This is a genomic window from Enterobacter sp. 725m/11, assembly GCF_011683705.1.
In the GTDB taxonomy this organism is placed as follows: domain Bacteria; phylum Pseudomonadota; class Gammaproteobacteria; order Enterobacterales; family Enterobacteriaceae; genus Enterobacter; species Enterobacter bugandensis.
The window spans coordinates 1-56,082 of record NZ_JAAQOK010000026.1 but is presented as its reverse complement, the minus strand read 5'-3'; the positions used below and the strand labels follow the sequence as shown (position 1 = coordinate 56,082).

Sequence of the window (56,082 nt, the reverse complement as noted above, 5' to 3'; positions counted from 1 at the left end):
GGAATAGGTTCGGTCTTCACCCGGGATGAAACCCACGAGCTGGACGCCTGCGTGATGGACGGCATCACCCTGAAGGCGGGCGCCGTGGCAGGCGTGAGCCATCTGCGAAATCCGGTGCTGGCGGCGCGTCTGGTGATGGAGGAGAGCCCGCACGTTCTGCTGGCGGGCGCTGGGGCGGAAAAATTTGCCTTTGAGCACGGAATGGAACCGGTATCGCCGGATCTGTTTTCCACGGAAGAACGCTATCAGCAGCTGCTGGAAGCCCGTACGGCGGGCATAACGCAGCTTGACCATACTGCGCCGCTGGATGAAACCACCAAAATGGGCACGGTTGGCGCGGTGGCGCTCGATAAAGCCGGTAACCTCGCGGCGGCGACGTCAACGGGCGGCATGACCAACAAGCTGCCGGGACGCGTCGGCGACAGCCCGCTGCCCGGCGCGGGCTGCTATGCCAATAACGCCACGGCGGCGGTGTCGTGTACCGGCACCGGGGAAGTGTTTATTCGCGCCCTCGCGGCCTACGACATCACCGCGCTGATGGATTACGGCGGTTTAAGCCTGAGCGAGGCCTGCGAGCGCGTGGTGATGGAAAAATTACCTGCCCTGGGCGGCGTCGGCGGGCTGATTGCGGTCGATCGTGAGGGCAACGTGGCCCTGCCGTTCAACAGCGAAGGCATGTACCGCGCCTGGGGTTATGCCGGTGATGAGCCGAGCACGGGCATCTATCGTGAATAAGGGGGCAGCGCGTGCCGCACACTGAAGAACTGGACAACCGCGAGGTGCTGGCTGTCCATCAGCTGAATATTGCGTTTCAGGAAGAGCGGCAGTTCATCCCCGCAGTACAGAATTTATCGTTCTCGCTCAGGCGCGGCGAGACGCTGGCGATTGTTGGCGAATCCGGCTCCGGTAAATCGGTCACCGCGCTGGCGCTGATGCGCCTGCTGGAACAGACTGGCGGGCAAATCAGCAGCGAGAAAATGCTCCTGCGCCGCCGTAACCGTCAGGTCATCGATTTAAACGAGCTGAGCGGCGCGCAGATGCAGGGCGTGCGCGGGGCGGATATCGCGATGATCTTCCAGGAGCCGATGACCTCCCTGAACCCGGTGTTCCCGGTCGGGGAACAAATTGCCGAGTCCATCCGACTGCATCAGGGGCTGAGCGGCGATGAGGCGCTCAAAGAGGCCCGACGGATGCTGGAACTGGTACGCATTCCGGAGGCGCAGGCCATTCTGGGGCGCTACCCGCATCAGCTTTCCGGCGGCATGCGCCAGCGGGTGATGATTGCCATGGCGCTCTCCTGCCGTCCGGCGGTGCTGATCGCCGATGAGCCGACGACGGCGCTGGACGTGACGATTCAGGCGCAGATCCTGCAGCTCATCAAAGTGCTGCAGCAGGAGATGGAGATGGGGGTGATTTTCATCACCCACGATATGGGCGTAGTGGCTGACATCGCCGATCGGGTGCTGGTAATGCATAAGGGCAATGCTGTGGAAACCGGTGCGGTCGAGCAGATTTTCCATGCCCCCGAGCATCCTTACACCAAAGCGCTGCTGGCGGCGGTGCCGCGGCTTGGAGCGATGAACGGCAGCGATTTGCCGCGTCGTTTTCCGCTGATTTCCCTGGAGGCGACAGAGCCGCAGGAGGATGAAGGCGAGCAGGACACCGTGGTGTCGGGTAAACCGATACTCGAAGTGCGCAATCTGGTGACCCGCTTTCCGCTGCGCAGCGGAATTTTCAACCGCCTGAAGCGCGAAGTGCATGCGGTGGAAAACGTCAGTTTTGATCTCTGGCCGGGTGAAACGCTGGCGCTGGTAGGAGAGTCCGGCTGCGGGAAATCCACCACCGGGCGGGCGCTGCTCAGGCTCGTGGAGACCCAGGAGGGGACGATAACCTTTAACGGTGAACGTATCGACACCCTGCCAGATAATAAATTACAGGCGATACGGCGAGATATTCAGTTTATCTTCCAGGATCCGTATGCCTCTCTCGACCCGCGCCATACGGTAGGGTACTCAATTATGGAGCCGCTGCGGGTGCATAACCTGCTCGACGGCGAGGCGGCGCAGCGTCGTGTGGCCTGGCTGCTGGAGCGAGTTGGCCTGAAGCCGGAACACGCCTGGCGTTATCCGCACGAGTTTTCCGGCGGGCAGCGGCAGCGTATCTGCATCGCCCGCGCGCTGGCGCTGAACCCGAAGGTGGTGATTGCGGATGAATCCGTCTCGGCGCTGGATGTCTCGATCCGGGCGCAAATTATCAACTTACTGCTGGATTTACAGCGGGATATGGGCATTGCCTTCCTGTTTATCTCGCACGATATGGCGGTGGTAGAGCGTATCAGCCACCGCGTGGCGGTGATGTTTATGGGGCAGATCGTGGAGATTGGCCCGCGAAGGGCGGTGTTTGAGAATCCGCAGCACCCCTACACCCGCAAGCTTATTGCGGCGGTCCCGGTTGCCGATCCCGCGCACCGCCACGGCCAGCGCGTGCTGCTGCAGGATGAGATGCCGAGCAACATTCGTAAACGCGGCGAAGCCGTGGAGCGCGTCACGCTGCGTGAGGTTGGTCCGGGCCACTTCGTGGCTCCGCCGCGCCAGGACAATGCCTTCTCACGGTTATAACTTACAACAGGCAGGAGAACACAATGGTTACATTTGTAGCGCGTAGATGGTTGTTAGCCGCGAGCGTGACGGCAGCCCTGGCCGCTGCCCCCGCGTTCGCCGCCAAAGACGTGGTGGTTGCCGTAGGCTCCAATTTCACCACGCTCGATCCGTACGACGCCAACGACACGCTCTCCCAGGCGGTGGCGAAATCGTTCTATCAGGGGCTGTTTGGTCTCGACAGAGAGATGAAGCTGAAAAATGTGCTGGCGGAGGGGTACACCGTATCCGACGACGGGCTGGTCTATACCATCAAGCTCCGTTCCGGCGTGAAATTCCAGGACGGGACTGATTTCAATGCGGAGGCGGTAAAGGTCAACCTCGACCGTGCCAGCAATCCTGAAAACAGCCTCAAGCGCTATAACCTGTATAAAAATATCGCCAGCACCGAGGTAGTCGACCCGGCAACGGTAAAAATCACCCTGAAAGAGCCATTCTCCGCGTTTATCAATATTCTGGCGCATCCGGCGACGGCGATGATCTCGCCCGCCGCGCTGAAAAAGTACGGTAAAGAGATCGGCTTCCACCCGGTGGGAACCGGGCCGTACGAGCTGCTCACCTGGAACCAGACCGATTTCGTGAAGGTGAAAAAATTCGCGGGATACTGGCAGCAGGGTCTGCCGAAGCTGGACACCATCACCTGGCGTCCGGTGGTGGATAACAACACCCGCGCGGCAATGCTGCAAACCGGCGAGGCGCAGTTTGCCTTCCCCATCCCGTATGAGCAGGCCGCCATTCTGCAGAAAAACAGCAAGCTGGAGCTGGTTGCCAGCCCGTCTATCATGCAGCGCTACATCAGCATGAACGTCACGCAGAAGCCGTTCGATAACCCGAAGGTGCGTGAAGCCATCAACTATGCCATTAACCGTCAGGCGCTGGTGAAGGTCGCTTTTGCGGGTTATGCCACCCCGGCCACCGGCGTGCTGCCGCCGTCTATTGCGTATGCGCAAAGCTATCAGCCGTGGCCGTACGATCCGGCTAAAGCGCGCGAGCTGCTGAAAGAGGCGGGTTTCCCGAACGGCTTCAGCACCACGCTGTGGTCGTCGCACAATCACAGCACCGCCCAGAAGGTGCTGCAGTTCACCCAGCAGCAGCTGGCGCAGGTGGGGATTAAGGCGCAGGTCACCGCGATGGATGCCGGGCAGCGTGCGGCAGAAGTGGAGGGGAAAGGGCAGAAAGAGAGCGGCGTGCGGATGTTCTACACCGGCTGGTCGGCCTCGACCGGTGAAGCCGACTGGGCGCTGTCGCCGCTGTTTGCTTCGCAGAACTGGCCGCCAACCCTGTTCAACACCGCGTTTTACAGCAATCCGCAGGTGGACAAAGACCTGGCCGATGCCCTGAAAACCACCAAACCGGAAGAGAAAGCCCGCCTCTACAAGGACGCGCAGGACATTATCTGGAAAGAGTCGCCGTGGGTACCGCTGGTGGTGGAGAAACTGGTCTCAGCCCATAACAAAGCGCTGACCGGGTTCTACATCATGCCGGACACCGGCTTTAGCTTTGACGATGCGGATTTAAAATAAACCTCATGCTGAATTATGTTTGTAAACGTCTGCTGGGGCTTATCCCGACGCTACTGATAGTGGCGGTGCTGGTGTTTTTGTTTGTCCATATGCTGCCGGGCGATCCGGCACGTCTGGTAGCCGGGCCCGAAGCGGATGCCACCGTCATTGAACTGGTGCGTAAACAGCTGGGCCTCGACCAGCCGCTGTATATGCAATTTCTGCACTATATGTGCAACGTTCTGCAGGGCGATTTTGGTATCTCGATGGTGTCGAGGCGCCCGGTGTCGGAGGAGATTGCCAGCCGCTTTATGCCCACGTTCTGGCTAACGATTGCCAGCATGGGCTGGGCGGTGGCGTTTGGGCTGGGCGCGGGGATTATTGCGGCCGTCTGGCGTAACCGCTGGCCGGACAAGCTCGGCATGGCTCTGGCGGTGACCGGCATCTCCTTCCCGGCATTCGCGCTGGGGATGCTGCTGATGCAAATCTTCTCCGTCGAGCTGGGCTGGCTGCCGACCGTCGGGGCCGATACCTGGAAGCATTACATTCTGCCCTCCATGACGCTGGGCGCTGCCGTTTCGGCGGTGATGGCCCGCTTTACCCGTGCCTCGTTCGTGGACGTGCTGAGCGAAGATTATATTCGCACCGCGCGGGCGAAAGGAGTCAGCGAGAAGTGGGTCATTCTCAAGCACGGGTTCCGCAATGCGATGATCCCGGTGGTGACGATGATGGGGCTGCAGTTTGGTTTCCTGCTGGGTGGCTCTATCGTCGTGGAAAAGGTCTTCAACTGGCCGGGGCTGGGGCGCCTGCTGGTCGATTCCGTCGAGATGCGCGACTACCCGGTGATTCAGGCAGAAGTCCTGCTTTTCTCGCTGGAGTTTATTCTTATCAACTTAGTGGTGGACGTGCTCTACGCCGCCATTAACCCGGCCATCAGGTATAAGTAAGATGCGATTGTTGAACTGGCGGCGTCAGGCCGTTTTGAACGCGATGCCGGGGCTGAAACCGGAGCATGTCCGCACCCCGTGGTCCGAATTCTGGCGACGTTTTCGCCGTCAGCCGGTCGCAATGGCGGCGGGGCTGTTCGTGCTGGTGCTAATTGCGGTGGCGATCGTTGCGCCGTGGGTAGCGCCGTTTGATGCGGAAAACTACTTTGACTACGACCGCCTGAACGACGGCCCCTCAATGCTGCACTGGTTCGGCGTGGACTCGCTTGGCCGCGATATCTTCAGCCGCGTGCTGGTAGGGGCGCAAATTTCTCTCGCCGCCGGGGTAGTCGCGGTGCTGATCGGTGCGGCTATCGGTACCGTGCTGGGGCTCGTCGCCGGGTATTATGAAGGCTGGTGGGACCGCATCATCATGCGCATCTGCGACGTGCTGTTTGCTTTCCCCGGCATTCTGCTGGCGATTGCCGTTGTCGCCATTATGGGCAGCGGCATGGCGAACGTCATTATCGCGGTGGCGGTCTTTTCGATTCCGGCCTTTGCCCGCCTGGTGCGCGGCAACACGCTGGTGCTGAAGCAGCAGACGTTTATTGAATCCGCCCGCAGCATGGGAGCCAGCGATACCACCATTCTGTTCAGCCATATTCTGCCCGGGACGGTGTCGTCCATCGTGGTCTATTTCACCATGCGTATCGGCGTGTCGATTATTTCGGCGGCCAGCCTGTCGTTTCTGGGGTTAGGGGCACAGCCGCCGACGCCGGAGTGGGGCGCGATGCTGAACGAGGCGAGGGCCGATATGGTGATAGCGCCACACGTGGCGATCTTCCCGAGCCTAGCGATTTTCCTGACCGTGCTGGCGTTTAATTTGCTGGGGGATGGGCTGCGCGACGCGCTGGATCCGAGGATAAAGGGGTAGTGCAGTGAAATGTGCCGGGTGGCGGCTACGCCTTACCCGGCCTGTAAAAGATGTGCAGTGAGATTAAACCCGGCTACCCCACAGGTCATACTCGTCCGCGTTTTCAACTTTGACGCGAATAATATCACCTGGCTTAACGTTGGTTTCGCCGTTCAGGTACACCGCGCCGTCGATTTCAGGGGCGTCCGCCATGCTGCGGCCAATCGCGCCTTCTTCGTCCACTTCGTCGATGATAACCATGATCTCGCGGCCCACTTTTTCCTGCAGACGCTCGGCAGAAATCTGCTGCTGAAGCTGCATGAAGCGGTTCCAGCGCTCCTCTTTCACCTCTTCCGGCACCTGGTCTGCCAGCTCGTTGGCGGTTGCGCCTTCCACCGGGCTGTATTTGAAGCAGCCTACGCGGTCCAGACGGGCTTCTTTCAGGAAGTCGAGCAGCATCTGGAAATCTTCTTCGGTTTCGCCCGGGAAGCCGACGATAAAGGTGGAGCGCAGGGTCAGATCCGGACAGATTTCACGCCACTGCTTGATGCGCGCCAGCTGGCGGTCAACGGAGCCAGGGCGTTTCATCAGCTTGAGGATACGCGGGCTGGCGTGCTGCAGCGGGATATCCAGGTACGGCAGGATTTTGCCTTCCGCCATCAGCGGGATGACGTCGTCAACGTGCGGGTACGGGTAGACGTAGTGCAGACGCGTCCAGATACCGAGTTTGGACAGCTGCTCGCACAGGCCCACCATGCTGGTTTTTACCGGCTCGCCGTTGTGGAAACCGGAGCGGTGTTTGACGTCCACGCCATAAGCTGAGGTGTCCTGGGAGATGACCAGCAGCTCCTTCACACCCGCGTCGGCCAGACGTTTCGCTTCCGCCAGCACTTCGCCAATCGGACGGCTCACCAGATCGCCACGCATGGACGGGATGATGCAGAAGGTGCAGCGATGGTTGCAGCCTTCAGAAATTTTCAGGTAGGCGTAGTGACGCGGCGTCAGCTTCACGCCCTGTTCCGGCACCAGGCTCAGGAACGGGTTGTGCTTTGGTTTTGGCACGTAGTGATGAACATGTTCCAGCACCTGCTCGTAGCTGTGCGGGCCGGTGATCTCCAGCACCTTCGGGTGCACTTCGCGGATTTGGTCCACTTTCGCGCCCAGGCAGCCGGTAACAATCACTTTGCCGTTTTCGGTCAGCGCTTCACCGATGGCTTCCAGTGACTCCTGGACCGCGCTGTCGATAAACCCGCAGGTGTTAACGATCACCATATCGGCGTTGTCGTAGCTTGGCACCACGTCATAGCCTTCGGTGCGCAGTTCGGTCAGGATGCGTTCGGAATCCACCAGGTTTTTCGGGCAGCCCAGGGAGACGAAGCCGATTTTCGGCTGGTGCGTAACATTGCTCATAGGTTAAAAAATCATCAATTATGGAGTTATCAGGGCGGGATTTTACAGCGTATCGCGGGGGATTTATACATTCTTTGCAAGGCGGATGCGCCAGGCCGAGGTTGTAACATTGTAAATAATGTTAATCAGTTAAGAATAATTGATCTCAGGCATTAAACTGTACAAAAAATGACCTTATTCTGAATGTGCAACATGGCTGACAGAGGAGGAAATAGCATGTCCGTTGACAGACTGAAACGCGATCTGCTTAACAAGCTGATCAACGCCCGAATCGACTTGGCCGCCTATCTGCAGCTCAGGAAGGCAAAGGGCTATATGTCAGTCAGCGAAAGCGAACATCTGCGTGATAATCTGTTTGAACTGTGTAATTTCATGCGTGAAAAAGCACCGACCCTGAAGGCGGAATACGATGAAAGCGAGCTGATGGCGCTGCGTCGCGCCGCTGAGGTGCTCTCCATTGCAGGGGTATGTTTGATGAACGGACGCCACGACTGCCCGACTTTTATCGCTGTTAACGCGGAGAAGCTTGAAAACTGCCTGACAACGCTCTCTCTTTGCATCATGTGTCTTAACAAGCACGAGACGCTTGCACAGCACTGAGTTCGGGGGGAGGCAACTCCCCCCTCTGATTAAGCTTTTGTAAAAGTGGTAACGCGCCCGGAGGTAATGGCTAATCTTTATGCCATATGCCGAAAAAGGAGCGCTTTATGCCTCGATCCTCGTTGATTTTCCTGCCTGCATTGTTCATTCCGTTTTCGCTTCTTGCTGCGCCAGAGGCGGTAAAGGTTGAGGTGCTGCAAAACCGACTCGATCACCCCTGGTCGATGGCGTTCCTGCCGGGCAATGACGGTTTACTGGTCACTCTTAAGGGCGGGCAGCTCAAGCGCTGGCAGGCCGGGAAAGGACTTTCCGATCCCATTGTCGGCGTGCCGAAGGTGTGGGCGAACGGCCAGGGAGGACTGCTGGACGTGGTGCTGGCGCCTGATTTTGAAAAGTCGCGCCGCGTCTGGCTGAGCTACGCCGAAGCCGGGCGTGACGGCAAGGCCGGAACGGCGGTGGGCTATGGCCGCCTGAGCGACGATCTTTCCCGCATCGAGGGATTCCAGGTGGTGTTCCGCCAGATGCCGAAACTCTCTACCGGTAACCATTTTGGTGGGCGACTGGTGTTCGACGGCAAAGGGTATCTCTTTATTGGACTCGGCGAGAACAACCAGCGCCCGACGGCGCAGGATCTGGACAAGCTGCAGGGTAAGGTGGTGCGCCTCACCGAAGACGGTAAAGTGCCGCCGGATAACCCCTTTGTGAACACCTCCGGCGCGCGGCCGGAAATTTGGTCCTACGGCATTCGTAACCCGCAGGGGATGGCGATGAACCCGTGGAGCGACACGCTGTGGCTGAACGAGCACGGCCCGCGCGGCGGGGATGAAATCAACATCCCGGAGAAGGGCAAAAATTATGGCTGGCCGCTGGCAACGCACGGCATTAACTACAGCGGGCTGAAAATCCCGGAAGCCAAAGGCGAGCACGTTGAGGGAGCCGAAAAGCCGCTGTTTGTCTGGAAAGTGTCGCCCGCGGTCAGCGGCATGGCGTTCTATAATAGCGACGTGTTCCCGCAGTGGAAAAACAAGCTGTTTATTGGGGCGCTGAAGGAAAAGGACGTTATCGTGCTGAGCGTGGACGGCAATAAAGTGACGGAGGACGGGCGGATCCTGGGCGACCGGGAGCAGCGTATTCGCGATGTGCGAGTGGGGCCGGATGGCTATCTCTATGTCCTGACTGACGAAACGGACGGGCAGCTGTTAAAAGTCAGCCCGTCCGGTGCGTAATCAGGTGACCGGGATCATCACCACGTTACGGTACGCCGGGCGCTCGCTAAGCTGCTTAAGCCAGCGGTCAAGGTTCGGGCGCGGCGTCCATTTCAGACCGAGGTTGGTCAGGTTCCAGACGAACGGCGCTACGGCAATGTCCCCCACGCCGAACGTATCGCCGGAGAACCAGGCGTGCTTCGCCAGCTCATCGTCCATCATCGCAAACAGGTTTTCGCAGGCATCCTGCGCGGCATGAATGGCGGGGTAGTCGCGCTCGGCTTCAGGGGTTCTCACCAGCCCCATCAGGATCACGCGGTGAACGGGAGAGAGCGTCTGATTTGCCCAGTCCATCCACTTCTCACCCTGAGCGCGCTGCGCCGGGTTTTCAACCCACAGGCGGCCAAGACCGTACTGGGCGGCGAGGTAACGCACAATAGTGTTGGACTCCCAAAGCGTTGCGTCTGTTTCGTCATCGCGCAGCAGCGGCACCAGGCCGTTCGGGTTCATCGCCAGATAGTCGGCCTCTTTGTTCACGCCGAACGACATGCTAGCCATGATTTGGTTAAACGGTAAATCCAGTTCCTCCAGCGTCCAGAGCACTTTCTTAACGTTGGTCGAATTATTCCTGCCCCACAGCGTAATCATATTTACTCCTGTTGAGTGTGAATCTGGGTCGGCTTTTTGCCATGGTGAGATAAACCTAACAATTACGCAACAGAAGACAAAAAAATCGCCTGAATCAAAGCGTAAAGGAATGTTATTGCATAAACTTTAATAACTTTACCCTCGTTGGGTTTCTTTAACCGTTTTAGTGCGCTATTACTCATCGCTTCTTGCGACACGGTGATGTGACGTAATTTTTGAATGGACACTCGGGTGGCATTTATGACGCGAAAAATGACTTCTCTGCGCAGCCTGGCGGCAGGCTCTGCGCTCCTTTTCCTGTTTGCACCAACACTCTACGCGGCTGAACAGGCTGCGCCCGAAGCGCCGCCTGTGGACGCGCGCGCCTGGATCCTGATGGACTATTCCAGCGGTAAAGTGCTGGCGGAAGGCAATGCGGATGAGAAACTCGATCCGGCCAGCCTGACCAAAATCATGACCAGCTATGTGGTCGGGCAGGCGTTAAAAGCGGGCAAGATCAAGCTGGACGATATGGTCACCATCGGGAAGGATGCCTGGGCGACCGGCAACCCGGCGCTGCGGGGCTCGTCTGTGATGTTCCTGAAGCCTGGCGATCAGGTCTCCGTCTCCGATCTGAACAAAGGGGTAATCATTCAGTCGGGAAATGATGCGTGTATCGCGCTGGCCGACTACGTTGCCGGCAGTCAGGATTCTTTCATTGGTTTGATGAATGGCTATGCGCAAAAACTCGGCTTAACCAACACCACCTTCAAAACGGTCCACGGCCTGGATGCGCCGGGACAGTTCAGTACCGCGCGCGACATGGCGCTGCTGGGAAAAGCGCTGATCCACGACGTGCCGGATGAATACGCCATCCACAAAGAGAAAGAGTTTACCTTCAACAAAATTCGCCAGCCGAACCGCAACCGCCTGCTGTGGAGCAGCAACGTTAACGTGGACGGAATGAAGACCGGCACTACGGCCGGCGCGGGCTACAACCTGGTGGCCTCCGCGACGCAGGGCGACATGCGCCTGATCTCGGTGGTGCTGGGCACCAAAACCGACCGCATCCGCTTTAACGAGTCAGAAAAACTGCTGACCTGGGGCTTCCGCTTCTATGAAACCGTGACGCCGATTAAACCGGATGCCACGTTCGTCAGCCAGCGCGTCTGGTTTGGTGATAAGAGCGAGGTGAATCTGGGGGCGGGTGAGGCCGGTTCCGTGACCATTCCACGCGGTCAGCTGAAAAACCTGAAAGCAAGCTATACCCTGACCGAACCGCAGCTCACCGCGCCGCTGAAAAAAGGCCAGGTGGTCGGGACGATTGATTTCCAGCTAAACGGTAAGTCGATTGAACAGCGTCCGCTGATTGTGATGGAAGCGGTGGAAGAGGGCGGCTTCTTCAGCCGGATGTGGGATTTCGTGTTGATGAAATTCCATAGCTGGTTTGGCAGCTGGTTTAGTTAAGTTTTATGCCGGGTGGCGCTGCGCTTACCCGGCATAACCTCAATACATCAACTTCACCTGCTGTGCCTTTGCATGGGCCACAATCTCGTCATCGGGGCGGCAATCGCTGACGATGGCGTCAAACTGCGCCAGCTCACCCATTCTTGCCGAACGCACCTTGCCAAACTTACTGTGATCGACCACCAGCACATGATACTGCGCGGCATTTAACGCCCAGTGCTTGACCGGCAGCTCCTCCAGATTAAAGCAGGTTGCACCCTGGCGCACGTTCACGCCTGCGGCAGAATAAAACGCGATGTCCGGGCATAAATTGCTAAGCGTGTCCTGCAGGTTAAGCGGTTTAAAGATGGCGTTGCTGGCGTGAAACTCGCCGCCGCAGAGGATCACCCGGCACTCGGGTTTCTCCTGAAGCGCCAGAAAGGTGTTCAGGGAGTAGCACACCGCGGTAAAGGGAATACTGCTGTCAATGGCTTCGATAATCCACGGCGTAGTGGTGCCGCAGTCAAAAAACAGCGTCTGGTGCGGCTGAACCAGCGTAGCCGCAAGGCGCGCGGCTTTACGCTTCTCTTCAACCAGACGCGTCTTCTGGTCGCTGATCAGATAATGGCTGGCGCTGCGCGGCTCAAGGACGATGTACCCGCCCAGCAGTACCACGGGGGCGCTGTCGCTGTTCAGATCGCGACGAATGGTCATCTCTGAGACGCCGAGGAGGTTGGCGGCTTCCTTCAGATGCAGCTTATCGCTGCGCTTCAGCGCCTGCAGCAGCTGAGCAATGCGGTCATCGCGTCGTGTTTCCATAGTTCCTCGGGATAAAAAAGTGAGCCCCCGCAGGGCGGGGGCTCAGTGTAACCTGTCCGGTTGGGGTTAGTCACGTATCCAGCCCTTGCGGATCGGGATGGCAAAAATGGCGCGATAGAGCGAAGAGAGCCCGCGGTAGAGCGCCTCACCGAAGAGATTCCACAGGATAGCCGCGCTCACGCAGCCAATCAGCCCCACCAGGAAACCGCCCACCATATCCAGCGGCCAGTGGACGCCAAGATAGACGCGCGACCAGGCGATAGCCACAGCGACCACCATCAGCACCGCACCCGACCACAGGCGATGCCAGAACAGGAAAGCCAGCGCGAAGGTGAAGATCACCGTACCGTGATCGCTCGGGAAAGAGTCATCCGGCGCGTGGTGCAGGAAGGTGTAGCCAATGCGATCGACAAAAGGACGATCGTGCGGGAATGCGTGGCCGAGAAGATAGCTGACCAGCACGCTTACCCCGAGCGCCATCGCGACTTTGATCACCAGCTGGCGCTGTGCCTTAACCTGGCTGCGCGGCCCCCACAGCCAGAGAATGGCAGCCAGCGCAGGCACGATGCTGATAAGGTCTTTCGCCAGAAAGGTGGCAAAATCAATCATCCACTCTGGCGAGGCCGGGGTGGCGTTGATCAGATAAAACAGCTGATAATTCAGATTCTCTAGCATAGCGTAATCACTCTTTTGCAAACCGGGTGGAAACCAGCCCGTAGACCGCCACCTGGGAAAACCAGACCCACCACCCGGCCCACAGGTTGTGAGAGAAAAAATGTGCCCCGCGCATCACCTGGCCGAAGCCCATCGCCAGACCCAGAACCACGCCAAGGACCACAAAGCTCCAGGCGAGACGCGGACGCTCGCGCCAGAAGGCAAAAAACAGCCCCATCACCATAAAACCGCTGGAAGAATGGCCACCCGGGAAGCAGCGGCCCGGGCCGCTGTCTGCCGGAACAGCACTGAACAGGGGGTAAGACACGGCCTTACCGCCATATTCCACCAGATCCCACGGGCAGCTGTGGTGGCTGATGCTTTTCAGCACGCCGACCACCAGCGCGCCAAGCCCCATCAGCAGCGCGGCTGTGACAAACCTTGCGTTACGTTTGTAAGCGCCGTAAAGCAGCGCCACGGCGCCTAAGGCAATCGCAATGTACTTCGCCAGACGATGGTTCAGCAGATCCAGCAGGTGGTCTTTCTGCAGCGGGAAAGTCTGTGTCGCCGCGTCATACCAAAAACCGGTGATCCATCTGTCGAGCGCTTCATCGCGCGATAGCCACGTAAACACCACGGCAAGCGCTACTAGCACCAAAAGCTGATAACCATAAAAGCGGGACGGTAAGCGGTAAAGCTGTTTTGTCTTATTAGTCTGTAAGTTAGACAATTCTGAACGGCTGGAAGTGAGTGCCATAATTAGGGATCATTGACGAGTAATCGCGCTATCATAAATCTGTCAACTTAAGGAAACCTTAAACGAAGACGATATGTGCTTTATTTCTGTTTCTCCTCGATAAATCACTATCTCGGATTACGGCATTTCATTAAACTCGTCGCGATTTTGTCATTATAAAGAGATTGCATGTTAAACCGTTCTTCTTCTGGTTCACGTCTGGGTCGTCAGGCGTTGCTTTTCCCTCTGTGTCTGGTGCTCTACGAATTCTCTACCTATATCGGCAACGATATGATCCAGCCCGGTATGCTGGCCGTTGTGGAGCAGTACAACGCGGGAATCGAGTGGGTGCCGACCTCCATGACCGCCTATCTGGCTGGCGGCATGTTTTTGCAGTGGCTGTTAGGCCCGCTGTCGGATCGTATTGGCCGCCGTCCGGTGATGCTGACGGGCGTGGTGTGGTTTATCGTTACCTGCCTCGCCACGCTGCTGGCGCAAAACATTGAACAATTTACCCTGTTGCGTTTCCTGCAGGGGGTGAGCCTGTGCTTTATCGGTGCCGTGGGGTATGCCGCCATCCAGGAGTCGTTTGAGGAGGCGGTGTGTATCAAAATTACCGCGCTGATGGCGAACGTGGCGCTGATCGCCCCCTTACTCGGGCCGCTGGTGGGGGCCGCGTGGGTGCACGTTGCGCCGTGGGAAGGGATGTTTGTGCTCTTTGCTGTTCTCGCCGCCATCGCGTTCTTCGGCCTGCACCGCGCGATGCCGGAAACGGCTACCCGTCTGGGCGAAAAACTCTCGCTGAAAGAGCTGGGCCGGGATTACAAAGCAGTGTTGCAAAATGGCCGCTTTGTGGCGGGGGCGCTGGCTACCGGATTCGTTAGCCTGCCTCTGCTGGCGTGGATCGCGCAGTCACCGGTTATTATCATCAGCGGTGAAAAGCTCAGCAGCTACGAGTACGGCCTGCTGCAGGTGCCGATCTTTGGCGCGTTGATTATCGGTAACCTGGTGCTGGCCCGTCTGACGTCTCGCCGCACCGTGCGTTCACTGATTATCATGGGCGGCTGGCCGATTGCGGCAGGGCTGATTCTGGCGGCGGTAGCGACCGTCGCGTCATCCCACGCCTACCTGTGGATGACGGCGGGGCTGAGCATTTATGCCTTCGGAATTGGTGTGGCGAACGCTGGCCTGGTGCGCCTGACCCTGTTTGCGAGCGAGATGAGTAAAGGTACGGTCTCTGCGGCGATGGGCATGCTGCAGATGCTGATTTTTACCGTCGGTATCGAGGTGAGCAAGCACGCTTACGCGCTGGGCGGCAACGGGTTGTTCAGCCTGTTTAACCTCGCCAACGGCGTGCTGTGGGTAGCCCTGATAGTGGTGTTCCTGAAGGACAAACGCGTCGGAAACGCCCTGCAACCATAATCTTTTTTCCCTCTCCCCATTGGGGAGAGGGCCTGGGTGAGGGGCGAGGCCGCCAGACCGCACGCGGTCAATTAAACGGTGCCTCCCCGTTCAACACCTTCTCAATCACGTTTAAAACGCCTTCCTCGTTATTATGCGGTGCTTCAAAGCGCGCCTCCGCTTTAATATGCGGTTTGGCATTTGCCATCGCAAAGCTGAACCCGGACTGACGCAGCATCTCCACGTCGTTGCCGCTGTCACCAAAGGCCACCACTTCGCTGTCCTCGATGCCCCAGCGCGTTTGCAGGATGCGCAGGCCGTTGGCTTTATGCACGCCGGGGATAATCAGGTCAATGCTGCCGTGACCGGTGGTGACGGGCACCATAATGTCACTTAGCTTTTCATGCAGCAGCGCCTGAATGCGCGGAATTTCGTCATCGGAAACGTTGAGCCCGAACTTGAAGAAGATGTCGTTCAGGCTGTTGAAATCCTGCACCCTTTCGAGGCGGTGATAATATTTTGACGCGATATCAATGAAGGCATCGTCATAGGCCTTAAGCGTGTAGGCGCTGCCTTTCCCGCAGGCGATAATCTCAATGCCGGGGACGTCGTTTAAGACGGTGGCCACGGTGCTGAAATGCGCTTTTGTCAGCTCGCCGTTGAACACATCTTCCCCGGCATCGACCACCCAGCCGCCGTTTTCGGCAACAAAGGCAATTTCATGCGCGATCTCCGGGAAGAACGAGATCAGCTGGTAATACTGGTTGCCGCTGGCGACCACAAAGCGAATGCCTTGCTCCTTCATGCGCGCATACTGCGCCAGAAAGCGCGGGCGGTTATAGGTCTTGGCATCACTCAGGAATGTGCCATCCATGTCGACGGCGATCAGTTTAACGCTCATATCCCTTCTCCATTGACGTTTGTTCCGTTTCCGGCTTTGCCACCGCGCGCGCCACCAGCGCCGCGATAATCACCAACCCTAACACCACCAGCATGGCGCTGCGCAACCCGTAGTGCTCACCGAGGAAACCGAGCAGCGGCGGCCCGACCAGGAAGGCGAGGTAGCCCGTGGTCGCCACCACGCTGACGCGGGTCGGGGCATCCGGGCCGGTGTCGCTGGCGGCCGAAATAGTCAGCGGGAAGCCGAGCGACGCGCCCAGACCCCAGAGGATCACCGAGACCCCGGCAATCCAGTCCACGTCCACAAAGACGATCATCGCGATACCCAGGCCGCCGAGCAGGGCGCTGGCGCGCACTACCGCCACGCGGCTGTAGCGGTCGATAAACCAGCCGCCGGTGAAGCGCCCGACGGTCATCCCCAGCGTAAACCCGGCGTAAATCAGCGAGCCGGAGGTCGGACTAAAGCCGTGGCCGTCCACCATCAGCAGCGGCAGCCAGTCGTTGGCGGAGCCTTCCGCGAACGCCATCGCCAGCACCACCACGCCGATGAGCATCAGCTGGAAATCGCGGTAGAAGGGCAGCCCTTTTTCCGTCGAATGCTGTTCTTCAGCGGAATTCTTGCCGGTACCGTTCGGGATTGCCCGAATGCCGGTCAGGATCGGAATGATGCATACCAGCGCCGCCAGCAGGATATGCAGATTCGCGCTCATGCCAAAGGCCGTCAGCGCCATCCCCACGCCCGCGCCGGCGAGCGTGCCGAGGCTGTAAAAGCCGTGCATCATGGGCAGCACGGTTTTGTTCATCTCGCGCTCGACCGCCGCCCCTTCAACGTTTATCGCAACCTCTGCCGAGCCGAAGCTGCCGCCAAATACCGTCAGCCCCAGGGCAAACAGCACCGGCGAAGCAAACCACAGCGCCACGCTTAGCACGATCATCCCAATTACCGCGAAGCACATGGTGGTGCGGATCACCGCCCGCGTGCCAAAGCGCTTCACCAGCCACGCGGAGCAGAGGATACCGCTCATGGAGCCTATCGACAGACCGAACAGCACGATGCCCATCTCCGCGGTGGAGACGGACAAAATATCGCGAATGGCGGGCGTACGTGTGGCCCAGGAGGCCATCAGCAGACCGGGAATAAAGAAGAACATAAACAATGCCCACATGCGTAGTCGCAGGGCGTTGCGGGAAGAGGTCAGCGTCATTGGGGTAGCACCAGAAGTACAACAGTAGCGACAACACTAGCAAGTTTGTGTACATTTGTACACAAACCAGGTGAGGGATTTATGAGCAGACCACCGAACGATCCGCATCGACGTGAAAAAATTCTCCAGGCGACGCTGGACACCATTGCCGAACACGGGATTCACGCCGTCACGCACCGCAAAATCGCCACCTGCGCGGGCGTGCCGCTGGGGTCAATGACCTACTATTTCGACGGCATGGAGCCGCTGCTGGAGGAGGCCTTCACGTGGTTTACCCGGCAGATGTCGCAGCAGTACCGGGATTTCTTCGCGGGCGTCACCGGGCCGGAGATGGCGTGTGAATCCATCACCACTCTGATCCACAGCTCGCAGGTGACCACGCCGCACAACATGGCGCTGATGTATCAGCTTTACGCCTTTATGCACCGCAGCGCGGCGCTCAAAACGGTGATGCAGGACTGGATGAAAATGAGCCAGACTACGCTGGAGCAGTGGTTCGACCCGGTCACCACCCGCGCGCTGGACGCGTTTATCGAAGGGATGACGCTGCACTATGTGACTGACCGAGAGCCATTAAGCCGGGAGGAAATTCGGGCGATGGTGGGGAGAATTGCAGGCGAGGGGAACCCTTAGGCATTACTCGCCCTGCCTGTTTTACCTGGGTTCGATTTTTTCCCGCTGGCGTCCACGACGGCTTCGCCATCCTCTTTACTAAACGCGCCTTTCTGCGCGTCCGGCAGAATGTCGAGGACAACTTCAGACGGGCGGCACAGGCGGGTGCCCAGCGGCGTTACAACAATCGGACGGTTAATCAGAATCGGGTATTGCAGCATAAAGTGGATAAGCTGGTCGTCGGTGAAGATATCTTCGGCCAGGCCGAGCTGTTCATAGGGCTCCACGTTTTTGCGCAGCAGATCCCGCACCGAAATGCCCATGTCGGCAATCAGGGTGGTCAGCTTCTCGCGCGACGGCGGGGTTTCCAGATAGAGGATAATCTCCGGCTCCGTGCCGCTGTTGCGGATCATCTCCAGCGTATTGCGCGAGGTGCCGCAGGCTGGGTTGTGGTAGATGGTGATGTGGCTCATATCAGTGGCTCATTACAGTGTGAAGGAGAGACGTAGCGCCAGCGCGGCGAGCGTCACAAACAGGACCGGCAGCGTCATGATGATGCCCGTCCGGAGATAGTAGCCCCAGGTAATCGTCATGTTTTTCTGCGCCAGCACGTGGAGCCAGAGCAGGGTGGCGAGGCTACCGATAGGCGTGATTTTCGGCCCCAGATCGCAGCCAATCACGTTGGCGTAAATCATCGCGTCCTTGAGCAATCCCGTCGCCATGCTGCCCTCAATGGAGAGCGCGCCAATCAGCACCGTGGGCATATTGTTCATTATGGATGACAGGAACGCGGTGATGAACCCTGTTCCCAGCGTGGTGGCCCACAGTCCGTGTCCGGCCAGGCTATTCAGCACGCCAGTAAGATAATCCGTCAGCCCGGCATTGCGCAGGCCATACACCACCAGATACATCCCGAGCGAGAAAATAACAATTTGCCACGGAGCGCCGCGCAGCACTTTTCCGGTGTTTATTGCATGTCCCCGTTTTGCGACAGCGAATAAAATCAGCGCGCCGACGGTGGCGATGGCGCTGACCGGAATGCCGAGAGGTTCAAGCACAAAGAAGCCAACGAGCAGAAGCAGCAGCACGATCCAGCCCGTTCTGAACGTCGGGAGATCGTGAATGGCCCGCGCGGGCTCCTGAAGTTTCGCCAGGTCATATTCCGGGGGAATCTCCTTGCGGAAGAAAAGATGCAGCATTACCAGCGTTGCGACAATCGCGGCGATATCAACGGGGATCATCACCGAGGCGTATTCGCTGAACCCCAGCTTAAAGAAGTCTGCCGACACGATGTTGACCAGGTTGGAGACAATCAGCGGCAGGCTGGCGGTATCGGCGATAAAACCTGCCGCCATCACAAACGCCAGCGTGGCCTGCTTGCTGAACCCCAGCGCCAGCAGCATGGCGATGACGATAGGCGTCAGGATCAGCGCCGCGCCGTCATTGGCAAACAGCGCCGCCACGGCCGCACCCAGCAGCACGATATAAGTAAACAGCAATCGCCCGCGACCGTTTCCCCAGCGGGCAACGTGCAGCGCCGCCCACTCGAAAAAGCCGGACTCATCCAGCAGCAAGCTGATAATGATGACGGCGATAAACGTCGCCGTGGCGTTCCAGACGATATTCCAGACCACAGGTATATCGTTAATGTGAATTACCCCGCTGGCCAGCGCCAGCACGGCGCCAATGGTCGCGCTCCAGCCGATACTCAGCCCTTTGGGCTGCCAGATGACCAGTACCAGCGTAAACAGAAAAATTGCCCCTGCCAGAAACATCTTTTACTCCGTTATATCTGTTTTTGTGAATGTATTGTTATCAGCACGAGCCTGGAAGTCGGTTTTTAAGCTTCATGCGCGTCTCTTCCCGCAGGCAGTTCCAGCTGGTGTCGATAACGGCTGCCGCCCATGCCGGCATGTTGGGAGAGAGACGGTAATGGACCCATTTGCCCTCGCGACGATCGATAACCAGCCCGGACTCGCGCAGCAAGGCCATATGGCGGGAGACTTTCGGCTGCGGTTCGCTGGTGGCGGAGCAGAGATCGCAGACACACAGCTCGCCCGCTTCACGGAGCAGCATGACGATGGCGAGTCGCGTTTCGTCGGAGAGGATTTTGAAGAGGTGGAGTGGGTGGAGCATGGGTGTTCCTGAGGGTAGATTAAATCATATTCGTTTAATCATATATGTTTTGGTGGGAAGAGAGAAGGTCAGATTACAGGACGGGGAATTTCAGGCAACAAAAAACCCATCAACCTTGAACCAAAACGGCGGGGTTGATGGGCTCCACAAATTGGGGACATCAAAGAAAAGCAGTGGCACTAGTTATGACTGCCCCCTGCTAAAAAAGTTCTGCGCGTTACAAAAATTTTTTCATTACGCGCAAACTTAGGAGTTATCCGAGTCCCGGCCAGATGATGATAATCAGCGTACCCGCCAGCGTCAGCAGTACGTTCGCGATAGCATAGGTGCCTGCATACCCCAGCGCCGGGATGTTGCTGCGCGCGGTATCGCTGATGATTTCCATCGCCGGGGCACAGGTACGCGCCCCCATCATTGCCCCGAACAGCAGGGCGCGGTTCATACGCAGCACGTAGGCGCCGAACAGGAAGCAGATCACTACCGGTACCAGGCTGACGATAAGTCCGGAAACCAGCATCTGCCAGCCGACGGCGCCGAGGCTGTGACCAATTCCGCTTCCCGCGCTTAAGCCCACGCCCGCCATAAACACCATCAGACCGAACTCTTTCACCATGTTCAGCGCGCCCTGCGGAATGTAGCCGAAGGTCGGGTGGTTCGCTCGCAGGAAGCCCAGCATGATCCCGGCGAACAGCAGACCGGCGGCGTTACCGATGCCGAAGCTAAAGTTGCTGAACTGGAAGGTGATCATCCCGATCATCAGGCCAACAATGAAGAAGGCGCAGAAGGCCAGCAGGTCGGTGACCTGGCTGTGAATGGAGATAAAGCCGATGCGGTCGGCAACGGTTTTTACGCGTCGCGCGTCGCCGCTGACCTGTAGCACGTCGCCTTTGTTGAGCACAACGTTGTCGTCGATAGGCATCTCAATCTGGCTGCGGATGACCCGGTTGAGGAAGCAGCCGTGGTCGGTCAGCTTCAGCTGCGCCAGGCGGCGGCCCACGGCGTTATGGTTTTTCACCACGATCTCTTCGGTGACGATGCGCATGTCGAGCAGGTCGCGGTCGAACACCTCTTTGCCGTTACGGAAGCTCGGGTCGAGACGGGCGTGGGCGTCCGGGTAACCCACCAGCGCGATGTCGTCGCCCATCTGCAGCACCGCGTCGCCGTCCGGATTCGCCAGAATGCCGTTGCGGCGGATACGTTCGATGTAGCAGCCCGTCTGGCGGTAAATCCCCAGTTCGCGAAGATTTTTGCCGTCTGCCCATGCCACCAGCTCCGGCCCGACGCGGTAGGCGCGGATAACCGGGAGATAGACTTTACGTTTGGAATCGGTATCCAGGCCGCGCTCGCGGGCGATTTGCTGGGCGCTGGTCTGCAGATCCTGGTGCTGCAGTTTTGGCAGGTAGCGCGCGCCAACGATCAGGCTCACCAGACCAATCAGATAGGTCAGGGCATAGCCCAGGCTCAGATGGTCGAGGGCGGTAGAGAGCTGCGCGCCCGCCATGCCGGAATGGCGCAGGGTATCACCGGCGCCCACGAGCACGGGGGTTGACGTCATAGAGCCGGCCAGCATACCGGCCGTAAGCCCGATATCCCAGCCAAACAGTTTGCCCAGTCCTAACGCGATCAGCAGCGCGCTGCCGACCATCACCAGCGCCAGCATCAGATAATTTTTGCCGTCGCGGAAGAAAATTGAAAAAAAGTTAGGTCCCGCTTCTACGCCAACGCAAAAAATAAACAGCATAAAACCTAAGTTCAGCGCGTCCGTGTTAATGCTGAAGTGCTGCTGGCCTAATAATAAGGAGACGACTAAAACGCCAATGGAATTACCGAGTTGAACCGAACCCAGACGCAATTTACCCAGGCAAAGACCCAGCGCCAGTACCACAAATAATAACAGGATGTAATTCCCATTTAACAAGTCTGCGACGTTTATATTCACGGAGGCTAACTTCTTGTTTACCAGTAAGTTGTTGAATGAAAGGACTTTTTGGGCTACTGTTTTCTGGATCAGGGAAAAGCGCTAACGCTCCCTGTTTCCTGCTTTATTCCCTAAAACATTAGCTGGCGTGTAGTTTAATCGCATTAGCTACTGACAGCTACTGATTATCGCATCACCCTGTGCGTACTTTGGCATGGATTGCCGCACTGCTTTATCTGACTGGGCGTCTACCCGACGAATGTGTATTTGATAGAGATAAGTCAGGAGGATAGTTTGAATATGAAACGAAACTGGGCGGGGGTGATCAGCTGTTTTTTGCTGTTCACTGTCGTGTGCATGTCGCTCGCATTTAATGTAAAGGGCGCGTTCAGGGCGTCCGGGCATCCTGAGCTGGGGTTGCTTTTCTTCACGTTGCCGGGGGCTGCCGCCAGTTTTCTCTCCCGTCAAGGGGAGGTGGTGAAGCCGCTGCTGGGCGCCATGCTCGCTGCACCGCTGTGTCTGCTGATGATGCGCCTGATGTATATTTCAACGCGGAGTTTCTGGCAGGAGCTGGCGTGGTTGCTGAGCGGCGTATTCTGGTGCGCGCTTGGCGCGCTGTGCTACTTGTTTGTGCGCAGCCTGGTTCAGCACCGGCGGCACCGCAAATAAAAACGCCCTCAGGGTGAGGGCGTCTCTTCATTACTGCTCGGCAAACAGGCCCAGATGCTCTTTAGCGTAGGCCTCAAAGTCGGTGCAACCGCCGATGTGTTTCTGATCGAGGAAGATCTGCGGCACGGTTTCAACCGGCTTACCGACGGTTTTTTCCAGGTCGGCTTTGGTGATGCCTTCCGCGTGGATGTCCACATAGCGGAAGTTGAAGTCATCGCGCTCTTCGGTCAGTTTCTCAGCCAGCTCTTTCGCGCGCACACAGTAAGGGCACCCTGGACGACCAAAAATTACTGCAAACATTTCTCTCTCCTCAAAAAACAAGCCTGACGGCGAATGACACGTATAGTGCCCCATAACCCGCCGTCATTAAAGAAGGTTTCGCCTGTCGTTATAATACCTATGAGCTATGTTTCGCCAATTACACCGCGCATATCATTGCCTATACTGGCTGCCATACGTATTAAGCAAGACTAAAGAGAGACAAGATGACGCCAACCATAGACCTGCTCCAGTCCCACCGCTCCATTCGCCACTTTACCGATGAGCCGATTACCGAGGCACAGCGTAATGCGATTATCGACAGCGCAAGAGCCACCTCCAGCTCCAGCTTTTTGCAGTGCAGCTCGATTATCCGTATTACTGATAAGGCCATGCGTGAACAGCTGGTGACGCTCACCGGCGGGCAGAAGCATGTGGCTCAGGCAGCCGAGTTCTGGGTGTTCTGCGCCGACTTTAACCGCCACCTGCAGATCTGCCCTGAGGCGGAACTTGGGCTGGCCGAACAGCTGCTGCTGGGCGTGGTGGATACCGCGCTGATGGCGCAAAACGCCTTTACGGCCGCAGAATCGCTGGGGTTAGGCGGTGTCTATATCGGCGGGCTGCGTAACAACATTCAAAGCGTGACCGACCTGCTGAAGCTGCCAAAACACGTGCTGCCGCTGTTTGGCCTGTGCCTCGGCTGGCCGGCGGACAACCCGGATCTCAAGCCGCGCATTCCTGCCGCGATGCTGGTGCATGAAAACCATTACCAGCCGGTCGATCAGGATGTCCTGAATCAATACGACGAAGAGCTGGCGAACTACTACATGACGCGCGGCAGCAATAACCGTCGCGACACCTGGACGGACCATATTCGCCGCACCATCATCAAAGAAAACCGCCCGTTTATTCTTGAGTATCTGCACAAGCAGGGCTGGGCAACGCGATAGTCCATTCCTCCTGCGCCTGCCTGCGTATATGATATGCAGGCTTTTTCCATGTCTTCAGAGAGGTGCAGGGTGAAAATTGCCATATTGTCCCGGGACGGAACGCTCTATTCATGTAAGCGCCTGCGAGAAGCGGCGGCGAAACGCGGGCATCAGGTTGAGATCCTCGACCCGATGTCCTGCTATATGAACATCGATCCCGCCGCCTCGTCGATTCACTACAAAGGCCGCAAGCTGCCGCACTTCGATGCGGTGATCCCCCGCATCGGCTCCCAGATTACCTACTACGGCACCGCCGCGCTGCGCCAGTTCGAGATGCTGGGCAGCTATCCGCTCAACGAATCCGTCGCCATTTCCCGCGCCCGCGACAAGCTGCGCTCCCTGCAGCTCCTCGCCCGACAGGGGATCGATCTTCCCGTCACGGGCATTGCTCATTCACCGGACGACACCAGCGATCTGATCGATATGGTGGGCGGCGCGCCTCTAGTGATCAAGCTGGTGGAAGGCACGCAGGGCATTGGCGTGGTGTTAGCGGAAACACGTCAGGCGGCGGAGAGCGTGATCGACGCCTTTCGCGGGCTGAATGCGCACATTCTGGTGCAGGAGTACATTGAAGAGGCGAAAGGGCGCGACATTCGCTGTTTCGTGGTGGGGAACGAGGTCGTGGCGGCCATCGAGCGCCAGGCCAAAGAGGGCGACTTCCGCTCTAACCTTCACCGCGGCGGCGTCGCGCGGGTAGCCGATATTAGCGAACGCGAACGGGAAATAGCCGTGAAAGCGGCGCAAACCCTGGGGCTGGACGTAGCGGGCGTGGACCTTCTTCGGGCGACGCGCGGGCCGCTGGTGATGGAGGTGAACGCCTCCCCGGGGCTGGAAGGTGTGGAAAAAACCACAGGGGTCGATATTGCAGGTAAAATGATCTCATGGATCGAGCGTCATGCCACGCCGGGTTACTGTCTGAAAACGGGCGGTTAAATGGATTACCGGGCGCTTTTTGAGTACCCTATGCGAAGTTTTTACTAAAGAGGCTGCACAGCGATGGATTTACAGGTCGTACCTACACTGGATACGTTACGTCAATGGCTTGATGATGCCGGGATCACCTTCTTCGAATGTGATTCCTGCCAGGCGCTGCATCTGCCTCATATGCAGAATTTCGACGGCATTTTCGATGCCAAAATCGATCTGATTAACGACGTGATCCTTTTTTCCGCGCTGGCCGAAGTGAAGCCTTCTGCGCTGCTGGCGCTGGCCTCCGATCTCTCGGCTATCAACGCCAGTTCTTTGACGGTGAAAGCATTTCTCGATATACAGGACGATAATCTGCCAAAACTGGTCGTTTGCCAGTCTTTATTCTCCGGGGCAGGGCTGTCGTTCAAGCAGTTCGCCTGGTTTATGCGCCTGAGCGAAGAGCAAATTTCCATGGTTATGATGGAAGCCAATGCACATCATCTGCTGTATAGCGCGGAAGACGATGCTGAGAATAATGATGCATCTCCCAATTTTCTTCACTAAGCCTGTCTGACTTTTGCGCAGTCGCTGCCATAGCGGCTGCAGAAGGCCATTTTTTCTGCTGCCTTTAACCTTTCTTTAAAGAATTTTTCACCTCCCTCAAGGCCATTTCGGCTTATCACGTAGACTTAACCTGCATAAAAAATTGATAAAAGGCGTTTTTTCGTCTGGGCTATAGCAGGAGACACGGGCTACAGTTATTCTTGCGATGCTTAAAAAAGCGAGCGGATCCTGCCGGGTAAAGAGGTTTCTTTTTATTTTGAGCAGAGCGACAAACTATGCATGATTTTTGCATATATCCAGATTGCACAGTTTAGTTCGTTTGTTAACGAGCTTTCAGAAGGAATAACACTATGATCGCCTTGAATAAAAAATGGTTATCGGGTCTGGTTGCGGGTGCTCTGATGGCCGTCTCTGCCGGCACGCTCGCTGCGGAACAAAAAACGCTGCACGTATACAACTGGTCTGACTATATTGCGCCGGACACGGTCGCTAATTTTGAAAAAGAGACCGGCATTAAAGTGGTCTATGACGTTTTCGATTCCAACGAAGTGCTGGAAGGAAAGCTGATGGCAGGCAGCACCGGTTTTGACCTGGTCGTACCTTCCGCAAGCTTCCTGGAGCGTCAGCTGACGGCGGGCGTCTTCCAGCCGCTGGACAAGAGCAAGTTATCGAACTGGAAAAACCTCGATCCGGAAGTGCTGAAGCTGGTGGCGAAGCACGACCCTGACAACAAATACGCCATGCCTTACCTGTGGGCGACCACCGGTATCGGCTACAACGTGGATAAAGTCAAAGCCGCGCTGGGCCCGGACGTTAAGCTGGACAGCTGGGACGTGGTGCTGAAGCCGGAAAACCTTGAGAAGCTGAAAAGCTGCGGCGTCTCCTTCCTCGATGCGCCGGAAGAGATTTTCGCCACCGTGCTGAACTACCTGGGCAAAGACCCGAACAGCAATAAAGCCGATGATTACACCGGCCCGGCGACCGATCTGCTGCTGAAGCTGCGTCCAAACATTCGCTACTTCCATTCGTCACAGTACATCAACGACCTGGCGAACGGCGACATCTGCGTGGCGATCGGCTGGGCAGGGGACGTGTGGCAGGCGGCGAACCGCGCGAAAGAGGCGAAAAACGGCGTGAATGTGTCCTACTTCATTCCGAAAGAGGGGGCGCTGGCCTTCTTTGACGTCTTCGCCATGCCGGCTGACGCGAAAAACAAAGAGGAAGCCTACCAGTTCCTGAATTACCTGATGCGTCCTGAGGTGATCGCCCACATCAGCGACCACGTTTACTACGCCAACGGTAACAAGGCCTCCGTGCCGCTGGTGAGCGAAGCGATCCGCAGTAACCCGGCAATCTATCCGCCAGCGGACGTGTTCGCCAAGCTGTTCACCCTGAAGGTTCAGGATCCAAAAATTGACCGCGTGCGTACCCGTGCGTGGACCAAGGTGAAAAGCGGTAAATAACGGCGTTTGGTAATGTTGCCCGGTGGCGCTATCGCTTACCGGGCCTACACAACCCGTAGGCCGGGCAAGCGTTCGCGCCGCCCGGCGATGCGCACCCAGACGGTGCGTTTGCACCAGTATTGATCTATGCCGGAGAGCACCCCGTGAATGACGCGATCCCCCGCCCGCAGGCGAAAGTCCGTAAAGCGCTGACCCCGCTTCTTGAAATTCGTAACCTCACCAAATCTTTCGATGGCCAGCATGCCGTGGACGACGTCAGCCTGACTATCTATAAAGGCGAAATATTCGCGCTACTGGGCGCATCGGGCTGCGGTAAATCGACCCTGCTGCGTATGCTGGCCGGTTTTGAACAGCCTACCGCCGGGCAAATTATGCTCGATGGTGTGGATCTCTCCAGCGTGCCGCCGTATCAGCGCCCGATTAACATGATGTTCCAGTCCTACGCGCTGTTTCCGCACATGACGGTGGAGCAAAACATCGCCTTTGGCCTGAAGCAGGACAAGCTGCCGAAAGCCGAAATCACCGCGCGCGTGGCCGAAATGCTGAGCCTGGTGCATATGCAGGAGTTCGCGAAGCGTAAGCCGCACCAGCTTTCCGGCGGTCAGCGTCAGCGCGTGGCGCTGGCGAGAAGCCTGGCGAAACGCCCGAAACTGCTGCTGCTCGACGAGCCGATGGGCGCCCTGGACAAAAAGCTGCGCGACCGTATGCAGCTCGAAGTGGTCGATATCCTCGAGCGCGTGGGGGTGACCTGCGTGATGGTCACCCATGACCAGGAAGAGGCCATGACCATGGCCGGGCGTATCGCGATCATGAACCGCGGGAAGTTCGTGCAGATTGGCGAGCCGGAAGAGATTTACGAGCATCCGACCACCCGCTACAGCGCGGAGTTCATCGGCTCGGTCAACGTTTTTGAAGGGCTGCTGAAGGATCGTCAGGAGGATGGTCTGGTCATCGAATCGCCGGGGCTGCAGCATCCGCTTAAGGTCGATCCTGACAGCTCGGTGGTGGATAACGTGCCGGTCTACGTGGCGCTGCGCCCGGAGAAGATCATGCTCTGTGACGATCCGCCTGCCGATGGCTATAACTTTGCCGTCGGGGAAGTGGTGCACATTGCCTATCTGGGCGATCTCTCCATTTACCACGTGCGTCTGAAAAGCGGACAGATGCTCAGCGCGCAGCTACAGAACGAACATCGCTACCGCAAGGGGCAGCCGACCTGGGGCGACGAAGTGCGCCTGTGCTGGGACGCGGACAGCTGCGTCGTGCTGACGGTATAAGGAGCGATCATGAGCACACTTGAACCTCCAGCCCGCGTCAAAAAACCGGGCGGCGTTGCCCACTGGCTGACGCGCCTTAAGATGAACCACGGCCGCAAGCTGGTAATCGCCATGCCTTACGTGTGGCTGATCCTGCTGTTCCTGCTGCCGTTCCTGATCGTCTTTAAGATCAGCCTGGCGGAGATGGCGCGGGCGATCCCGCCATATACCGATCTGTGGGAGTGGGCCGACGGGCAGCTGACGCTGACGCTGAATCTGGGCAACTTCCTCCAGCTCACCGAGGATCCGCTCTATTTCGAAGCCTATCTGCAGTCTCTGCAGGTGGCGGCGATCTCGACGCTCTGCTGTCTGGTGATGGGCTACCCGCTGGCGTGGGCCGTGGCGCACAGCAAGCCGTCAACGCGTAACATCCTGCTGCTGCTGGTGATCCTGCCGTCGTGGACATCGTTTCTGATACGCGTTTACGCGTGGATGGGGATCCTGAAAAACAACGGGGTGCTGAATAATTTTCTGATGTGGCTTGGGGTTATCGATCAGCCGCTGACCATCCTGCACACCAACCTTGCGGTCTATATCGGCATTGTGTATGCCTATCTGCCGTTTATGGTGCTGCCGATTTACACCGCCCTGACGCGGATTGACTACTCGCTGGTGGAAGCCTCGCTCGATCTCGGCGCGCGTCCGCTGAAGACCTTCTTCAGCGTGATTGTCCCGCTGACCAAAGGCGGAATCATTGCCGGGTCGATGCTGGTGTTTATTCCGGCGGTCGGGGAGTTTGTGATCCCGGAACTGCTCGGCGGGCCGGACAGCATCATGATTGGCCGCGTGCTGTGGCAGGAGTTCTTCAATAACCGCGACTGGCCGGTGGCGTCGGCGGTGGCGATTATCATGCTCCTTCTGCTGATCGTCCCGATCATGTGGTTCCATAAGCATCAGCAGAAACAGATGGGAGATCGCGGATGAACAACTTACCGGTAGTACGCTCCCCGTGGCGCATTCTGATCCTCGTTATCGGCTTCACCTTCCTGTATGCGCCGATGCTGATGCTGGTGATCTACTCGTTCAACAGTTCCAAACTGGTGACGGTCTGGGCGGGCTGGTCGACGCGCTGGTACAGCGAGCTGTTCCACGACGACGCAATGATGAGCGCGGTGGGGCTGAGCCTGACCATTGCCGCGCTGGCGGCCACGATGGCCTGCGTTCTGGGCACCATCGCCGCGCTGGTGATGGTGCGCTTCGGGCGTTTTCGCGGCTCAAACGGTTTCGCCTTTATGATCACTGCCCCGCTGGTGATGCCGGACGTCATTACCGGCCTGTCGCTGCTGCTGCTGTTCGTGGCCCTGGCGCACGCCATCGGCTGGCCGGCGGATCGCGGCATGCTCACCATCTGGCTGGCGCACGTCACCTTCTGTACCGCGTATGTGGCGGTGGTGATCTCCTCGCGCCTGCGCGAGCTGGACCGCTCCATTGAAGAGGCGGCGATGGATCTCGGCGCCACGCCGCTAAAGGTCTTTTTCATCATTACCCTGCCGATGATTATGCCGGCGGTGATCTCCGGCTGGCTGCTGGCGTTCACGCTCTCCCTCGACGATCTGGTTATCGCCAGCTTTGTCTCAGGGCCGGGCGCGACGACGCTGCCGATGCTGGTCTTCTCCAGCGTGCGCATGGGGGTGAACCCGGAGATCAACGCTCTGGCCTCTATCATCCTCGGCGTGGTCGGAATTGTCGGATTTATCGCCTGGTATTTGATGGCGCGCGCGGAAAAACAGCGCGTGCGCGATATCCAGCGTGCAAGACGCGGCTGAAGGATTTAAAATTTCCGGTGATGTGCCGCGCATGACGCGGCACTGTTTTTCAGGGAAGTAAAACATTGGGATTAGTAAAAAAATCACGTATTACGCACGCCCGTCCTAACGTTCCTGCGCTGGTTCAGGTGGCGGCGCTCGCCATTATTATGATCCGCTGCCTGGACGTGCTGATGATTTTGAATACGCTGGGCGTGCGCGGCATCGGGGAATTCATTCACCGCAGCGTGCAGACGTGGAATCTGACGCTGGTCTTTTTAAGCAGCCTGGTGCTGGTGTTTATCGAGATCTACTGCGCGTTTTCGCTGGTCAAAGGGCGAAACTGGGCGCGCTGGGTCTATCTGCTCACGCAGGTGACCGCCGCCAGCTATCTGTGGGCCGCCTCGCTGGGCTATGGCTATCCTGAGCTGTTCAGCATTCCGGGCGAGTCGCGACGTGAGATTTTCCATGCGCTGGTCATGCAAAAACTGCCGGATATGCTGGTGCTCTGCCTGCTTTTCGTTCCGGCGTCCAGTCGGCGGTTCTTCCGCCTGCAATAATGTGTATAATCGCAGCCCTCGTTTTCCTTAAGGTTTTCATATGCAGTGCGCACTCTATGACGCCGGACGCTGCCGCTCCTGTCAGTGGATAGAACAGCCGGTTTCTCAACAACTCACCGCCAAAATGACCGACCTGCAACAGCTGCTGGCAGCACGCGCGGTGGGCGAGTGGTGCGCACCCGTCAGCGGCCCGGAGCAGGGCTTTCGCAACAAAGCCAAAATGGTGGTCAGCGGCAGCGTTGAAAAACCGCTGCTGGGGATGCTGCACCGCGACGGCACGCCGGAAGACTTAACCGACTGCCCGCTCTATCCCGCCTCGTTTGAGCTGGTCTTTGCCGCACTGAAACCGTTTATCGCTCGCGCGGGGTTAACGCCTTACAACGTTGCCCGCAGGCGCGGCGAGCTGAAGTACCTTCTCCTGACGGAAAGCCAGATCTACGGCGGCATGATGTTGCGCTTCGTGCTGCGCTCGGAAGCCAAGCTGGCGCAGCTGCGCGCGGCGCTGCCGTGGCTGCAGGAACAGCTTCCTCAGTTAAAGGTGATTACCGCAAACATTCAGCCGGTGCATATGGCGATCATGGAAGGGGAGAAAGAGGTTTTCTTCACCGACCAGCACGCGCTGGCGGAGAGCTTCAACGGCGTGCCGCTGTGGATCCGCCCGCAAAGCTTCTTCCAGACCAACCCGACCGTGGCAAGCAGCCTGTACGCCACCGCCCGCGACTGGGTGCGCGCGTTAAACATCCATCATATGTGGGACCTGTTCTGCGGCGTGGGCGGTTTTGGCCTGCACTGCGCCACGCCTGAGATGCAGCTCACCGGCATTGAGATCTCCGCCGAAGCGATTGCCTGCGCAAAGCAGTCCGCTGCTGAGCTGGGGTTAACCAATCTGCACTTTCAGGCGCTGGACTCCACGCAGTTCGCGACCGGGCAGGGCAACGTGCCGGAGCTGGTGCTGGTTAATCCGCCGCGTCGTGGGATTGGCAAATCCCTCTGCGACTACCTGAGCCAGATGGCGCCGGAATACATCGTCTATTCAAGCTGTAACGCACAGACCATGGCGAAAGATATCGATAATCTGCCGGGCTACCGCATTGCACGCGTGCAGCTTTTCGATATGTTCCCGCATACCGCGCATTATGAAGTCCTGACGTTGCTCGTGAAATCTTAAACAAAATGTGAACTCTGCCCGCCCATAAAATCAGGTAAGCTTACGTCATAAGAGATGAATAAAGGCTTACCCATGAAGCAGATCCTGCTGGTGGAAGACGACCACGATATCGCGGCGCTTCTGCGGCTCAACCTAGAAGACGAAGGCTACGCCATCACCCACGAGCCCGACGGGGGCAACGCCCTGCAGCGCCTTGAAAAACAGCCGTGGGATGCGGTGATCCTCGACCTGATGCTGCCCAACGTTGACGGCCTGGAGATCTGCCGCCGCATCCGCCAGATGACCCGCTACCTGCCGGTGATCATCATCAGCGCCCGCAGCAGCGAAACCGACCGCATCACCGGGCTGGAAACCGGCGCCGATGATTATCTGGCAAAACCCTTTTCAGTGCAGGAACTGATTGCCCGCATCAAAGCGCTGTTCCGCCGCCAGCAGGCGATGGGGCAGGCGCAGGCTGACGGGCAAATTCAGGCCCACGGCCTGACGATCGATCCCCTGGCGCGCAGCGTGCTGCTTCACGGCCAGGTGGTGGATCTCACCCCGCGCGAATTCGAACTGCTGTACTTCTTCGCCCGCCATCCCGGCGAGGTGTTTTCCCGTCTGGCGCTGCTGGAGCAGGTGTGGGGCTATCAGCACGAAGGCTACGAGCACACCGTCAACACCCATATCAACCGCCTGCGCATCAAGATTGAGAAGGACGCCGCCGAGCCGGAGATAATTCGCACCGTCTGGGGCAAGGGCTATAAATTTGCGGAGCCAAACCATGATGCGCCGCTTTAGCCTGAGCCAGCGTCTGACGCTGCTGTTTGTCCTGCTGATGATGCTCTGCGCTACCGTCGCCTGCGCGGTACAACTCTACAGCAGTATGCAGTACGGCAACGCGATGGTGCAGCGGTTGTCGGGCGGCCTGGCGCAGCAGATCGTCCAGCGGGAACCGATTCTGGACACGCAGGGCAGGGTTGACCGCAACGCGCTGAAGCCGCTGTTCGACCGGCTGATGACCTTCAACCCGAGCGTTGAACTGTACGTTATCTCGCCGGACGGCGAAATCCTGGCCGATGCCGCACCACCGGGCCATATTCAGCGGCAAAAAATCGACCTGGCACCGGTTCAGACCTTCCTGAGCGGTACCGCCATACCGGTACTGGGCGACGATCCGCGCAGTCAAAATAAAAAAGTGTTCAGCGCTACGCCGCTGCGGCAGGACGGCGAGCTTAAGGGCTACCTGTACATCATTTTGCAGGGCGAGGAGTCGAACGCGCTGGCGGAAATGGCCTGGCATAAGGCGCTCTGGAGCACGGTGCTCTGGTCATTGCTGTGGGTCGCGCTGTTTGGCCTGCTGGCGGGTCTGCTGGTCTGGTACTGGGTGACGCGTCCGGTTAAGCGCCTGACGGAAGAGGTCACCGGCCTGGAGCAGGACAGCATTAGCGCAATCAGGCTGCTCGCAGCACAGCCGCCGGATGCCGCGGCCAATGACGAAGTGGCGCTCCTGCGCAACAGTTTCATCGAGCTGGCGCGGAAAATTACCCGCCAGTGGGACCAGCTGGCCGACAGCGATCGCCAGCGCCGGGAGTTTATCGCCAACATTTCGCACGATCTTCGTACGCCGCTGACCTCGCTGCTGGGCTATCTTGAAACCCTGTCGCTCAAATCCGCCACCCTGACGCCGCAGGAGCACCAGCAGTATCTCGCCACCGCGCTGCGTCAGGGACAAAAGGTACGACATCTTTCCCAGCAGCTTTTCGAGCTGGCGCGCCTTGAGCACGGCGGCATTAAGCCGCAGCGCGAGCGTTTCGCGATGGGAGAGCTGATCTCCGACGTGGCGCAGAAGTTTGAGCTTACCGCCCGCACGCGCGAGGTGAATCTGCATATTGACGTGCCGGGGCCGCTGCCCCTGATAAACGCTGATGTGTCGATGATCGAGCGCGTGGTGACCAACCTGCTCGATAATGCGATGCGTCATACGCCCACTGGCGGGGAAATTCGTCTGGCGGTGTGGCAGGAGAATGAACGGCTTCAGGTTGAAGTGGCAGACTCCGGAACGGGCGTGGATGCCTCGCTGCGCGACGATCTGTTCCAGCGGCCTTCGGCGCTGAATACCCAGGCATCGCGGGAGAACCGCGGCGGGTTAGGGCTGTTAATCGTTAAGCGAATGCTGGAGCTGCACGGCGGCGGGATCAGGCTGATGGAGTCCGTGAGCGGGGCGCGGTTCAGGTTCTTTGTGCCGCTGTGAGAGAGTGCCGGGTGGCGTTGCGCTTACCCGGCCTACAACTCCCCCCGTAGGCCGGGTAAGGCGAAGCCGCCACCCGGCAAAAGACATTACTGCGGGAACCACTGCTCGCTAATTTTCTGGTACGTTCCGTCCGCTTTAATCGCCTTAAGCGCGCCGTTCAGTTTTTCCAGCAGGGCTTTGTTATCCGGACGTACCGCGATGCCGAGGCCCGTGCCGAAGTACTGCGGATCGGTCACTTTTTCCGTTGCGGTGCCCAACTGCGGGTTGGTTTTCAGCCATTCGTTCACCACGGCGGTATCGCCGAAGACGCCGTCGATACGGCCATTTTTCAGGTCGATAATCGCGTTCTGGTAGCTGTCATAGGCCACGGTCTTCACTTCCGGATGTTTGTCCTGCAGGTACTTCTGATGGGTGGTGCCGTTTTCCATCCCGATGCGTTTGCCTTTCAGCTGATCGAAAGAGGTATAAGCGCCTTTCTTCGCAATCACCACCGCCGAGTTGGCGTAGTACGGGTCGGTGAACGCGACCTGCTTGCTGCGCTCAGGCGTGATGTCCATCCCGGAGATCACCGCGTCGTATTTTTTGAACTTCAGCGACGGGATCAGGCTGTCAAAAGCATGGTTAGTAAAGGTGCAGTCGGCCTGCATCTGTTTGCACAGCGCTTTCGCCAGATCGATATCGAAACCGACGATCTGGTTGCTGGCATCCAGCGATTCAAACGGCGGATAGGTGGCGGAGACGCCGAAATTGATTTTATCCGCAGCGGATGCGCCAGCGGCGAAGGTGGCGAGTAATGCGGCCAGAACTAACTTTTTCATTGTAATGCTCCCGTCTGTCTTATTGATGCGCCGTGTCTGCGGCCTGGATGTACAATGCCAGTTAATGAATTTGTATGCAATAAAAATGATTAAGTATTGTGTTGAGCGCGAAAAAAAGCGGATAACCCATCAGGTTACCCGCTCCATGAATACCGTTTTATGCACTTGCGCGGTTAATTCCTGCGCTCAAACGCCAGCGCTTTACGCTCAATAAGGCGCATCATCAGCGTCAGCAGACCGTTCACCACCAGATAGACCACGCCCGCCGCACCGAACACCATCACGTCATAGGTGCGCCCGTACAGCAGCTGTCCGTGGCCCATGACTTCCATCAGGGTGATGGTATAGGCCAGAGAGGTACTCTTGAACACCAGCACCACTTCGTTAGAGTAGGAGGAGAGCGCGCGCTTAAAGGCGTACGGCAGCAGGATTGCCAGCGTGTCCTTCTTGCTCATGCCCAGCGCCCCGCAGGACTGCCACTGGCCTTCCGGAATGGCGCGGATCGCACCAAAGAACAGCTGGGTGGTATAGGCCGCGCTGTTCAGCGAAAGGGCAATCAGGGCACACAGCCACGGCTCAGAGAGCAGATGCCAGATAACCGGATACGCCTGCAGCGACGGGAACTGGCCCGGGCCGTAGTAAATCAGGAAGATCTGTACCAGCAGCGGCGTACCGGTAAACAGGGTGATGTACCCGCGCACAATCCACACCAGCACCGGCGTTTTCAGCGTCAGGATGATGGTGAAAATAAGGGCCAGGATCAGCGCCACGATAATGGACGCCACGGTCAGCGTCAGGCTGGTGTGCAGCCCTTTCATCAGCTCGGGAAAGTATTCAAGCATCAGCCTGGTCTCCGTTCAAAGCGCGTCGCTCGCAGGTCAATACGCTTGAGGATGTACTGACTGAGCAACGTGATCACCAGGTAGATTGCCGCCGCCACAATGTACCAGGTAAACGGTTCCTGGGTACGGGTGGCGATGCTTTTGGTTTGCAGCATCAGATCGTTCACGCTGATCAGGCTCACCAGCGCGGTATCTTTCAGCAGCACCAGCCACTGGTTGCCGAGGCCCGGCAGGGCATGACGCCACATCTGCGGCATCACCAGACGGAAGAAGATGGCGGATTTCGACAACCCTAACGCCTGACCCGACTCCCACTGTCCCTGCGGCACGGCCTTCAGCGCACCGCGCAGGGTTTGCGACGCGTACGCGGAGTAGAGCAGGGAGAGGGCAATCACGCCGCAGAGGAACGGGCTGACGTCAAAGTTGTCAATCTGCATCTGCACCGGTATCTGCGCAAAGCCGAGATTGATCGTGAAGCCGTCCGACAGCGTGAGCAGCAGCTGTGAGGAGCCGAAATAGATGAACAGGACCACCAGAATTTCCGGTAGCCCACGCAGTACGGTGACCAGCGCGGAGCCCGCCCAGGCGACGGGGAACCATTTTGCTGATTCCCACACCGCAAAGAACATCGCCAGCACCAGGCCGATAATCAGTGCGCAAACGGCAAGGCCGACGGTCATCCCGGCGGCGCTTGCTAAAGGAAAAATTTCATTCATCAGGAATTACTTCTGGAACCATTTTTTGTAGATGGTTTCGTAGGTGCCGTCTTTCTTCACTTTTTCCAGCGCAGCGTTGAATTTCTGCTGCAGCTCGGTGTTGCCCTGACGAACGGCAATCCCCAGACCGGTACCGAAGTAATCTTTATCGGTCACTTTGTCGCCCACTGGCGCCAGTTTGTCGTTGGCTTTCAGCCACTCGGTCACGACAGCGGTATCACCAAATACGCCGTCGATACGGCCATTCTGCAGATCCAGCTTCGCGTTCTGGTAGCTGTCGTACGGAACGGTGGTGATTTCCGGATGTTTATCCATGATGAACTTCTGGTGCGTGGTGCCGTTCTGCACGCCGACTTTCTTGCCTTTCAGCTGATCGACAGAGGTGAATTTACCTTTCTGACCAATAAACAGGGCGGAGTTGTCGTAGTAAGGGGTGGTGAACAGCACCTGCTTTTCGCGCTCAGGAGTGATGTCCATACCGGCCATGACGGCGTCAACACGGCGGAACTTCAGGCTTGGGATCAGGCTGTCGAACGCCTGATTGCTGAAGGTGCAGGTTGCGTCGATCTCTTTACACAGGGCGTTTGCCAGGTCTACGTCGAAGCCAACAATTTTATTGTTCGCATCAATGGACTCAAACGGAGGGTAGGAGGCTTCCGTGGCGAAACGAATGGTCTGAGCTGCGGTAGCGGAAAGGGTAACGCCAGCAAGCAGCACGGCAAGTAATACTTTTTTCATTATATTTCCCCTGACACAATCAATGAGATAAATAGTTTTTGAAGGCATCGGTTTGCGGGTTCGCGAAGCAGCTCGCGTCACCTTGCTCAACGATATACCCGTTTTCCATGTAGACCACACGGCTGGCGGTTTTACGCGCCACTTCCACTTCGTGGGTAACAATGACCTGCGTAATATTGGTTTCCGCCAGTTCGCGAATGATGCTGACGATCTGGGCGGTGATTTCCGGGTCCAGCGCCGCGGTCGGCTCATCAAACAGCAGTACCGCGGGCTCCATCATCAGCGCGCGGGCAATCGCCACACGCTGCTGCTGACCCCCAGAGAGGTGCAGCGGATAGCGCTCGCTGTAGGGCTTAAGGCGCAGACGCTCCAGCAGCTTTTCAGCACGCGCGATGGCCTGATCTTTGCTTAACCCCAGCACGCGGCACGGGGCTTCAATCAGGTTTTGCAGCACGGTCAGGTGCGGCCAGAGATTGTATTGCTGGAAGACCATGCCGACGTTTTGACGCAGTTCGCGTATAGCTTTATCTGACGGGGTTTTCGCGAAATCAAAATGGTTACCGGCGATAGCCAGCGTACCGGAACGGGGCATTTCAAGCAGATTAAGGACGCGCAGAAGGGAGCTTTTGCCTGCACCGCTTGGGCCAAGTAAAACCAGCGTTTCGCCTTCCGGGCAGTTCAGCGTGATGTCAAACAGCGCCTGGTGTGCGCCGTAGAAGCAGTTAATGCCGTTTAGTTTAATACTCATCGGGGCAGTCTTTACTCATCCAGGCAATCTATAGCAATTGAGGCCGCAGATAGTACCGTTGACAGAATAGTTATGCAATATTTCTGCGTTAAAAGTTAAATATAACCCGCATTTCCTCTTAAACATAGCACAAAATAGCGAACGGCAAGGTCGGCGAGTATAAATGTCGGCATTCCGCGTGAAATGCCGGACATTTTACGGGGGTAACATTTTTATCACTAATGATCTAGCGGTTCTCAATCGACTGGCGCAGCGTGCCGGCCGGGGCATGAACGCTGCCGCCGATATAGCGCACATCGTCCACCGCCCAGCACTGGCCTTCACGGATCATCAGCACTTCGTCCTGCCAGGTTTGGGTTCCCTGGGTCAGCTTCACGCGCAGCGGAATGTTCCGCGCATCGGTGTTCGGGATGGTTGACGCGCTGGCCACCTCGGCGCTGTCCGGCAGCGTGGTGCGGCTGGAGAACGGATCGGATTTCAGCAGGGCATTATGCTGCGGATCGCGAGTGGCATCGTTGAGCAGTTTTGCAAGATTATCGCTCAGGTACGGGCGCAGGGCGGTAAGATCATTTCCGCGATGCTGAATGCGGTAATCATAGAACTGTTGCGCCACGGTATCCGGGCCGCCGTCTATGCAGGGGCCGCTGCGGGTACCGATATCCTTAAAGGCTGGCGTGACCGTGGTAGTACAGGCGCTGAGCACCAGCGCGCAGGGCACTAAAAGTGTTAAAGCAGAGTAGCGCATGTTGATTTCCTTATTTATTAACTATCCTTTCAATCATAGCGTAACGAACCGATAATGCTGTTGCTAACGCATTGAACGCTAAAGAAGGAGAGAAAGTATGCAGTTTTCAACAACGCCAACCCTGGAAGGACAGACCATTACCGAGTATTGCGGCGTGGTCACCGGCGAAGCGATTCTGGGCGCGAACATTTTCCGGGATTTCTTTGCCGGGATTCGTGACATCGTCGGTGGACGCTCCGGCGCGTACGAAAAAGAACTGCGTAAAGCGCGCGAAATTGCGTTTAAGGAGCTGGGCGAGCAGGCCAAAGCGCTGGGCGCAGATGCCGTTGTAGGAATCGATATTGATTATGAAACCGTCGGCAAAGATTCGAGCATGCTGATGGTGAGCGTAAGCGGCACGGCGGTGAAAACCCGTCGATGAAGCGCTCGCTTTCAACGCTCCTGCTGGCGATGTTGCTGGCAGGATGCGCCCAGGAAAAAGGCATTGTTGATAAAGGTGCCTACGAGCTGGATACCCGCCATCAGGCGCAGGCGGCCTACCCGCGGATAAAGGTGCTGGTGATCCACTACACCGCCGACGACTTCGACACCTCGCTTGCGACCTTAACCGACAAAAACGTCAGCTCGCATTATCTCATCCCTGCGAAGCCGCCGACGCCGGACGGGAAGCCGCGCATCTGGCAGCTGGTACCGGAGAGCGAGCTGGCCTGGCATGCGGGCATCAGCTTCTGGCGCGGCACCAACCGCATCAACGACACGTCTGTCGGCATTGAGCTGGAGAACCGCGGCTGGCAGAAGCGCGACGGTGTGAAAGTTTTCGCCCCGTTTGAGCCCGCGCAAATCGCGGCGCTCATCCCGCTGGCGAAAGACATTATCGCCCGGTACGACATTAAACCGCAGAACGTGGTGGCGCATGCTGATATCGCGCCCCAGCGTAAGGACGATCCCGGCCCGCTGTTTCCCTGGCAGGCGCTGGCGAAGCAGGGGATTGGGGCCTGGCCCGATGCCGGGCGCGTGAACTTCTATATCAATGGTCGTCCGCGCTATCAGGAGGTAGATCGTGCAGCCCTGCTCGATCTGCTGATGCGCTATGGCTATGAGGTGCCGGACAACGCCACGGATCAGCAGCAGCAACGCGTTATCACCGCCTTCCAGATGCACTATCGCCCGCAGGTATGGAACGGCGTCGCGGATGTGGAAACGATGGCCATTGCAGAAGCCCTTTTAGAGAAATACGGGCAGGGGTAAACCTTCGGTTTGCGCCCGAATGCGCGTTTTCCCCTTATTTGTGCTTGAGATTAATCTTAAGTACAAACTCAATTCATTTTTAGTAAATTGACTTAAAATTATCCGGATTTAAGATAGACACATAGCTTGCTAAGTAAATCAAAAAAATATTGCTGGCGGCAGGCGTTCTTATTTTCTCCTTGAGCCTTTCATCAGGAAAAGATTGTTGGTTTTCGGTTTTAATACCGCGGCCATGCTATGTCTAATAAATCTAATCTTAAATGGGTATAACAATGTTAAGCATTTACGGTAAAAAATTACGTCCACAACCTGAAATGGAAGCCATTATTTCTGCCACGGAAGGTTTTGAAGAGAAAACCTTAAAGAAATGGCAGAAAATTTCCACGGCTGACTCTCAGTATATTCATATTATCGTCAGCGGCGAAGTCGAATTCCGTCGTGAATCAGACGAACTCTGCATGTTTACCGTCACCGGACAGTGCGTGTTTGGCCTGTCCGCTATTTTCTATCAGTCAGCCCATATGTACGGCCTGGTCCGCGCAAACACCGTGGTACGCAGCATCAAAAAAGAGGCCTTCGCGCAGCTTATGACCGAGAAAAACCTTTGGCCTGAATTGACCAAAGTGCTCTCCTGGTACATCTGCCTGCTGAGCAAACGCGATGATGTTCTGGTCGCCCGTAGCGCCTATTCTGTGGTCCGCGAATTCCTCTACGAAATTAATGAGCTGATTGTTCACCAACAGCGCGATATTAATATTTATGACTATATTCAGGAATATACCAACCTGGCCCGCAGTACCATTATTAAAATCCTCTCCGACCTGAAAAAAGGTCAATATATTGTGGTGGAGAAAGGTCGTCTGCTTAACCTCACCACGCTGCCTGAAAAATATTAACTACTCCAGCCGGTCTCCTTTTTTACTCAAAGGAGACTGGACGTGATCGTTATGCAACAAACTGCTTTGCGATTGATCCTGCGTTTCGTCAACCGGCGGCGCGGGAATTTTGCCTTGAGAATAATCCTGCTCTTGTTCTTTCAACGCCTGCTTAAACAATTCGGCTAACGAAGCATCCTCACTTCCCGACGACGCGGTGGCGTTTTCGTGCGCCTCGGTTCCCGGCAGGGTATCACGCGAGGTATCGTGCCCGGCATCCTGCGGCACGGTGCTGTCAGGGGCCTGTTGCCAGTCAGCATCATCGGTGCTTATCGGCAGATCCTGCATGGGCGGCATCTCTTCCCGTACCGGCGCCGGTTTAGGATGCGGATGCGGGAACGGTTTACTCACATACACATAATGCATATCGGAAAGCTGTGTTTCCGGTTTAGCGACGCTCGCTTTTACCGGTTCAGGGGCCGGGTGGCGCAAATTCCAGTAAATATGCGCGTACAGCCCTGCCATGACCAGGGCGCACAAACCCAATACCCATAAAAAGGTATGACCGCAAATTTTTCTCAGGCTGGGGAGGCGGTACGAAAACCAGACCGCCTCTCCGGTGGTGTAGCTGCGCTGAGCCGCAAGACAGATGGTAGACATTAGGAATGCTTCTCCTGCGTGTTGGCGTCCGGTGTGGCATGCGTGGCCTGAATCAGCACGCTCGGCGTGGTATGGGTTTCACGCATTAACTGCATCAGCGTATCTTCCCCTGGAATACCATCCACATGCAGATGCATTTTTTGCTGGAAATCGCGGGTGCGTTTCATCATCTCAGCCGTCCAGGTCTGAGCATGGGTTTCAGGCTGGCCAAGAGCCAGACTCAGCGCCTGATCCAGCCAGCCCATGTCTTTCGCATCGCTGGCGGCGCTGATGGCATCTTTGCCTTCCGGCGTCAGGCGATGCAGCTGGGTAAAGTTACCGGTGGCATGCTGGTTAAACCAGCTGCGGCTCACCTGCCAGGTGCGGTTATTCATCAGCAGATCCATCGAGTCATCGCCTACGCGGGCGACAACAGCGTAGTTAAGATGGGTACCGGTTTTGAGTTCACTGACCCACGGATAACCCTCCTGTGCCAGCGTATCCGGTGACGCGTTACCCTGTTTACACATCAGATTGACCTTCCCGGCGTTCTGACACAGCGCATCATCCGCGGAGGCGTCATACCCCCACATCAGGTACAGCTGGTGCATCGCATCCGGCTGATTAACCACTTCATTGTCGATAACCGGCACGACAGGCGCGTCGGCTTTTGACTTCTGCTGTTTCCAGCTCGCCGGTACGGGAAGCTGAATCGGCAGTTTTGCATTGATTGAGGCGGTTAAATACCATCCGCAGGCGGCGAACAGAACCGAGGCGAACAATCCCACGGTCGCCAGGCGCTTACCGTGTTTTTTTGCCGGGAGGATCTCGCCTGCCGCCAGGCGTAAATGACGCGGGCTGACCTGCGCTGCACGTTCGGTCCAGGCCGCGAGCATTGACAGGTGCGCCAGTTCATTCAGTTTGCTGATGTTGCCTTTGGTCAGCGCGTGCATCTTGCGCACGCGCGCCGGGGTTAGCGGCGAATTCTCGCACCCGTGTTCTTCACACTGCGCCTGCACATAGCTGAGAAATTCCCGGCAGGTCAGGGGACGCAATGTATGACGGGTATGGGCATATTCGCGAAGTTCAGATGGGTGTAAGAGGGCGGCTTCCTGATCCGCGCTGCCCATCAGCACGATGGACAGACGGAACTCCAGCTCCTGAGCACGCGTAAGCAACATCCCCAGCACCTCACGGCAGGTCTCCTTCATCGCTTCCGCGTGACGGATGACCAGGGTTTTGCTGCGGTTTTTTCCGCCCTGCCACTGATGCAGCACGGCATCCACCGCCTGAATGCGGCTCTTGCTCTCTTTCGTTCCCGGGTTGAGCTTGTACAGCAGGCTACTGGCACTCAGCTTAGGAAACGCGTTGATGGCAATGGCGCCAGGAAGGCTGGCCTTCAGCGCATCGCTGAAGTGGCCCAGCAGCGGTGCGTCGTTACAAAAGAGCCCGATAATTCCCGCCACCTGGCTTTTCTCTTTCAGCAGGTTGAATACGTCCTGATGATAAGGCACCAGAAAATCGCCGGAGAAACCCGTGATTGTTCTGAATGGCGGTTGTTTAAATTTAAAGTGGCTCTGATACATAACGACTTACCGTCTCTGATTAGGAATAGCAACAGGACGAGAAAGTAAAGCAACGCCACAGGGTGGTCAATTTGCGCACAGGGTAAAAATATCCAGTTGCAATGACCTAACATCCCGATTTTATTTGGTCAATAGTTTTTTTTATTAAAGTTAATGGCGAAGTCGATGGTCGTATTTACGGCAGTTAATTACTATTTTTCACACATATTGGCGCAGCCCGACGCTGCTTATTTCCGCTTTGCTAAAGGCCAGATGAAAAATGAGGTTCTCATTTCTGTCACGGTGGATAACGCCTTGTATTATGTTTGTGCTGTTAATTTTTTGCGGCCAGCAAGGCTATCTGACGTTTAAAGATTATAAAAAAGTTACGAATAAGTTGGCTAAATCTGATGAACAGCCGCTGAAAAATCGTCGTGAAGAAAAGACATTTACTCTGTTCACGGCTGCGGTGCGTCAGGATAACTTACCGGCTGCCGCGAAAGCCCCGCTGGCAGCGGAAATTGAAGGAATTATCAGCAGTGACGATGCCTGGCTCTCCTTTGCGGTGATTAAAACCCCGGCAGGCCAGCGCAGCTATCGCGAAGGCGAGCCGCTGACCGGTTTTAACGATGCCTTTATTCAGGAAATTAACAAAGACAATGTGGTGGTTAATTATGAAGGTGCTACGCAGGTACTGGCATTAAATAAGCCTGACTATTTTAAGGGCGGCGTTGACAGCGGCCCGGTAACCAAATCGACGAAAGATGCAGGCGCGGAAAGCGTGCATCTGGATGATTATCTGGTGTTAAAACCGGTAATCGAAAAAGGCCAACTGGAAGGCTACAACATCAATCCAAGGAATGCCTCAGCGTTCTTCAGCCATTCCGGGCTGGAAAAGGGCGACGTGGCTGTGAAAGTCAACTCTGTCGATATGACCGATGAAGCAAAGGCAAAAAGTATTATTGCCAACTGGTCGAAAATGAAAGAAGCGGAGGTCGTCGTCAGACGTCACGCTCACCTTGAAAATATTCGGGTTAATGTTCTAAACAATTAACAAGTGTACAGACATGAAGAAATTTCCTTGGGCGTGCGTGGCGCTGACCGCATTGTCGTTATATTCCAGTTCGCTGCTTGCAGCTAACTTTAGCGCGAGCTTTAAAAATACCGATATCCGCGAGTTTATCGATACGGTAGGCCGCAATCTTAACAAAACCATTCTCGTCGACCCGTCCGTTCAGGGCACGGTGTCGGTCAGAACCTATAACGTGCTGACGGAAGATGAGTATTACCAGTTCTTCCTGAGCGTGCTGGACCTGTACGGTCTGTCTGTCATCCCGATGGACAACGGCATGGTGAAAGTGGTGCGCTCAAGCGTAGCCCGCACCGCCGGGGCCCCGCTGGCCGACAGCAAAAATCCGGGCAAAGGCGATGAGATCATCACCCGCGTCGTGCGCATGGAAAACGTGCCGGTGCGTGAGCTGGCGCCGCTGCTGCGCCAGCTGAACGATGCCACCGGTATCGGTAACGTGGTGCATTTTGAGCCGTCGAACGTCCTGCTGTTAACCGGGAAAGCCTCGGTGGTGAACCGCCTGGTGGATCTGGTGCAGCGCGTCGACAGAGACGGCATTCAGCGTCGCGAAATCGTGCCGCTGCGCTTTGCGTCCGCCAAAGAGCTCTCCGACATGTTGAACAACCTCAACAACGAAGAGCAGAAGGGGCAGAACGCGCCGCAGCTCGCCACCAAGGTGGTAGCGGATGACGAGACCAACAGCCTGGTGATCAGCGGTTCGGAAGATGCGCGCATGCGCACCCGTTCCCTGATCCATCAGCTGGATCGCGAGCAGAACAACGAGGGGAATACCCGCGTCTTCTACCTCAAATACGCCAGCGCCACCAAAGTGGTTCCGGTGCTGACCGGTATTGGCGAGCAGCTGAAAGACAAGGCGGGTGCGCCGAAGTCGAAAACCGCCACGGCGGCCAGCGATCTGAATATTAGCGCCGACGAGTCAACGAACTCGCTGGTGATCACCGCGCAGCCTAACGTGATGAACTCCCTGGAGAAGGTGATCGACAAGCTCGACATTCGCCGTCCACAGGTGCTGGTGGAAGCGATCATTGCTGAAGTGCAGGACGGTAACGGCCTGGATCTCGGCGTGCAGTGGACCAGCAAGCACGGCGGCGTGCAGTTCGGCTCAACCGGCCTGCCTATCAGCCAGATTAAAAACGGCACCATGAAGGGGGCAAGCTTCACCGGCCTGGCGACCGGTTTCTTCAACGGCGACTTCGGCGCCCTGATGACCGCGCTCTCCACCGACGGTAAAAACGACATTCTCTCCACGCCGAGCGTGGTCACGCTGGATAACAAAGAAGCGTCGTTTAACGTGGGCCAGGACGTGCCGGTCCTTGCCGGTTCGCAGACCACCAGCGGCGACAACGTCTTTAACTCCGTTGAGCGTAAGACCGTCGGTACCAAGCTGAAAATTGTGCCGCAGATTAACGACGGTGACATGATCCACCTGAAGATTGAGCAGGAAGTTTCCAGCGTTGACAACAGCGCGACGGAAGACGCCAGCCTCGGCCCAACCTTCAACACTCGCACCATTAATAACGAAGTGATGGTCCACAGTGGCCAGACGGTGGTGCTCGGCGGCCTGATGGAAAACGTCACCAAGCAGTCGGTTTCCAAAGTGCCGCTGCTCGGCGATATCCCGCTGGTGGGCCAGCTGTTCCGCTACACCTCGCAGGACACATCGAAACGCAACCTGATGGTGTTTATCCATACCACCGTCCTGCGTGACGACGACAACTACAGCGCCGCGTCGAAAGAGAAATATGACCAGATCCGCGTTCGCCAGATGCAGCGCGTGGAGGAGAAAAAGCTCGGCATTATTGAGCCAGCGGATAACGCCATTCTGCCCGCGTTTCCGTCTGCCGACACTAAGACGGCCACCCATGCCGCACCGGTGAAAACCAGTGCGACACGCAATCCGTTTAAAGAGTAAGGCGGAGGGGCAACGTGGACGAACTGAGTAAAACATTGTGTAGCAGCAGCTACGCAAAAGATAACGGCGTTTTATTTTATAACAATGACGTCTATATCCGTGATGACACCCCGGCATTTGCACTGCTGGAAGTGCGCCGGGTGCTGGGACGCGCGTTCGTCCCGGTCACCCTCACGCCGGAAGCGTTTGACGAGATGCTGGCCAAAATCTGGCAGCAGAGCAGCGGCGTCTCACAGCAGCTGGTGGACGATATGGACGCCGATATCGACCTGATGGCGTTAACCGAGGAGATCCCGGATAACGAAGATCTGCTCGATAACGACGAAAACTCGCCGGTGATCCGCCTGATCAACGCCATTCTCGGCGAGGCGGTGAAGGACGGCGCGTCGGATATTCATATCGAAACCTTCGAGCGCACGCTGAGCATTCGCTTCCGCGTTGACGGCGTGCTGCGCCCGGTGCTGCAGCCTGCGCGCAAGCTCGCGCCGCTGCTGGTATCGCGCATCAAGGTCATGTCAAAACTCGACATCGCCGAGAAGCGCCTGCCGCAGGATGGCCGTATCTCCCTGCGCATTGGCCGCAAGGCGATCGACGTGCGCGTCTCGACCATTCCGTCCCAGTACGGCGAGCGCGTGGTGATGCGTCTGCTCGATAAAAGCAATCTCAAGCCCGACATCAACAAGCTGGGCCTGATTGATGAAGAGCTGGAGAAGCTGAAAGGGCTGATTGACCGCCCGCACGGCATTATCCTGGTCACCGGGCCGACAGGCTCCGGTAAAAGTACCACCCTGTACGCCATTCTTTCGGCGCTGAACGGTCACGAACGCAACATTCTGACCGTAGAAGACCCGATTGAATACGAGCTGGAAGGGGTGGGGCAGACGCAGGTTAACCCGCGCGTAGACATGACCTTTGCCCGCGGGCTGCGCGCCATTCTGCGTCAGGACCCGGACGTGGTGATGATCGGGGAAATTCGTGACGGTGAGACCGCGCAAATTGCGGTGCAGGCGTCGCTTACCGGTCACCTGGTCATGTCTACGCTGCACACCAACAGCGCCGCAGGGGCGATAACCCGCCTGCGGGATATGGGGCTGGAATCCTTTTTAATCGGTTCATCGTTGCTCGGTGTCATTGCCCAGCGTCTGGTGCGTCGGCTGTGTACGCACTGCCGGATCACCAGTCCGCTGGATGCCAATGAAAAAGCGCTGTTCAGCTTTATGGACGCGCCGCCAAAAGCGATTTACCGCGCGGTGGGCTGTGAACACTGCCGCCAGAGCGGCTATCAGGGCCGGGCCGGTATTCATGAGTTCCTGGTGGTGGACAGCACCATGCGCCGCGCCATTCATGAAGATAAGGACGAAATGTCCATCGAGACGCAGCTCTTTAAGCAGGCTTACAGCCTGCGTGAAAACGGGCTGCTGAAGGTGATTAGCGGCGTGACCTCGCTGGAAGAGGTGATGCGCGTCACCGCCGAGCGTGGGGGGGATGCGTAATGGCCTTCTACGCCTGGACCGCAACGGACGGCGCGGGGAAAACCCAGCGCGGCACGCTGCAGGCCGAGGGGCAAAAGCAGGTTCGCCAGTGGCTTCGCGAGCAAAAGCTGATGCCCGTCAGCATCAACGAAACCCGCGAGGCGGCGGCGTCCGGTAAAGCGAAAACCGGCGCAAAGCTCTCCACGCCGGTGCTGTCGATGTTTACCCGCCAGCTTTCGACGCTGGTCAACGCCGCGCTGCCGCTGGAAAGCGCCCTGAAGGCTATCTCGAAGCAGACGGAGGACAAAAAGCTGGCGGCGATGGTGGTGGAGATCCGCGAGAAAGTAGTGGAAGGCCACACGCTGTTCGACGCGTTTAGCCAGTTCCCGCGCACCTTCGACAAGCTCTACTGCACCCTGGTGATGGCCGGCGAAAAAACCGGCCACCTGGGCGACGTGCTGGAGAAGCTGGCGGAGTACAACGAGCAGCGCCAGAAGATGAAAAGCAAGCTGACGCAGGCGATGGTCTACCCGATTACCCTGACCGTGGTCGCCATCGCGGTCATCAGCATTCTGCTGGTGGCGGTGGTGCCGCAGGTGATCGAGCAGTTCACCCACATGAAGCAGCAGCTGCCGATCACCACCCGCACGCTGATTGCGGTGAGTGATTTTCTGCAGGCGTACGGGATCTACATCGTGGGGATCCTCGGCGGCGGGTTTGTCGGCTTTAAGACCTGGCTGAGAAACGCCAAAAACCGTTTTCGCTGGCACAGCTGGCTGGTGAACGGCTCGCCGATCAAAAAGCTGGTGTGCGCTATCAACAGCGCCCGCTACATCCGTACCCTGAGCATTTTGCAGGCCAGCAGCGTGCCGCTGCTGGAGGGGATGTACATCGCGATGGACGGTATCGAAAACCTCTATGCCCGGCAGGTACTGGAGCAGGCGGCGGATACCGTGCGCCAGGGGGCATCGCTCTATGCCGCGCTGGAACAGGCGAAATTATTCCCGCCAACCATGCTGTATATGATTGCCTCCGGTGAAGAGAGCGGAGAATTAGGCAATTTAATGGACCGCGCGGCGGAAAACCAGGAATCGGCATTGCAGCATCGAATTACATTAACGCTGTCGGTATTTGAACCGGCGCTGGTGGTATCCATGGCGACGATTGTTTTATTCATCGTGCTGTCAATATTACAACCGCTTCTGCAACTTAATAATATGGTAGGTTAAATCATGGCTTTAAAACGTAAAAACCTGGCGCGTCAGGCGGGTTTCACCTTGCTCGAATTAATGGTGGTCATTGTTATTCTCGGCGTACTGGCGAGCATGGTGGTGCCAAACTTAATGGGCAATAAAGAAAAAGCAGATACGCAAAAAGCAACCAGCGATATTGTCGCGCTCGAAGGTTCGCTGGATATGTATAAGCTGGATAACCACCGCTACCCGACAACCGAGCAGGGTTTACAGGCGCTGGTAACCAAGCCTGAAATCGCGCCAATCCCTAATGGCTACCGTGCTGATGGCTATATCCGTCGCCTGCCGCAGGACCCGTGGGGCGGAGATTATATTCTGGTTAGCCCGGGCGAACACGGCGCGGTCGACGTCTTCTCCGCCGGTCCGGACGGTGAAGCCAATACCGCCGATGATATTACGAACTGGTCTCTGGATAAGAAAGAGAAATAATGAATAAACAACGCGGCTTTACGTTGCTGGAAATTATTTTGGCGCTGGTGATATTTGCCAGCTGCGCCATGATGGTGGTGTCAACAATACCTTCACGCAGCGGTGCGGATATATTTGGCCAGCAATTAAAAGCCCTCGTTGATTATGGTTCAGACCGTGCGGTGATGGACGGAAATATCGTCGGGCTGGTCATCACGACGGATAATTATCAGCTGGTGACGCTCGAGGATAAAAACGGCGAACGTCACTGGGTGCCGTTATCCGCCGGGCGTATTACCACCAAAGGCGATTTCCCGGAAGAGATGCACGTTTCGCTCTCGCCCCAGCGCCTTGCCGCCACGGTAAGCGCCGATCCGCAGGTGCTCTTTTTACCGGACGGCGAAATCAGCCGCTTCACGCTGACGCTGCAAAGCTATGACAAACAGCACCATTTCCGCGTTGTGTCGCAAGGCGCTGCGCCTGTATCGGTAGAGAACGATGGCTAACGGCAAAAAGCAAAAGGGGATGACGCTGCTGGAGGTGATGGTCGCGCTGGTGATCTTCTCCACCGCCGCGCTGGCGCTGATGAATTCCGTCTCCCTGAACGTGCGTTTCACTCACGGCCTGGCCGACACGCTGCAGGCCAGCTGGGTGGCGGAAAATCAGCTGGCGGAAGCGCAGCTCACGAAAACCGACTTCCCGGACGCCGAAGCGCAGGGGACGGAAATCATGGGCGGGCGCAGCTGGAACTGGCGCAAGCAGCGGGTGAAAACCGCCGACAACGGCTGGGCGAACGCCATTCGCGTCTACGCGGAAGGGGACGACAGCCAGCCGGTTATCGCTTTGCAGATCGTTCCGCCGGGAGAGAGCAAGTGAAAAAAACGCGACGCCAGCGCGGGTTTACCCTGCTGGAGATCATGATTGCCCTGACGATATTTGCGGTGATCAGCACCCTGGCCTGGCAAATTCTGGACGGCGCAATGCGCACCAGTTCGGCAACCGACGCCAGCGCCGCGAAGCTCAATCAGCTGCAGCGGGCCTGGAATCTGATGGAGCGCGATTTCTACCAGCTGCAGGCGCGCGCCCCGCGTAACGAGCCGGATCTGTTTCGACAGGTGGATGATGCGCTTGAGCTGACCACGCTGAATGGCGTGAGCGGAACGATCCAACTGGAGCGTGTGCGCTGGCGCCTGGAAGAGGGGCGTCTGTATCGCGACGTCTGGCCGGTGATTGATGGCCCGGTGGACGCGAAGCCCGATGAAGTGCCGATTGTCAGTGAGGTGAAATCGCTGCAGTGGCGTTTTTACCGTCAGGGCTGGCAGAAAAGCTGGAGTGACCCGGCGCATCTGCCGGACGGCGTGGAGCTGACGCTGACCATGGAAAACGGCGATACCTGGCGCTGGGTCTTTACGACCCCGGGCGACCTGCCTGAGGCGGCTGCGGCTGCGCCAGAGACCGCGCCTGCGCCGGTGGCGGCACCGGCACCGGAAGCAAAATCATGAGTGCATTACGTAAACAGAGAGGGGTGGCGCTGCTGGTGGTGCTGATCCTGCTGGTCATGATGTCGGCGCTGGCCGCCAAAATCAGCCAGCAGTTCTGCCGCAACCTGCAGAAAACCCATTACCAGGTCAGCCAGCAGCAGCTGCGCTGGGCGATGCAGGCTCAGGAGAAGGTGGTGAAGGACCGCCTGCAGACCGACGCCAGCGGTGAAAATAAGGCGCTCAACCTGGACGGCGACTGGCATCAACCGCTGGAAACCCGGGGCGAAGATTATACCGTGGTGAGCCAGGTGGAGGACGCGCAGGACTGCTTTAACGTCAACAACCTGCTGGCCGCAGAGAAAATACCACAGGGGCAAAACGCGCCCGCCGTGCCGGAAAAACCGCGCAACGAGCAGATTGTTGAACAGATCCTGACGGAAAGCGGCATCAGCCACACTACGGCAGAAGAGGTGTATCAACAGCTGGTGGACTATCTCGATGGCGACGCGACGACGGCCAAAGACGGTGCAGAGAGCGATGCCTGGGCGGGCGTCTTGCCCGCCCGACAGCCCGCGAACCAGATGATGCGCACCATTGCGGAGATCAAACAGCTGCCCGCGTTCCCGGTAGCGGCATACCCGAAGGTGAGCAAGCTGCTCTGCGCGCTGCCGGACTCTGCCAGCAAGGTGGATGTGAACACCCTGAAACCGGAACAGGCCGCCTTACTGGCCGCGCTGTTCCCCGGAAAATTAACGGAAGATGATGCCGTTCGCCTGATTGATTCGCGTCCAGAAACCGGCTGGGAAAATATGGAAACCTTCAGCAAAGCGCTGGAGCAGACCTTCCCGCAGTTGAAAGACGATCTCCCGCAGGTGGCTGAGCTTCTTTCCATCAGCAGCCGGTATTTCCGCGTGAACTATACCGGCAATACCGATGAATTAACGCTTCGCGTGGTTAGCCAGCTTCAGGTCAATAACGAGGCCAGTGAGATCGTGACGTGGCAACGTCGTTACCGAATGATTGAATAAGAAAAGTAGATCGCTATGAAACAGGTACTTTTTGTTCGTCCCGATAACCGCGAGGGCGGGAAAATAATGGGGTGTGTCTCCGGCAGCCAGCAGGTTGAGACGCTGGAGAGCCTGGACGCGCTGGCGGACCACCCACTGGCGGCCCGTGTTTGTCTGCTGTTGCCCGCCAGCAGCATGATCTTCCGCCATTTTACGCTGCCGAAGAAAGTCGCCTCTCAGGCGACGGCATTCTCCTGGATGGCGGAAGAGACGCTGATTGGCGAGGTGGATAATCTCCACTGGACGGTGCTGAACAAAAAAGGCGCTGAGGTTGATGCGGTGGCGATAGACGCCGATCTGCTGCGCAGGTGGTTAAGCCGCTGTCAGGAGGCGGGGTTAAAAGTGATCCAGGTGCTGCCGGATGCCTGGCTGCTGCCCGTGACGGCTGGCGGAAGTACTCTTGTCGCTCAGGACGACGGCTACTGGCTACGTTTATCACCGCATGTTGCCAGCGAAATGGAAGCGAGCCTGCTGCCGCTTCTGATGCAGAAGGCCGGAGAGGGGGAGGTGTGCTGTTACGGCGAAGCGCCTGCTGGTGTGGACGTCGACATTGCCCAGCCCTGGCAGCATCCGTTGGTGCTGATCCAGCCGCAGTGGCAGGCCTGTCGCGTGAATCTGCTTCACGGTGAATTCAGCCTTAAGGCCGGTAACGGGCGTGTCGTGAAAAGCATGAAAGCCGCAGTGGCGATTGCGGGCCTGCTGTCCGTTGGCCTGCTGCTGGGGCCGCGCATTGCGATGGCCTGGATGTTGGTGCAGCAGGAAAACCAGATACAGGAGGAGATCCTCCAGGTGTATAAGCACCATTTCCCCAGCATGCGTCACCAGACCAATATCAAATATCACTTTGGTCAGAACGTCAAAAAACAGAGTAAGGGGATCTTCCTTCAGCTGGACGAGCTGGCGGCCGCCCGGCAGTCAGTGCCTGCGATGGAAATCGATCTGCTGGAATACGATGCGCAGCAAAACACGCTGACGCTGAGCGTCAGCGCGCAAAACCAGCCCGCGTTGCAGGCGTTTGTTAATCAGACCCGTGAGAATTTCGATTTTACCTTACAGCCTGTTTCAACCACCAAACCCTATACCGCCATGATCGCAGGGAAACATAAATGAAAGAGCGAATCGCGCAACTGAAATCACGCTACCAGAACTACAGCGCCCGGGAGAAAGTTATTTTAAAACTCTGCATCGTTGCCCTGCTTGGGGCTGCGGTGTATTACGCAGGAGTCATCCCTTTGGATAATATGATTCAAAATAGTAAATCGACGCTTAAAAGACAAAAAGAGACGCTTAACTGGATGCGCAATGAAATTGATAAAAATCATCTTCAGGTTCAGTTAGTCAAAACGGATAATCCACGCACGGTGGTCGAGAAAAGCGCCAATGAAATTAACCTGTCGCTGACGGACGTGCGCCAGGAGGGACAAACTTTATCGTTCGTGGTTAATCGGGTAAATGTTTATGAATTAAAAAACTGGCTGCGCGAAATTAATCAGACCTCCGGCGTCAGATTGCAAAAAATAAACCTCACGCCGGTTGACCATCTCAGCGATGTAAAAGCGCAGGTGCAGCTCACCTGGGCAAAAAACGCATGAATACCTTCTCGCTGATCCGGGAGGCCTGCCCGGTTAGTTTTCCGATAATGAGTGCGATCCTGGGCGGGATTATGGGCAGTTTTCTTGGCGTTGTTGCCGAGCGCCTGCCGGGAATTGTGATGGATGAAGAGGGAAGCGGCAATCTGCTCTTTCCTGCCTCGCACTGTCCGGTGTGCCAGCACACGCTTGCTGCATGGGAAAATATTCCCCTGGTCAGCTGGCTGTTATTACGGGGACGCTGCCACCAGTGCGGCACGACCATCCCGCTGCGGTTATTTTTGATCGAATTTTTCTCGGCGCTGTTTTTTGGCGTTACGGCCTGGTGCATGCCGGACGTTCAGGGGTTGTTTTCGCTGTGGTTACTCGCGCTGTTTTTACTGCCACTGGCGATGATCGACTGGCAGCATCAGCTTCTCCCGGACTGCCTGACCCAGCCGCTGTTGTGGGCAGGTCTCTTACTCCATGCATTTGACCACAGATTGCCGTTGCAGGACGCGCTGTTCGGTGCGGTAGCAGGCTATCTGTCGCTCTGGCTGCTCTACTGGGCCTTTCGCCTGCTGACCGGGCGGGAAGGACTGGGCTACGGCGATTTTAAGCTGCTGGCGGCCTTAGGCGCCTGGTGCGGTTGGCAGGCGCTGCCTTCAATTGAACTTGCCGCAGCGTTGAGCGGTATCGCGGGCTATTTCGCGTTAAATAATTTAAATAAAAATAACCTCACTATTTCTTTCGGACCCTATCTGTCATTTGCTGGAATAGTCGTGTTTATTGGACAGCAGTTTGCTTTCATATTTTAAATATACAGGTCAAGTTTTTTTATAAGTTTTTTTGACGGTGGAAGAGAAGGATGTCTCTTTGCGCTCAGTGTATCGTAAAAGATATAAGCTACACGGAATTTGGGCTTGTATCTTTTTATGGAGGAATACAACGCAGCAAGACGTTTTTTGTCACGGTTTTCAGGTTGGTTAAATACGCATTACGCAAATAGACTCCATGCTCTCAAGGAAGACATGGATTATTACGTTACGAATAAATTTATCAGGAAATAAAAAATGAAATTTATGAAGCCTAAATATCTGGCGCTTTTTGTTGCAGCCGCAACAAGCTCAGTATTTGCAGCGGCGCCGGGTACACCGTCAATTACATCAGGCAATGATAAGTTTGCGCTGGTAGAGGTGGATCAGGCGGCACAGGACTACAACAACCTCATCAAAGTGCATAAAGATGGCGTTGACGTGAAGGTGGAGTGGAACGTCTGGAGCGGCGATGCCCCAACGTCTGCAAAAGTTTTGCTGGACGGCAAGACCGTCTGGACCGGTGCGGGTAGTGCCGCAGGCTCTGCGACCTTTAAAGTGAAGAAAGGCGGACGCTGCCAGGAGCAGGTTGAGCTGTGTAACGACAGCGGCTGCACCAAGAGCGCCAGCAAGCTGATCATCGTGGCGGACACCGACGGTAGCCACCTGCTTCCTCTGAACACCCCGCTGCTGGAAAACAACAAAGCGTTCGCGCAGCACACCGATAAAGTGGTTGGCGCTTACTTCCCTGAGTGGGGCGTGTACGACCGTAACTTCTCGGCAGACAAAATTCCTGTCGCGAACATTAACCACCTGCTGTACGGCTTCATTCCAATCTGTGGCGGCGACGGCATTAACGACAGCGCCAAATCCTCCGGCGCGCTGGAGTCTCTGAAACGCGCCTGTCAGGGCCGCCAGGACTACACCGTGGCGATCCACGACCCGTGGGCTGCGCTGCAAAAACCTCAGCAGGGCGTAAGCAACTGGGACGACCCGTACAAAGGCAACTACGGCCAGCTGATGGCGATGAAAAAAGCCCATCCTGATCTGAAAATCCTGCCATCCGTAGGCGGCTGGACTCTGTCTGACCCGTTCTATCAGATGGATAACAAAGTGCTGCGTGACCGCTTCGTTGCGTCCGTTAAAGACTTCCTGACCACCTGGAAAGTGTTCGACGGTGTGGATATCGACTGGGAATTCCCGGGCGGCGGCGGTGAGAACGCCAAGCTGGGTAACCCGCAGACCGACAAAGCGACTTACACCGCGCTGATGCATGACCTGCGTCAGATGCTGAACGAGCTGTCTGCGGAAACTGGTCGTACCTACGAGCTGACCACGGCAATCGGTGCAGGTAAAGATAAGATCGAAGACGTGGACTACAACACCGCGCAGCAGTACATCGACCATATCTTCCTGATGAGCTACGACTTCTACGGTGCGTGGAGTAATACCGATTTGGGTCACCAGACCGCGCTGTACGGTGCGTCCTGGAAACCAGATACCAACTACACCACCGATAACGCAGTGAAAGAGATGCTGGCGCAGGGCGTTCAGCCTGGCAAGATCGTCGTCGGTGCGGGCATGTATGGCCGCGGCTGGACCGGCGTTCACGGTTACACGGGTGACAATCCATTCACCGGTACCGCGACGGGTCCAATCAAAGGGACATGGGAAAACGGTATTGTTGACTACCGTCAGATTGTAAACCAGATGCTGGGCAAACCAGGCTGGGAATACAAATACGACGAAGCAGCAGAAGCGCCGTACGTGTTCAACAAATCCACCGGTGAGCTGGTGACATACGATAACGCCCGTTCCGTCAATGCGAAAGGCAAATACGTCCTGAGCAAAAACCTGGGTGGTTTGTTCGCATGGTCTATCGAATCCGATAACGGCGATATCCTGAATGCCATGAACGAAAGCCTGCTGGGCGGCAGCTCTACGCCTGTTGAGCCGGTTGTAACCAACCATGCGCCGGTCGCTTCTGCAACCGACATGACGGTAACGGGCCCGGCGACTGTCACGCTCGACGGCTCAGCCTCCAGCGACCAGGACGGCGATGCGCTGACCTATAAATGGACGCAGGTTTCCGGCGCCACCGTGACCCTGGCGAACAGCACCAAAGCGAAAGCCAGCTTCAGCGTACCGGCCGTGACCAGCGATCAGAACCTGGTGTTCCGCCTGACCGTGACCGACGCGAAAGGGTTGAGCAACGCTATCGACGTACAGGTAGTGAACAAAGCGCCTAAGGCCAACCAGGCTCCGGTGATCAATGCCATGGAATCCGTTACCGTTGAATCCGGTGAAGCGATTTCTCTGCATGCACAAGCCTCCGATCCTGATGGCGATGCGCTGACCTACAGCTGGAGCGTACCGGCTGATATGAACGCAACGGGTACCGATACTGCTAACGTTCGCATCACTGCGCCAGAGGTGAACAATACCTCTTCTTACACGCTGAGCGTTGTTGTGACGGATGGTAAAACCAGCGTGCAGTCTAACGTCTGTCTCTTATACACATCTGACGCTGCCGACGACGGA

58 protein-coding genes (1 of these 58 only partly in view) are annotated in these 56,082 nt (G+C 57.1%); 38 read left to right on the top strand and 20 right to left on the bottom strand.

The features are described 5' to 3' along the window. The 5 genes in view from iaaA to gsiD are tightly spaced (at most 23 nt apart) and all read left to right on the top strand, a layout consistent with a single transcriptional unit that may run on beyond the window. Positions 1-735, top strand: partial view of a beta-aspartyl-peptidase gene (iaaA, locus tag HBA26_RS13075; protein WP_126345166.1) — the 3' portion only. 204 nt of this gene lie to the left of the window's left edge; 735 of the gene's 939 nt are visible here — the last part of the coding sequence; the start codon falls outside the window, past its left edge; the stop codon is at positions 733-735. 11 nt (positions 736-746) lie between these two features. Next, positions 747-2,618, top strand: a complete 1,872-nt coding sequence (gene gsiA / locus HBA26_RS13070; protein WP_045630941.1) for a glutathione ABC transporter ATP-binding protein GsiA — start codon at positions 747-749, stop codon at positions 2,616-2,618. A 23-nt stretch (positions 2,619-2,641) separates the two neighbouring features. After that, positions 2,642-4,180, top strand: coding sequence for a glutathione ABC transporter substrate-binding protein GsiB (gene gsiB, locus HBA26_RS13065; protein ID WP_126345167.1), 1,539 nt, complete (start codon positions 2,642-2,644; stop codon positions 4,178-4,180). 5 nt (positions 4,181-4,185) lie between these two features. After that, the gene (gsiC, locus tag HBA26_RS13060) at positions 4,186-5,106 is read left to right on the top strand and encodes a glutathione ABC transporter permease GsiC (RefSeq protein WP_045630942.1); all 921 of its coding nucleotides are present in this window, start codon (positions 4,186-4,188) and stop codon (positions 5,104-5,106) included. A 1-nt stretch (position 5,107) separates the two neighbouring features. Then, complete coding sequence (gene gsiD, locus HBA26_RS13055) at positions 5,108-6,019, top strand: glutathione ABC transporter permease GsiD (protein ID WP_028012480.1); 912 nt, start codon at positions 5,108-5,110, stop codon at positions 6,017-6,019. Between the two features lie 63 nt (positions 6,020-6,082). On the opposite strand, the gene rimO is transcribed toward gsiD, so the two are convergent. Beyond that, on the bottom strand, positions 6,083-7,408 hold the full coding sequence (gene rimO / locus HBA26_RS13050) for a 30S ribosomal protein S12 methylthiotransferase RimO (RefSeq protein WP_045259986.1): 1,326 nt from the start codon (positions 7,406-7,408) through the stop codon (positions 6,083-6,085). A 216-nt stretch (positions 7,409-7,624) separates the two neighbouring features. Between rimO and bssR the strand changes: the two genes are divergently transcribed. Beyond that, positions 7,625-8,008, top strand: a complete 384-nt coding sequence (bssR, locus tag HBA26_RS13045) for a biofilm formation regulator BssR (protein WP_047368169.1) — start codon at positions 7,625-7,627, stop codon at positions 8,006-8,008. Positions 8,009-8,115: 107 nt separating this feature from the next. Then, positions 8,116-9,234 (top strand): PQQ-dependent sugar dehydrogenase, encoded by a 1,119-nt coding sequence (locus HBA26_RS13040; RefSeq protein WP_048957049.1) that lies wholly within the window; start codon positions 8,116-8,118, stop codon positions 9,232-9,234. Here HBA26_RS13040 and HBA26_RS13035 read toward each other — a convergent pair whose 3' ends face one another. Beyond that, entirely contained in the window at positions 9,235-9,861 is a 627-nt protein-coding gene (locus tag HBA26_RS13035) for a glutathione S-transferase family protein (protein WP_166720917.1), read from the bottom strand. A 240-nt stretch (positions 9,862-10,101) separates the two neighbouring features. On the opposite strand from HBA26_RS13035, the gene dacC reads away from it, so the two are divergent. Continuing rightward, on the top strand, positions 10,102-11,307 hold the full coding sequence (gene dacC / locus HBA26_RS13030; RefSeq protein WP_032644979.1) for a serine-type D-Ala-D-Ala carboxypeptidase: 1,206 nt from the start codon (positions 10,102-10,104) through the stop codon (positions 11,305-11,307). A gap of 39 nt (positions 11,308-11,346) precedes the next feature. Here dacC and deoR read toward each other — a convergent pair whose 3' ends face one another. The 3 genes from deoR to HBA26_RS13015 form a co-directional block, all read right to left on the bottom strand. Then, on the bottom strand, positions 11,347-12,105 hold the full coding sequence (deoR, locus tag HBA26_RS13025; RefSeq protein WP_047368171.1) for a DNA-binding transcriptional repressor DeoR: 759 nt from the start codon (positions 12,103-12,105) through the stop codon (positions 11,347-11,349). Between the two features lie 66 nt (positions 12,106-12,171). Further along, a complete protein-coding gene (gene ybjG / locus HBA26_RS13020) occupies positions 12,172-12,780 on the bottom strand; it encodes an undecaprenyl-diphosphate phosphatase (protein ID WP_028012487.1) in 609 nt (202 codons plus the stop codon). 7 nt (positions 12,781-12,787) lie between these two features. Next, a complete protein-coding gene (locus HBA26_RS13015) occupies positions 12,788-13,516 on the bottom strand; it encodes a phosphatase PAP2 family protein (RefSeq protein ID WP_126345168.1) in 729 nt (242 codons plus the stop codon). Positions 13,517-13,684: 168 nt separating this feature from the next. Here HBA26_RS13015 and HBA26_RS13010 point away from each other — a divergent pair, with 168 nt between their 5' ends. Further along, positions 13,685-14,917 (top strand): MFS transporter, encoded by a 1,233-nt coding sequence (locus HBA26_RS13010; protein WP_048957054.1) that lies wholly within the window; start codon positions 13,685-13,687, stop codon positions 14,915-14,917. Positions 14,918-14,984: 67 nt separating this feature from the next. Here HBA26_RS13010 and HBA26_RS13005 read toward each other — a convergent pair whose 3' ends face one another. Together HBA26_RS13005 and HBA26_RS13000 are read right to left on the bottom strand one after the other, a co-directional pair. Continuing rightward, positions 14,985-15,797 carry a Cof-type HAD-IIB family hydrolase gene (locus HBA26_RS13005; RefSeq protein WP_059355492.1) on the bottom strand — a complete coding sequence of 271 codons (813 nt, stop codon included), beginning with the start codon at positions 15,795-15,797 and terminating at the stop codon, positions 14,985-14,987. After that, on the bottom strand, positions 15,787-17,001 hold the full coding sequence (locus HBA26_RS13000; RefSeq protein WP_041910681.1) for an MFS transporter: 1,215 nt from the start codon (positions 16,999-17,001) through the stop codon (positions 15,787-15,789). Before HBA26_RS13000 ends, HBA26_RS13005 begins: the two co-directional genes overlap by 11 nt. An 81-nt stretch (positions 17,002-17,082) precedes the next feature. Here HBA26_RS13000 and HBA26_RS12995 point away from each other — a divergent pair, with 81 nt between their 5' ends. Continuing rightward, complete coding sequence (locus HBA26_RS12995) at positions 17,083-17,634, top strand: TetR family transcriptional regulator (RefSeq protein ID WP_028012492.1); 552 nt, start codon at positions 17,083-17,085, stop codon at positions 17,632-17,634. Here HBA26_RS12995 and arsC read toward each other — a convergent pair. The 4 genes from arsC to HBA26_RS12975 all read right to left on the bottom strand — a co-directional run bounded on the left by arsC (position 17,631) and on the right by HBA26_RS12975 (position 21,688). Continuing rightward, positions 17,631-18,086 carry a glutaredoxin-dependent arsenate reductase gene (gene arsC, locus HBA26_RS12990; protein WP_126345169.1) on the bottom strand — a complete coding sequence of 152 codons (456 nt, stop codon included), beginning with the start codon at positions 18,084-18,086 and terminating at the stop codon, positions 17,631-17,633. The two genes, HBA26_RS12995 and arsC, sit on opposite strands and share 4 nt — an antisense overlap. Positions 18,087-18,098: 12 nt before the next feature. Continuing rightward, positions 18,099-19,388 (bottom strand): arsenic transporter, encoded by a 1,290-nt coding sequence (locus tag HBA26_RS12985; protein WP_126345170.1) that lies wholly within the window; start codon positions 19,386-19,388, stop codon positions 18,099-18,101. A 40-nt stretch (positions 19,389-19,428) separates the two neighbouring features. Beyond that, positions 19,429-19,749, bottom strand: coding sequence for a metalloregulator ArsR/SmtB family transcription factor (locus HBA26_RS12980; RefSeq protein WP_126345171.1), 321 nt, complete (start codon positions 19,747-19,749; stop codon positions 19,429-19,431). Between the two features lie 253 nt (positions 19,750-20,002). Then, positions 20,003-21,688 carry an aspartate:alanine antiporter gene (locus HBA26_RS12975; protein ID WP_014169303.1) on the bottom strand — a complete coding sequence of 562 codons (1,686 nt, stop codon included), beginning with the start codon at positions 21,686-21,688 and terminating at the stop codon, positions 20,003-20,005. A gap of 279 nt (positions 21,689-21,967) precedes the next feature. Between HBA26_RS12975 and HBA26_RS12970 the strand changes: the two genes are divergently transcribed. Beyond that, positions 21,968-22,336, top strand: a complete 369-nt coding sequence (locus HBA26_RS12970; protein ID WP_080339193.1) for an inner membrane protein YbjM — start codon at positions 21,968-21,970, stop codon at positions 22,334-22,336. Positions 22,337-22,366: 30 nt separating this feature from the next. Here the strand turns inward: HBA26_RS12970 and HBA26_RS12965 are convergent, their stop codons facing one another. After that, positions 22,367-22,636, bottom strand: coding sequence for a GrxA family glutaredoxin (locus tag HBA26_RS12965; protein WP_028012502.1), 270 nt, complete (start codon positions 22,634-22,636; stop codon positions 22,367-22,369). 185 nt (positions 22,637-22,821) lie between these two features. Between HBA26_RS12965 and nfsA the strand changes: the two genes are divergently transcribed. The 11 genes from nfsA (at position 22,822) to HBA26_RS12910 (ending at position 33,541) form a co-directional block, all read left to right on the top strand. Then, positions 22,822-23,544, top strand: coding sequence for a nitroreductase NfsA (gene nfsA, locus HBA26_RS12960; protein ID WP_028012503.1), 723 nt, complete (start codon positions 22,822-22,824; stop codon positions 23,542-23,544). Between the two features lie 69 nt (positions 23,545-23,613). Continuing rightward, positions 23,614-24,516, top strand: a complete 903-nt coding sequence (gene rimK, locus HBA26_RS12955) for a 30S ribosomal protein S6--L-glutamate ligase (RefSeq protein WP_028012504.1) — start codon at positions 23,614-23,616, stop codon at positions 24,514-24,516. A gap of 63 nt (positions 24,517-24,579) precedes the next feature. Further along, positions 24,580-25,056 (top strand): YbjN domain-containing protein, encoded by a 477-nt coding sequence (locus HBA26_RS12950; protein WP_003858385.1) that lies wholly within the window; start codon positions 24,580-24,582, stop codon positions 25,054-25,056. A 350-nt stretch (positions 25,057-25,406) separates the two neighbouring features. Beyond that, a complete protein-coding gene (potF, locus tag HBA26_RS12945) occupies positions 25,407-26,519 on the top strand; it encodes a spermidine/putrescine ABC transporter substrate-binding protein PotF (RefSeq protein ID WP_028012505.1) in 1,113 nt (370 codons plus the stop codon). A gap of 143 nt (positions 26,520-26,662) precedes the next feature. Further along, positions 26,663-27,796, top strand: coding sequence for a putrescine ABC transporter ATP-binding subunit PotG (gene potG, locus HBA26_RS12940; protein WP_045630953.1), 1,134 nt, complete (start codon positions 26,663-26,665; stop codon positions 27,794-27,796). 9 nt (positions 27,797-27,805) lie between these two features. Further along, the gene (potH, locus tag HBA26_RS12935; protein ID WP_048960881.1) at positions 27,806-28,759 is read left to right on the top strand and encodes a putrescine ABC transporter permease PotH; all 954 of its coding nucleotides are present in this window, start codon (positions 27,806-27,808) and stop codon (positions 28,757-28,759) included. Further along, positions 28,756-29,601, top strand: a complete 846-nt coding sequence (potI, locus tag HBA26_RS12930; RefSeq protein WP_028012508.1) for a putrescine ABC transporter permease PotI — start codon at positions 28,756-28,758, stop codon at positions 29,599-29,601. Before potH ends, potI begins: the two co-directional genes overlap by 4 nt. Positions 29,602-29,666: 65 nt before the next feature. Next, positions 29,667-30,140, top strand: coding sequence for a YbjO family protein (locus HBA26_RS12925; protein ID WP_028012509.1), 474 nt, complete (start codon positions 29,667-29,669; stop codon positions 30,138-30,140). Positions 30,141-30,180: 40 nt separating this feature from the next. Then, on the top strand, positions 30,181-31,308 hold the full coding sequence (rlmC, locus tag HBA26_RS12920; protein ID WP_126345172.1) for a 23S rRNA (uracil(747)-C(5))-methyltransferase RlmC: 1,128 nt from the start codon (positions 30,181-30,183) through the stop codon (positions 31,306-31,308). A gap of 72 nt (positions 31,309-31,380) precedes the next feature. Next, the gene (locus HBA26_RS12915; protein ID WP_041912037.1) at positions 31,381-32,088 is read left to right on the top strand and encodes a response regulator transcription factor; all 708 of its coding nucleotides are present in this window, start codon (positions 31,381-31,383) and stop codon (positions 32,086-32,088) included. Continuing rightward, positions 32,072-33,541, top strand: a complete 1,470-nt coding sequence (locus tag HBA26_RS12910; RefSeq protein WP_126345173.1) for an ATP-binding protein — start codon at positions 32,072-32,074, stop codon at positions 33,539-33,541. Before HBA26_RS12915 ends, HBA26_RS12910 begins: the two co-directional genes overlap by 17 nt. A gap of 86 nt (positions 33,542-33,627) precedes the next feature. Here HBA26_RS12910 and artJ read toward each other — a convergent pair whose 3' ends face one another. The 6 genes from artJ to HBA26_RS12880 form a co-directional block, all read right to left on the bottom strand. After that, entirely contained in the window at positions 33,628-34,359 is a 732-nt protein-coding gene (gene artJ, locus HBA26_RS12905) for an arginine ABC transporter substrate-binding protein ArtJ (protein WP_021240923.1), read from the bottom strand. A gap of 173 nt (positions 34,360-34,532) precedes the next feature. Then, positions 34,533-35,201 carry an arginine ABC transporter permease ArtM gene (gene artM / locus HBA26_RS12900; protein WP_023343658.1) on the bottom strand — a complete coding sequence of 223 codons (669 nt, stop codon included), beginning with the start codon at positions 35,199-35,201 and terminating at the stop codon, positions 34,533-34,535. After that, positions 35,201-35,917: an arginine ABC transporter permease ArtQ gene (gene artQ / locus HBA26_RS12895; protein WP_025912907.1), complete on the bottom strand. Its 717-nt coding sequence runs from the start codon at positions 35,915-35,917 to the stop codon at positions 35,201-35,203. The genes artM and artQ overlap by 1 nt, the downstream gene beginning before the upstream one ends. A gap of 6 nt (positions 35,918-35,923) precedes the next feature. Further along, a complete protein-coding gene (artI, locus tag HBA26_RS12890; RefSeq protein WP_126345175.1) occupies positions 35,924-36,655 on the bottom strand; it encodes an arginine ABC transporter substrate-binding protein ArtI in 732 nt (243 codons plus the stop codon). Positions 36,656-36,674: 19 nt separating this feature from the next. Next, positions 36,675-37,403: an arginine ABC transporter ATP-binding protein ArtP gene (gene artP / locus HBA26_RS12885; protein WP_126345176.1), complete on the bottom strand. Its 729-nt coding sequence runs from the start codon at positions 37,401-37,403 to the stop codon at positions 36,675-36,677. Between the two features lie 226 nt (positions 37,404-37,629). Then, the gene (locus HBA26_RS12880; RefSeq protein ID WP_028012515.1) at positions 37,630-38,148 is read right to left on the bottom strand and encodes a lipoprotein; all 519 of its coding nucleotides are present in this window, start codon (positions 38,146-38,148) and stop codon (positions 37,630-37,632) included. Positions 38,149-38,245: 97 nt separating this feature from the next. On the opposite strand from HBA26_RS12880, the gene HBA26_RS12875 reads away from it, so the two are divergent. The 3 genes from HBA26_RS12875 to HBA26_RS12865 all read left to right on the top strand — a co-directional run bounded on the left by HBA26_RS12875 (position 38,246) and on the right by HBA26_RS12865 (position 40,292). Beyond that, positions 38,246-38,569: a heavy metal-binding domain-containing protein gene (locus tag HBA26_RS12875; RefSeq protein WP_028012516.1), complete on the top strand. Its 324-nt coding sequence runs from the start codon at positions 38,246-38,248 to the stop codon at positions 38,567-38,569. After that, on the top strand, positions 38,566-39,396 hold the full coding sequence (locus HBA26_RS12870) for an N-acetylmuramoyl-L-alanine amidase (RefSeq protein ID WP_045630959.1): 831 nt from the start codon (positions 38,566-38,568) through the stop codon (positions 39,394-39,396). The genes HBA26_RS12875 and HBA26_RS12870 overlap by 4 nt, the downstream gene beginning before the upstream one ends. Before the next feature lie 272 nt (positions 39,397-39,668). Next, entirely contained in the window at positions 39,669-40,292 is a 624-nt protein-coding gene (locus HBA26_RS12865) for a helix-turn-helix domain-containing protein (RefSeq protein WP_028012518.1), read from the top strand. Here HBA26_RS12865 and HBA26_RS12860 read toward each other — a convergent pair whose 3' ends face one another. Then, complete coding sequence (locus HBA26_RS12860) at positions 40,293-40,931, bottom strand: hypothetical protein (RefSeq protein WP_045630960.1); 639 nt, start codon at positions 40,929-40,931, stop codon at positions 40,293-40,295. Beyond that, on the bottom strand, positions 40,931-42,496 hold the full coding sequence (locus HBA26_RS12855) for an ExeA family protein (RefSeq protein WP_126345177.1): 1,566 nt from the start codon (positions 42,494-42,496) through the stop codon (positions 40,931-40,933). Before HBA26_RS12855 ends, HBA26_RS12860 begins: the two co-directional genes overlap by 1 nt. 301 nt (positions 42,497-42,797) lie before the next feature. Here HBA26_RS12855 and gspC point away from each other — a divergent pair, with 301 nt between their 5' ends. The 13 genes from gspC to HBA26_RS12790 all read left to right on the top strand — a co-directional run. Further along, entirely contained in the window at positions 42,798-43,529 is a 732-nt protein-coding gene (gspC, locus tag HBA26_RS12850; RefSeq protein WP_126345178.1) for a type II secretion system protein GspC, read from the top strand. A gap of 13 nt (positions 43,530-43,542) precedes the next feature. Continuing rightward, the gene (gene gspD, locus HBA26_RS12845) at positions 43,543-45,477 is read left to right on the top strand and encodes a type II secretion system secretin GspD (protein WP_048959671.1); all 1,935 of its coding nucleotides are present in this window, start codon (positions 43,543-43,545) and stop codon (positions 45,475-45,477) included. A gap of 14 nt (positions 45,478-45,491) precedes the next feature. Next, positions 45,492-46,970: a type II secretion system ATPase GspE gene (gene gspE / locus HBA26_RS12840; RefSeq protein WP_088204918.1), complete on the top strand. Its 1,479-nt coding sequence runs from the start codon at positions 45,492-45,494 to the stop codon at positions 46,968-46,970. Then, the gene (gspF, locus tag HBA26_RS12835) at positions 46,970-48,178 is read left to right on the top strand and encodes a type II secretion system inner membrane protein GspF (protein ID WP_045261802.1); all 1,209 of its coding nucleotides are present in this window, start codon (positions 46,970-46,972) and stop codon (positions 48,176-48,178) included. The genes gspE and gspF overlap by 1 nt, the downstream gene beginning before the upstream one ends. 3 nt (positions 48,179-48,181) lie before the next feature. Continuing rightward, positions 48,182-48,631, top strand: coding sequence for a type II secretion system major pseudopilin GspG (gene gspG, locus HBA26_RS12830; RefSeq protein WP_028012525.1), 450 nt, complete (start codon positions 48,182-48,184; stop codon positions 48,629-48,631). Continuing rightward, positions 48,631-49,116, top strand: a complete 486-nt coding sequence (gspH, locus tag HBA26_RS12825; protein WP_028012526.1) for a type II secretion system minor pseudopilin GspH — start codon at positions 48,631-48,633, stop codon at positions 49,114-49,116. Before gspG ends, gspH begins: the two co-directional genes overlap by 1 nt. Next, positions 49,109-49,486, top strand: a complete 378-nt coding sequence (gene gspI, locus HBA26_RS12820; protein WP_028012527.1) for a type II secretion system minor pseudopilin GspI — start codon at positions 49,109-49,111, stop codon at positions 49,484-49,486. The genes gspH and gspI overlap by 8 nt, the downstream gene beginning before the upstream one ends. Then, entirely contained in the window at positions 49,483-50,112 is a 630-nt protein-coding gene (gene gspJ, locus HBA26_RS12815) for a type II secretion system minor pseudopilin GspJ (RefSeq protein ID WP_126345180.1), read from the top strand. The genes gspI and gspJ overlap by 4 nt, the downstream gene beginning before the upstream one ends. Then, entirely contained in the window at positions 50,109-51,119 is a 1,011-nt protein-coding gene (gspK, locus tag HBA26_RS12810) for a type II secretion system minor pseudopilin GspK (RefSeq protein ID WP_126345181.1), read from the top strand. The genes gspJ and gspK overlap by 4 nt, the downstream gene beginning before the upstream one ends. 15 nt (positions 51,120-51,134) lie before the next feature. Then, on the top strand, positions 51,135-52,268 hold the full coding sequence (gspL, locus tag HBA26_RS12805; protein ID WP_126345182.1) for a type II secretion system protein GspL: 1,134 nt from the start codon (positions 51,135-51,137) through the stop codon (positions 52,266-52,268). Beyond that, positions 52,265-52,750 (top strand): type II secretion system protein M, encoded by a 486-nt coding sequence (locus tag HBA26_RS12800; protein WP_045261799.1) that lies wholly within the window; start codon positions 52,265-52,267, stop codon positions 52,748-52,750. Before gspL ends, HBA26_RS12800 begins: the two co-directional genes overlap by 4 nt. Next, positions 52,747-53,544: an A24 family peptidase gene (locus HBA26_RS12795; protein WP_047362778.1), complete on the top strand. Its 798-nt coding sequence runs from the start codon at positions 52,747-52,749 to the stop codon at positions 53,542-53,544. Before HBA26_RS12800 ends, HBA26_RS12795 begins: the two co-directional genes overlap by 4 nt. A 255-nt stretch (positions 53,545-53,799) precedes the next feature. Next, positions 53,800-56,082 (top strand): glycosyl hydrolase family 18 protein (locus HBA26_RS12790; RefSeq protein ID WP_166720916.1); only part of this gene is annotated, 2,283 nt, incomplete at its 3' end.

What these genes read in the sequence shown, in the direction of transcription:
- gsiB (WP_126345167.1), top strand. Translation starts at nt 2,642, where the DNA reads ATGGTTACATTTGTAGCGCGTAGATGGTTGTTAGCCGCGAGCGTGACG.
- gsiC (WP_045630942.1), top strand. Translation starts at nt 4,186, where the DNA reads ATGCTGAATTATGTTTGTAAACGTCTGCTGGGGCTTATCCCGACGCTA.
- gsiD (WP_028012480.1), top strand. Translation starts at nt 5,108, where the DNA reads ATGCGATTGTTGAACTGGCGGCGTCAGGCCGTTTTGAACGCGATGCCG.
- rimO (WP_045259986.1), bottom strand. Translation starts at nt 7,408, where the DNA reads ATGAGCAATGTTACGCACCAGCCGAAAATCGGCTTCGTCTCCCTGGGC.
- bssR (WP_047368169.1), top strand. Translation starts at nt 7,625, where the DNA reads ATGTCCGTTGACAGACTGAAACGCGATCTGCTTAACAAGCTGATCAAC.
- HBA26_RS13040 (WP_048957049.1), top strand. Translation starts at nt 8,116, where the DNA reads ATGCCTCGATCCTCGTTGATTTTCCTGCCTGCATTGTTCATTCCGTTT.
- HBA26_RS13035 (WP_166720917.1), bottom strand. Translation starts at nt 9,861, where the DNA reads ATGATTACGCTGTGGGGCAGGAATAATTCGACCAACGTTAAGAAAGTG.
- dacC (WP_032644979.1), top strand. Translation starts at nt 10,102, where the DNA reads ATGACGCGAAAAATGACTTCTCTGCGCAGCCTGGCGGCAGGCTCTGCG.
- deoR (WP_047368171.1), bottom strand. Translation starts at nt 12,105, where the DNA reads ATGGAAACACGACGCGATGACCGCATTGCTCAGCTGCTGCAGGCGCTG.
- ybjG (WP_028012487.1), bottom strand. Translation starts at nt 12,780, where the DNA reads ATGCTAGAGAATCTGAATTATCAGCTGTTTTATCTGATCAACGCCACC.
- HBA26_RS13015 (WP_126345168.1), bottom strand. Translation starts at nt 13,516, where the DNA reads ATGGCACTCACTTCCAGCCGTTCAGAATTGTCTAACTTACAGACTAAT.
- HBA26_RS13010 (WP_048957054.1), top strand. Translation starts at nt 13,685, where the DNA reads ATGTTAAACCGTTCTTCTTCTGGTTCACGTCTGGGTCGTCAGGCGTTG.
- HBA26_RS13005 (WP_059355492.1), bottom strand. Translation starts at nt 15,797, where the DNA reads ATGAGCGTTAAACTGATCGCCGTCGACATGGATGGCACATTCCTGAGT.
- HBA26_RS13000 (WP_041910681.1), bottom strand. Translation starts at nt 17,001, where the DNA reads ATGACGCTGACCTCTTCCCGCAACGCCCTGCGACTACGCATGTGGGCA.
- HBA26_RS12995 (WP_028012492.1), top strand. Translation starts at nt 17,083, where the DNA reads ATGAGCAGACCACCGAACGATCCGCATCGACGTGAAAAAATTCTCCAG.
- arsC (WP_126345169.1), bottom strand. Translation starts at nt 18,086, where the DNA reads ATGAGCCACATCACCATCTACCACAACCCAGCCTGCGGCACCTCGCGC.
- HBA26_RS12985 (WP_126345170.1), bottom strand. Translation starts at nt 19,388, where the DNA reads ATGTTTCTGGCAGGGGCAATTTTTCTGTTTACGCTGGTACTGGTCATC.
- HBA26_RS12980 (WP_126345171.1), bottom strand. Translation starts at nt 19,749, where the DNA reads ATGCTCCACCCACTCCACCTCTTCAAAATCCTCTCCGACGAAACGCGA.
- HBA26_RS12970 (WP_080339193.1), top strand. Translation starts at nt 21,968, where the DNA reads ATGAAACGAAACTGGGCGGGGGTGATCAGCTGTTTTTTGCTGTTCACT.
- HBA26_RS12965 (WP_028012502.1), bottom strand. Translation starts at nt 22,636, where the DNA reads ATGTTTGCAGTAATTTTTGGTCGTCCAGGGTGCCCTTACTGTGTGCGC.
- nfsA (WP_028012503.1), top strand. Translation starts at nt 22,822, where the DNA reads ATGACGCCAACCATAGACCTGCTCCAGTCCCACCGCTCCATTCGCCAC.
- HBA26_RS12950 (WP_003858385.1), top strand. Translation starts at nt 24,580, where the DNA reads ATGGATTTACAGGTCGTACCTACACTGGATACGTTACGTCAATGGCTT.
- potF (WP_028012505.1), top strand. Translation starts at nt 25,407, where the DNA reads ATGATCGCCTTGAATAAAAAATGGTTATCGGGTCTGGTTGCGGGTGCT.
- potH (WP_048960881.1), top strand. Translation starts at nt 27,806, where the DNA reads ATGAGCACACTTGAACCTCCAGCCCGCGTCAAAAAACCGGGCGGCGTT.
- potI (WP_028012508.1), top strand. Translation starts at nt 28,756, where the DNA reads ATGAACAACTTACCGGTAGTACGCTCCCCGTGGCGCATTCTGATCCTC.
- rlmC (WP_126345172.1), top strand. Translation starts at nt 30,181, where the DNA reads ATGCAGTGCGCACTCTATGACGCCGGACGCTGCCGCTCCTGTCAGTGG.
- HBA26_RS12915 (WP_041912037.1), top strand. Translation starts at nt 31,381, where the DNA reads ATGAAGCAGATCCTGCTGGTGGAAGACGACCACGATATCGCGGCGCTT.
- HBA26_RS12910 (WP_126345173.1), top strand. Translation starts at nt 32,072, where the DNA reads ATGATGCGCCGCTTTAGCCTGAGCCAGCGTCTGACGCTGCTGTTTGTC.
- artJ (WP_021240923.1), bottom strand. Translation starts at nt 34,359, where the DNA reads ATGAAAAAGTTAGTTCTGGCCGCATTACTCGCCACCTTCGCCGCTGGC.
- artM (WP_023343658.1), bottom strand. Translation starts at nt 35,201, where the DNA reads ATGCTTGAATACTTTCCCGAGCTGATGAAAGGGCTGCACACCAGCCTG.
- artQ (WP_025912907.1), bottom strand. Translation starts at nt 35,917, where the DNA reads ATGAATGAAATTTTTCCTTTAGCAAGCGCCGCCGGGATGACCGTCGGC.
- artI (WP_126345175.1), bottom strand. Translation starts at nt 36,655, where the DNA reads ATGAAAAAAGTATTACTTGCCGTGCTGCTTGCTGGCGTTACCCTTTCC.
- artP (WP_126345176.1), bottom strand. Translation starts at nt 37,403, where the DNA reads ATGAGTATTAAACTAAACGGCATTAACTGCTTCTACGGCGCACACCAG.
- HBA26_RS12880 (WP_028012515.1), bottom strand. Translation starts at nt 38,148, where the DNA reads ATGCGCTACTCTGCTTTAACACTTTTAGTGCCCTGCGCGCTGGTGCTC.
- HBA26_RS12875 (WP_028012516.1), top strand. Translation starts at nt 38,246, where the DNA reads ATGCAGTTTTCAACAACGCCAACCCTGGAAGGACAGACCATTACCGAG.
- HBA26_RS12870 (WP_045630959.1), top strand. Translation starts at nt 38,566, where the DNA reads ATGAAGCGCTCGCTTTCAACGCTCCTGCTGGCGATGTTGCTGGCAGGA.
- HBA26_RS12865 (WP_028012518.1), top strand. Translation starts at nt 39,669, where the DNA reads ATGTTAAGCATTTACGGTAAAAAATTACGTCCACAACCTGAAATGGAA.
- HBA26_RS12860 (WP_045630960.1), bottom strand. Translation starts at nt 40,931, where the DNA reads ATGTCTACCATCTGTCTTGCGGCTCAGCGCAGCTACACCACCGGAGAG.
- HBA26_RS12855 (WP_126345177.1), bottom strand. Translation starts at nt 42,496, where the DNA reads ATGTATCAGAGCCACTTTAAATTTAAACAACCGCCATTCAGAACAATC.
- gspC (WP_126345178.1), top strand. Translation starts at nt 42,798, where the DNA reads ATGTTTGTGCTGTTAATTTTTTGCGGCCAGCAAGGCTATCTGACGTTT.
- gspD (WP_048959671.1), top strand. Translation starts at nt 43,543, where the DNA reads ATGAAGAAATTTCCTTGGGCGTGCGTGGCGCTGACCGCATTGTCGTTA.
- gspF (WP_045261802.1), top strand. Translation starts at nt 46,970, where the DNA reads ATGGCCTTCTACGCCTGGACCGCAACGGACGGCGCGGGGAAAACCCAG.
- gspG (WP_028012525.1), top strand. Translation starts at nt 48,182, where the DNA reads ATGGCTTTAAAACGTAAAAACCTGGCGCGTCAGGCGGGTTTCACCTTG.
- gspH (WP_028012526.1), top strand. Translation starts at nt 48,631, where the DNA reads ATGAATAAACAACGCGGCTTTACGTTGCTGGAAATTATTTTGGCGCTG.
- gspI (WP_028012527.1), top strand. Translation starts at nt 49,109, where the DNA reads ATGGCTAACGGCAAAAAGCAAAAGGGGATGACGCTGCTGGAGGTGATG.
- gspK (WP_126345181.1), top strand. Translation starts at nt 50,109, where the DNA reads ATGAGTGCATTACGTAAACAGAGAGGGGTGGCGCTGCTGGTGGTGCTG.
- gspL (WP_126345182.1), top strand. Translation starts at nt 51,135, where the DNA reads ATGAAACAGGTACTTTTTGTTCGTCCCGATAACCGCGAGGGCGGGAAA.
- HBA26_RS12800 (WP_045261799.1), top strand. Translation starts at nt 52,265, where the DNA reads ATGAAAGAGCGAATCGCGCAACTGAAATCACGCTACCAGAACTACAGC.
- HBA26_RS12795 (WP_047362778.1), top strand. Translation starts at nt 52,747, where the DNA reads ATGAATACCTTCTCGCTGATCCGGGAGGCCTGCCCGGTTAGTTTTCCG.